The following is a 55,706-nucleotide window of genomic DNA, read 5'->3' on the forward strand; positions in this document are numbered from 1 at the left end:
TCAATGTGAACGTGAACCAGCAGCTTGCACAGTTCCAGCAGATCGGCGTGAATGTCCTCAACAACAACGGCGTCATCGGCGCCGGGTTCCGCGGCCCCGATATCGATGTGGCCGCCGCACTGAAGGGCGAAAACAAGCTCACCTTCTGAACCTTCTCCCTGCTGTTCTTTCATCCCGCTGCCGGATTCAATCCCGGCAGCGGGATGAAGTCCGTTAACCCATCCCTCCCCTCTCCCTGTCGACGGCGGCCATGCCGCCAAACTCTCCCTGTCGGTCCGCGCCGAACAGGCCCAGAAAAGTGTTGGGTCCGGGCCATCACCGGCGATGCCTGCCGCCGTTTTCGCGATGCCGTGAACGGCTGGGAAGATCAAGACAATCTCCTTTATTTTCAACGACCTACGCTAAATTTCTCGGCACCACGAAGAAGCTGGCACGCATCCTGCTGATAGTCCATCGAGCGCAAATCAAATGCCTCAACCAACCAACCGACATCCAAGGAGATTTACCATGAAAACCCTGATCATCACCGACCTGGCCCATACCGACAAACTGGACCGCGCAGCCATGGCTGCCGTGCGCGGCGGCTGGAGCATGTTCTCGCCGTCGTACAAGACCGGCGACATCACCTACGCACCCAGCTACGACTCGTCGATCAACGCCGCGCAAACCCTGGGCCAGGTCCAGAACGTGATGACCGCCACCGCCAACGGCTCGGCCTTCGTCGACGGCGTGCACGTCCATAACGACGTCTCGCAAAACGGCCAGAACACCATCGTGCGCCGCTGATCGGCCGCCAAGATCCAATCCCATCATTCCATCATCGAGGAGCATTGCCATGAAAACCCTGACCATCAAAGACCTGGACCGCACCGAACAACTGGACCGCGCAGCCATGCGCACCGTGCGCGGCGGCTGGAGCATGTTCTCGCCGTCGGTCAAGACCGGCGACATCACCTACGCACCGAGCTACGACTCGTCGATCAACGCCGCGCAGAACCTGGGCCAGATGCAGAACGTGATGACGGCCACCGCCAACGGCTCGGCCTTCCTGGACGGCGTCAGCGTGGACAGCAAAGTCCACCAGAACGGCCAGAACAAGATCGTCGGCTGACGAGATCGTAGACCAGGACTAAACAGGAGAACATCATGTCATCCATCGCAATCCACGATCTGGCGCACAGCGCCGCACTCGACAGGCAGGCAATGTCGACGGTCCGGGGCGGCATCGCTGCCCTCGGCAAGGACATCAACGTGAACGTGAACGTCAACCAGCAGCTCGGCCAGTTCCAGCAGATCAGCGTAAACGTCCTCAACAACAATGCCGTGATCGGCGCCGGCTTCGTCGGCCCCGACGTCCAGCTGGCCGCCTCGCTGTGGGGCGCGAACCACGCCGCACTCTGAGCCACCCGGGAGAACCGTCATGAAAACCCTGACCATCACCGACCTCGCCCGCAGCGAGCAACTCGACCGTCCCACCATGTCCGCCGTGCGCGGCGGCTGGAGAGTAAGTTCGCCGTCCTGGTCGTTCGGAAACCTGAGCTATGGCGGCAGCGAGGACTCGTCGATCTCCGCAGTCCAGAACCTGGGCCAGCAACAGAATGTCCTGACCGCCACCGCCAACGGCGCCGCTTTCGTCGACGGTGTTCACGTGGACAACGACGCGACCCAACGCGGCGGCAACACCATCATCCGCCGCTGAGGGCATGCACGGCAGTCGGAAAACCGATAAATTTGGACTACACTGGGGAGACCGGCCTCCGGTCTCCCTTCTTCCAGTACGGAGAGGCATCATGGCTACCATTACCGTCAAAGATCTTCCCACCAACATGGCGCTGGAGCGCAAGGCAATGTCGGTGATCCATGGCGGCGATGGCGCGCCCTGGGTCTTTGGCTGGATCCAGCCTTATCTGGAGGCGGGACCAAGCCAATTCCCGGTAATCAACTTCTACCAGATCAATAATTTTGCCGACCAGATGATCAACCAGTACCAGATGGTCTCGGTCAACAACACCGGCGCGAACGCCAACCTGAACCTGAGCGTGGACGAAAGCAGCCTGAACAAGGCACTGCATCGAACCTGAGCCGGACCTGAACCGGATCCGAGCCGCACATGAGCTGCAACACGACCTTCCACTGGACTTCCGCCGCGCACACCGACGTGGGCCGGGTGCGCAGCCGCAACGAGGACGCCTACCTGGACCAGCCGCAGCGGGGCTTGTGGGCTGTGGCCGACGGCATGGGTGGACATGCCTTCGGCGATGTGGCGAGCCGGACAGTCGTCGATACGCTCGAGAATCTGCCGCTTCCCGCCGACATGGCGCAATGCATCGACGCCACGCGCGAGCGGCTCGGACAAGTCAATGCGACCCTGCGTGCCGAAGCGCGCGTGCGGCAGGTGCCGGTCATCGGAAGTACCGCCGTCGTCCTGCTCGCCTGCGGAACGGAGGCCGCCTGCCTGTGGGCGGGAGACAGCCGCATCTACCTGTACCGCCATGGCCGCCTGCAGCAGCTCACGCGCGATCACAGCCAGGCGGCGGCGCTGCGCGCGCGCGGCGAGGATGCGGCGGCGGCGGCGGTCGGCGCCAACATGATCACCCGGGCGGTAGGCGCCAGCGATGTGCTGGAGCTCGACGTGACGACCCTGGCAACGCAGGACGGCGACATCTTCCTGCTGTGCAGCGACGGCCTCAGCAACCCTGTGCCCGAGCAGGCGATCCGCGAGACGCTCGCCTGCGGCGATTGCGCCCAGGCGGTGCAGACCCTGGTCGGGCTGGCGCTGGCAAATGGCGGCCGCGACAATGTGACGGTCATCGTGGCGCGCGCTTCGGACATGTCGGGCGACAAGACCCTGATGAACCCCGCACTGTAGTACCTGTGCGCTCAGTGGGTCTTGCGAAAATCCTTCGAGTGCAGGCCGTGCTTCTTCAACAGGATCTGCAGGTGGGAGCGGTTCATGTCCCAGCGCCGCGCCAGCTCGGCTACCGTCCCGCCGACTTCCTGCAATCCCCGCTCGAGGCAATGGCGCTCGGCCTCGTCGCTGGCGGCCCGTTTGGCTTCCGCCAGCGACACGCTTGCCGCGAGCGCCTCCGCCGTCGCCCCAGCGCCTGGTGTCGCGGTCGTGCCGGCCGCCGCGGGCCGGATGTCTTCCGGCAGGTGCGCCAGGTCGGCCGTCTCGCCGGCCAGGCAGGCGAGACGGTACATGATATTGCGCAGTTCGCGGATATTCCCCGGGTAGCCGTAGCGCAGCAGAAAATCGCGCAGGCGCGCCGTCAGCGCCACCGGCCGCCGCTTCAGGGCCTCCGCCGCCTCGTCGCCGTAATAGGCCAGCAGCAACGGGATCTCATCCTTGCGCTCGCGCAGCGGCGGCAAGGTCACGTGGATCACGCTGAGACGATAGAACAGGTCTTCGCGGAACGTGCCCTGCTCGATCAGCTTGCGCAGGTTCTTGTTGGTCGCCGCGACGATGCGCGCATCGACGGCAATCGTCTCGTCGGAACCGACCCGCTGGATTTCGTGCGACTGCAGCACGCGCAACAGCTTCACCTGGCCGGGCAAGGGAAGTTCGCCGATCTCGTCGAGGAAGATGGTGCCTTTGTGCGCGCTCTCGAACTTCCCCTTGCGGTCGTTGGAGGCGCCCGTGAACGCCCCCTTCTTGTGACCGAACAGTTCCGATTCGAGCAGGCTGTCGGGAATCGCACCGCAGTTGACCGAAATATAGGGCTTGTCGGCCCGTGCGCCGTTGGCGTGGATCACCTTGGCCATCAGCTCCTTGCCGGTACCGCTTTCGCCGTCGACCAGCACGGGCAGGTCGGTGGGCGCCGCCTTCTCGGCGATCTCGAGGGCGTCGAGCAGCTTGGGGTTGTCGCCGAAGGTGCCTTCGAACACGAAGCTGCGCGCCAGCAGTGCGCGGCGCCGTTCGCCGCTCGGCGGTTCGGCGACCGGTTCTTCCCCGGTCCGGCGTTCCATGTCGGCACCGACGGCCTGGACGAAACGCTCCTTGTGCGACAGCTGCATGACCTCGTCGCGCAGCGTATTCGCCTGGCGCAGCAGCTTGTCGACGTCCGGACGTTCGAGCCGGGTGGCCCAGCGCAGGGTCGAGCGCATGATCTCGATCTTTTCCAGCAAGGCCGCATACGACATCGCCGATCCGCGCTCGCCGCCGGGATTGAACAGTTTCATGACATCCCCGCACCCAGCTGTTTCTGCACCAGCTCGTAGTACATGCCGCGCCGCGCCAGCAATTCCTCATGGCGCCCCTGTTCGACGATCTTTCCTTCGTAGAGCACGACGATCTTGTCGGCCCGTATGATCGTGCTGAGCCGGTGCGCGATGATGACGGCGGTACGGCCGGCCAGGATGGCTTCCATATTCGCCATGATATTGCTTTCCGACTGGGTGTCGAGGGCCGAGGTCGCCTCATCGAACACCAGCAGGCGCGGGTCGTGGTAGAGCGCGCGCGCGATGCACAGGCGCTGCACCTGCCCGCCGGACAGACCGACGCCGCGCTCGCCCACCACCTGCTCGTAGCCGAGCGGCAGCTTGCTGATGAAGGCATGGGCATCGGCCATCTTCGCCACTTCCTCGACGCGGCGGCGGTCCGGACTGTCGTCGCCGCTGGCGATGTTTTCGGCGATGGTGCCGGAGAACAGCAGGTTGCTCTGCATGACATAGCCGACCTGGGCCCGGTAATAGCCGCGGTCGATGACGTTCATCTCATAGCCGTCGACGAAGATTTTGCCCTCGCTGGGCGGATAGAAGCCCACCAGCAGCTTCGCCAGCGTCGTCTTGCCGGAACCGCTGCGGCCGACGATCGCCACCAGCTGGCCCGGCTTGATGTCGATGTCGATGTCCTCGAGCACATAAGGCGTGTCATCGCCGCCGTAGCGGAAATACATGTGCTCCAGCTTGAGCTCGCCCCGCAGGTCGGGCAGCACGACGCGCGCCGCGACGTCGGCGGGCTTCTGTTCCGGTTCGATGTCGAGCACGTCGCCGAGGCGCTCCATCGCGACCGTGGCGTCGCCCATGCGGCTCCACAGGCCCACCAGGCCCATCAGCGGCCCCAGCACGCTGCCCATCAGGGCATTGAAGGCCATCAGCTGGCCGATGGTCAGCTCGCGCGCCAGCACCAGGCTCGCACCGGCCCACAGGATCACGATCGTGGTGGCCGAATTCAATACCTGGCTTGCCAGCCCGACCAGGATGCTGAACGATTGGGAACGGTATTGCGTCTCGAGTGCCTTCACGTATTTCTTTTCCCATTTCAGGCGCACGGGACGCTCGCTGCCCATGCCCTTGATGGTTTCGATGCCGCCCAGCGCCTCCATCAGGAAGGACTGGGCATCCGTCGATGCGGCAAACACCTCCCGCGCGTACTCCTTGATACGGGGTGTCGCGAGCACGGTCAGCGCCACGATCGGGATGACGAAGCCGATCAGCAGCAGGGTCAGCTTGACGTTGTAGAAGAACAGGATGGTGAAGTACATGAAGACCATCAGCAGGTTCAGCAGGGTCGTCACGGTCGACTCGGTGAGGAAAGCGCGGATCGTCTGGTTTTCCGAAAAGCGCGCGAGGATGTCGCCGGTCTTGCGCTTGGCAAAGAAGGAATACGGCAAGGACATCGTGTGCTTGAAGAACTGCGCCATCATCGAAAAATCGAGGTTGCGTACCATGTAGTTGGACAGGTAGGCGCGCAGGGTCGACATGACCTGGGTGAACACGGTGGAGATGACGAGGCCCAGGATCAGCAGGTGCAGCAGGCCGACGTTCTGGTGTACCAGCACGCCGTCGAGGATGTTCTGGATGATCAGGGGCGGGACGATCCCCAGCATCTGGATCACGAAGGTGGCCAGGAACAGGTGCAGCAGGATTTTCCTGTAGGGCCGCAGGTAGCCGACGAAGCGCAGCCATGGCGAACGGGTTGCCGTCAGCTGCAGCAACTGCTCGCCGGGGGTGAACACCAGGCAGGTGCCGCTCCAGCCCCGTTCGAACTCTTCCACGCTCATCTTCTTGAAGCCGACGGCCGGATCGGCGACCCAGACCTGGCTTGGCGAGACACCGTAGACGACCACGTAGTGATACCCCTCCCAGTGCACGATGAAGGGCAGCTCGAAGCCCTGCAGCGCATCGAAGGTGCATTGCACGCCGCGGGTGCCGAAACCGAGCGCCTCGCCGGCGCGCGCCAGGCTGTCCAGGGTGGCGCCTTGCGCGGTCACGTTGGCAAGTTCACGCAGCTTCCCGAGCGTCATGTTGATGCCGTAATGGCGGCACAGCATCGCAAGGCAGGCGGCGCCGCAATCCATTTCCTCGGCCTGTTCGACCCAGGCAAAGCGCTTGATGACTTTTTCTCCGGCCCCCGGACTGGATGCGAGATCGAGCACGACGGGCCGCTTGCGCCGCTCCGCCAGTTTCTTCTGGCGATGCAGTTCGCGTTCGAGAAAGCGGATACGCTCCTCGATCACCTCGCGGAATTTCGCATTGCGCTCCAGGATGAAATGCGCGGACTTCTCCGGGATGACCAGCACGGTGGCGTCCGTCGAGGCCAGTACCGTGGCGGGCTGTTCCTGGCGCATCAGGGAGGCGCGCTCGCCGAAGATCTCGCCCGGCCCCAGCGTGGCCAGCACGAATTCGTCGCTGCTGTCGTGGACCACGACCCGCACTTCGCCCTGGCGTACGACGTACAGCCGGCGGTCGTCGCGCGATCCCTGCTTCAGGATCTCCTTGCCGGCGCTGACGCGCTTGACGCCGACGCTGCGCACGAAATCGTCCAGCTCGGGCTTGCTGACCTTGCCGCGCAAATCGAACAGCCGCGCAACCAGGCCGCCTGCCGAGCTGACCGCCACATAGTTGTTGATGAAGTCCAGCGCCGCCGGGTTACGGGCAACGACCGGTTCGATCGCCGTGCGCGGGATGAACCACAGCTCCGTCTTCAGCGCCGCGCGCGCCGACAGCTCGTGCCGATAGCTGCGCAGCATGGCGATCTCGGCGAACACTTCGCCCGCCTTGCGCACGCCCATGCTGGTTTCCTTGCCATGTTCCTCGCTGAACATGCGTACCGAGCCGGAGCGGATGACGACCAGCCCATCGGCGGCGTCGCCCGCGCTGCAGATGGTATCGCCGAAGGCGTAGGCACGCGTTTCGATCGCGGCCGCGAGCGTTTCCAGCTCCTCGGCCGTGAAGACGGACAGGATCTCGACGGCGGCCAGGAATTCGGCGGGAGATTGCTCTTGTTTCGCAACTGAGTCCATGTCGGTGTCCCGCGAACCCGTCCCTCATGTTGCGGCCGCCGCCAGCTCAACGCGCGGGACAGGCCTCGATGATGTGCTCCTGCGCCCGCGCCGCCAGCCATTCCTCGCGCAGCAGGCGGCGTACCTCCACGGTGGTGTCCTCGTCCAGCGCCGCGGGATGCCTGGCGTTGACCGCGTAGATTTCGAACAACGTCCGGTCGGCCGAGGGGAAAGGGCCCAGCAGGTCGCCCGCCGCGGCATTGAACACGCGCGCCTCGATGTCGGGCCGCAGGGAGCCGCGCAGTACCCGTCCGATCACCCCGCCGTTCTCGCGCGCATCGCCGACCGAATGCTCGTTCACCATCTCGGCAAAGCTGTCCGGATCGTCGGCCAGCGCCGACATCATTTCCTTGGCCTTGCCTTCGGAGTCGAGCACGATATGGCTGATCTCGACGCTGTCGAACTTCGGCGAGTTAAGCTTGAAATAGTGCTCGATGGCTTGCGGGCTGCACACCTGTTCCATCATCTTTTCCTGGGTCAGGCTGTCGACGATGAAATCCTCGAACTCGTCCAGGCTGATGCCCAGCACGTCGAGGTAGTGGTTCATGTCGGCCGCCCGGTGCAGGCCCTGGATGCGCCGGAACTGGTCGGCGCGCTCCTGGATCGCTTCCGGGGCAAGCTGCACGCCCTGCTTTTTCGCCGCCAGCACGGTCAGCTTGTCGCGCACCATCTGCTCGACGAGTCCTTCGAACTGCCCGGTCAGCTTGAGTGTCCGGATGAAGTCTTCCGTATCGATGACGGTGTCGTCGATGCGCACAATCCCGGCCATGGTCTCTCCCTCGTCGACGTCCTCGTCCTATCCGTTGTAGCAGGCCGTCGGGCAAAGTCAATGTCGGCGGGACGGTGCCGGTTAAAAGCGCAGCGCCAGGTAGACGCCGGCGACGCCCAGGCTCGCCAGGGTGACCGGTATGCCGACGCGTGCGTGGCGTTTCCAGTCGATGGCGATGCCGCGCCTGGCCGCGGCGTCCACCACGATGATGTTCGCAATGCTGCCGACGATGAGCAAATTGCCGGACAGGGTGCTCACCAGCGCAAGCAGCGCACCGCCGATCTCGTGGTGGACCACAGGGATCAGCAGCATCACGGCGGGAACGTTGGATACCAGGTTGGAAAGCAGGAAAGTCGCAAAAAACAAGGGTGCCGGATGATCCAGCTGCACCCCGTGTTCGCCAAGGCGGGCGACGAGATCCGCGGCGATGCCGGTGCGCTGGAATGCATGGTTGACGACGAACAGGCTCATGAATAAAACCAGCAGCTCCCAGTCGACCAGGCCCAGCATGTTCTGGGAACGCAACTGGCGGCTCATGAGGAGGATGCCGGCGCCGATGAGCGCCATATGCTCTCTCGGCCACGGTGCGACAAGGAACGCCACCAGCAGCACGCCGGCGACGGCCAGTCCCTTTGCCGTCTGCCAGGCATCGAAGGGCACTTCCGCGGTGTGCGGCTCGGGAGCCGGCACCGACTGTGCCGCGGGATCGCCGGCTTCCTGCCAGCGACCACCGGTCTGCCACACGACCAGGGCCCAGCTTGCAAGCAGCCCCAGCGCGACGGGAGCGATCGCCTCCAGGAAGTAGCCGTCGAACGACAGCCGCAAGGTCTGGCCGATCAGCATGTTCTGCGGATTGCCGATCAAGGTCGCGGCCGAGCCGATATTGGAGGCACAGGCGAGTGCCAGCAGGAAAGGTATTGGGGCCAGGCCACGCCGCCTGCAGGCATCGATCAGCACCGGGGCAACCGCCAGGCAGACGATGTCGTTGCTGAATACGGCCGAGAGTGCGGCCGCGATCACGACCAGCACCGCCAGGAGCCCCGGCGGCCCCAGCGACAAGCCGGCCAGCTTGCGGGTGATCCAGTCGTAGAATCCCCCGAGACGCATTTGCGCCGATACGACCATGAAGGCAAACAGCAAGGCCATCGTCGGCAAATGAATGGCAGCCACCGCGTCCTCGAGGCTCAGGGCATCGATGCTGATCAGTGCGATGGCCCCGAGCAGGGCAACCCCGGTCCGGTCGAGCCTCAGGAATGGCAGCCCCCCAAGGATCATGCCGAGATAAACGATAAGAAAGATAATAAGGATCGTGGTAGTCATATTGTTTCAATCGCAAACTGTCCCCGATTCTAACAAGCTAATAAAATTGCCCACCGCCAGTTTGCGGCACCCCGGCAGGAAACCTGTCTTGGCATTACACTACGCCGTCGGCGAAACACTCCCGGCGGCTTTTTCACGATTAGTAAAGGAAAAACGATGAGCGGATATTTGCAGGGCAAGGAGATGGCAGGCGCAGGTTCGGGCGGCGAGAGCCCGGCCCCGGCGCAACCGGCCCGCAAAGCGGTTACCCTGCCTTCGCTGCTGGCGATGCGCGCGGCCGGCCAGAAAATCGCCATGCTGACCTGCTATGACGCCAGCTTCGCTTCGCTGATGGACCGCTGCGGCGTCGACATCCTGCTGATCGGCGATTCGCTGGGCATGGTCTGCGCCGGCTACGACTCGACCCTGCCGGTGACGGTGGCCGACGTCGCCTACCACACCGCCTCGGTGGTGCGCGGCCGCAAGCACGCCTTCGTGCTGGCCGACCTGCCCTTCGGCAGCTACGGCACCAACCAGCAGGCCTACGACAGCTGCGCCACGCTGATGCGCGCCGGCGCCCAGATGATCAAGATCGAGGGCGGCGCCTGGCTGGCCGACACCGTGCGCTTCCTGACCGAGCGCGGCATCCCGGTCTGCGCCCACATCGGCCTGACCCCGCAATTCGTGCACCAGTTGGGCGGCTACAAGGTGCAGGGCAAGACCGACGCCGGCGCCGAGCAACTCAAGCGCGATGCCCAGGCCCTGCAGGACGCCGGCGCGGCCATGGTGCTGCTGGAAGCGGTGCCGGCAAGCCTGGGCAAGGAAGTAACGGAGCTGCTGCACGTGCCGACCATCGGCATCGGCGCCGGCCCGGACTGCTCCGGCCAGGTGCTGGTGATGCACGACCTGCTGGGCGTCTTCCCGGGCCGCAAGGCGCGCTTCGTGAAGAATTTCATGGATGGCCAGACCAGCATCGACGCCGCGGTGGAAGCCTATGTGGCGGCGGTGAGGGACGGCAGCTTCCCGGCACCGGAACACTGCTTCTGACCGGCGGAGGGTGGCTATGGAGACTTCTTCGACCACCCGCCTCTTTCTGGCCCTGTGGCCGGATCCGGCCGTGCGCGAGCAGCTGCGCGCATGGCGCGAGCTGTGGGACTGGCCGCGCGGCGCCTCGCCGGTCCACACGGATAAACTGCACCTGACCCTGCACTTCCTCGGCAACCAGCCAAGCGAGTCCCTGCCTGCGCTGCTCGACGGCCTGGCCGTTCCCATGTCTCCGTTCCGTCTGAAGCTGGACCTGGCGGAGCTGTGGCATAACGGGGTTGCGGTGCTGGCGCCGTCTTCGGTTCCGCAGGCGCTGCTGGACCTGCATGCCGCGCTCTCGGGCGCCCTGCCCGGCCTGGGGCTGGAGCCGGAGGCGCGGACCTATCGGCCGCACGTGACCATGGCGCGGCGGGCTCGCGGTGCGGAGATTCCGCAGAATGGACCGGTGATCGACTGGCAGATCGACCATTACACGATGGTCGAGTCGAAGACCGGGGATGGCGACGGTTACACAGTGCTGCGCGAGTACCGCTGACTTTTGCGTGGGCTCGGTGAGCCCACGATGCACATCATCGCTTCACGACGCGCGCGTTGGCCGCGATCACGACGCCCGACACGGACAGGATGCCCAGCGCCAGCGCGATATTCGTATGCGCCGCCACCGACCCGATCAGCGGCGGCGCCAGCAACAGGCCCGCATAGCCCAGGGTCGCCACCGTCGCCAGTCCGCCGCCGGCCGACATGCCCGGAATGCGCGCGGCGGCCGCGAAGATCAGCGGCACCAAGTTGGCCGCGGACAGGCCGATCAGCGCGAAGCCGCAGGCCGACAGCACGAAGTGGGTGCTGAGCACGGCCAGCATCAGCCCGGCGAACATGCCGATGCCGCCGATCACCATCACCCGCATCGCGCCGAAGCGCAGCACCAGGCGGTCGCCCGCGAAGCGGCAGGCCGCCATCGCGATCGAGAAGGCGGAATAGCCGAGTGCCGCCGATGCCGGCTCGGCGCGGGTGCGCTCGGTCAGCAGCAGCGCGCTCCAGTCGACTAGCGCGCCTTCGACCGCGAAGCACAGCATGCCGAGCAGGCCGAGGAAGAGCGCCGGGCCGCGCGGCATCGCGAAATGGCTCTCGTGCTTCGAGGGCGCCACCCGCAGCACATAGGGTGAGCACAGCGCGACGATGACGGCGATCGCGATCCCCGCCATCAGCGCGCCGCGGCCGTCGCCCAGGCCGGCGCCGATCAGCATGCCGCCCAGGGCCGCGCCCAGCAGCCCGCCCAGGCTGAAGAAGCCGTGGAAGGACGACATCGTCGGAATGCCGCGCGCGCTTTCCACCTCGCTGGCGTTGGCGTTCATCGACACGTCCAGCACCCCGTTGCTGGCGCCGAAGGCGAAGGCCGCCAGGAACAGCGGCAGCAGGCCGTCCGCGTTCATCAGCAGCACGCCGGTGACGGCGAACAGTCCGCCGCTCGCGAGGGTGACGCTGCGGGTGCTCCAGCGCGCCGACATCCAGCCGGACACCGGCATCGCCGCGATCGCGCCGCCGGCGATGGTCAACAGCAGGAAGCCCAGGGTGCCGGTATCGATGCCGGCGCGCGCCTGGACCAGCGGCACGTGGGCCGCCCACAGGCCGATCCCGGTGCCGTTCAGCAGGAAGACGATGGAGATGGCCCAGCGCGCCGCATTCACGGTCGCTACGCTGGCGGGTTGAAGGTTCTCGACCGGTTTCATGCTTTGACTTTCGCTGCGAGTTTGATGTCGGGGGTGGGGTCGAGCTGGCGCAGGCGCTCCAGCACGTCGGGCGGACAGTCGGCTTCCAGCACCAGCTGATCGGCATCGATCAGAGGCGCGATCAGGAAGGGCGCCGGCGCCTCCAGCCGTTCGTTGAGGACGGCGACCACGCGGCGGCTGGCCGAGGCCAGCATGGCCTGCTTGACCCGGGCCTCCTCGGCATCGCTGGCGCCCAGCCCGCGGTCGGCCTCGACGCTGCAGACGCCGACCACGGCCAGGTTCACGCGCAGCCTGCGGATCTCGTCCACGGTCTGGGCACCCAGCACGGCGCCGGCATGGCCCGCGTAGATCCCGCCCAGCAGGATCACCTTCGTCTTGCGCAGTTCGCCCAATGCCAGCGCGATCTGCGGGCTGTTGGTGATGACGGCGGCGGCGCGCCCGTCTTCGAGCAGGCGGGCGAAGGCCAGGTTGGTGGTACCGGCATCGACCAGGATGGTGTCGCCGGGGCGCACGGCGTCGACCAGCGCCTGGGCCAGCATGGCCTTGCGGTCGCCGGCATCGTCGCTGCGCTGGCCGAAGCTGGGCTCGGCCCGGGTGCGCCGCATCGCGCCGCCATGCACGCGGCGCAGCAGGCCGGCGGCGTCGAGATCGCGCAGGTCGCGCCGGATCGTGTCTTCGGAGGTCTGGAAGCGCAGCGCCAGCTCGGCCGCCAGCACCTTCCCCTGTTGGTCCACCATGTCGACGATCTGTTGCCGACGTTCTTCTGCTAACTGCATTGCTTCTCCTGTTTGTTCGCGATAATGTACAGGCCTAGGTACAAACGTGCAAATAAACGCAATTAAAATGCACGAATGTGCATATTTAGTATGCATGTTGGCAATAAATTGTGGCCTGATAGTTGGTTGGACGATTATTCGTTGTTACACTCGGCCGGTAGAAAAACACATGAAAATCATGGACAAGTCCGCCTCCATCCTCATCGTCGACGACTATCTGCTGATCCGCACCGCGGTCCGCCAGGTGCTGACCGAACTCGGCTTCGTCAACATCTTCCAGGCCGAAAACGGCAAGACGGCCCAGGACCTGATGCGCAAGCAACACGTCGATGTCGTGATCGGCGACTGGAGCATGCCCATCATGAGCGGCCTCGAGCTGCTGGGCTGGATGCGCAAGGACGCGCGCTACGCCGGGACCCCGTACATGATGCTGACCGCCGAGTCGAACCCGGCCTCGGTGCGCAGCGCGCTGCAGGCCGGCGTCAACGCCTACATGATCAAACCCTTCACGGTGCACAGCTTCGCCAGCAAATTCATGGCGATGATCGGCGCGCCCCAGGAAGCCCCGGCCTCGCCGTTCGTGCGCCCGGCCGCTCCCGCGCCTGCCGCTTCCCCGGCGCCGGCGGCACCGCCGGCGCCATTGCTGGCACCGGCCGGCGCCGCCGACGTGATCGGCCTGCAGCAGCCGCTGGCCGAGCGCATCAAGAAAAGCACGGTGCTGATCGTCGACGACGTGCCGACGAATATCGAGATCCTGGCCGGCGCCCTGAAGGACGAATACGCGATCAAGGTGGCGATCAGCGGCCGCAAGGCGATCGAGATCGCCGACAGCTTCCAGATCGACCTGATCCTGCTGGACATCATGATGCCGGTGATGGACGGCTTCGAAACCTGCCGCCAGCTGAAGGCGAATCCGAAGACGGCCGGCATCCCGATCATCTTCCTGTCCGCGAAGGACGCCGTCGACGACGTGGTGGGCGGCCTGCGCCTGGGCGCGGTCGACTATGTGTCGAAGCCGGCCGACCCGACCATCCTGAAGGCGCGCATCGCGACCCACCTGACCCTGGCCGCGGCCATCGCCGACCTGAAGCGCCAGAACGAGCTGCTGGTGGAGAACGCCCACCTGCGCGAGGACGTCGAACGCATGACCCGCCACGACCTGAAAAGCCCGCTGGCGGTGGCCCTGCACGGCAGCCAGGCCTTGCAGGCTAGTTCCCTCAGCGAGACCCAGCGCGAGCACGCGCGCATGATCGAGATGGCGGCCAACAATGCCCTCGAAATGATCAACCGCACGCTCGACATCTACCGCATGGAAAAGGGCGAGTACCAGCCGGCGCTGCAGGCTTTCGACCTGGGCGCCCTGCTCGAGCGCGTGGCCCGGCAGACCCGCCTCGCCTTCGCGCCCAGCGCCATCGGGATCCGCTTCGACGCGCCCAGCGACACGATCTGCCTGGGCGAACCGCTGCTGTGCTATTCGATGTTCTCGAACGCCTTCAAGAACGCGGCCGAAGCCTCGCCGGAGGGCGGCACGATCAGGATCGACGTCTCGCCGGGCTACGGCAAGCTGCACGTGGCGATCGACAACGAGGGCGAAGTGCCGCCGGCCATGCACGGACGCTTCTTCGAAAAGTACGCGACGGCGGACAAGGAAGACGGCAGCGGGCTGGGGACGTATTCGATCCGGCTGATGGCCGAGGTGCAGGGTGGCGGGGCTTCGATGGATAGCGGGGATGGGCGTACGCGGTTGACGATCACGCTGCCCTGCGTTTGATCATTGGCGCTCGCACCCTCGTCCCCGCAGGCGGGGACCCTACGCATCACACCAGCAGCATCAGATGCTCCCGCTCCCAGGAACTGATCACCCGCGAAAACGTCGCAAACTCCAGTTCCTTCACCTCGCAGAAAGCCTGCACGAACAAGGATCCCAGCATCGCCGCCAGCGCCGGGCAGCCGCGCAGCTGCTGGATCGCGTCCTCCAGGTTGCGCGGCAGTTCTCCGTGGATGTGCTCGGCGCTGTCGGGCGTCGGCGCGGCCGGTTGCAGGCCTTCCGTCATGCCCAGCCAGCCGCAGGCCAGGGTCGCCGCCATCGCCAGGTAGGGATTCACGTCCACGCCCGGCACGCGGTTCTCGACCCGGCGGTTGGCCGGGCCGGCGTTCGGCACGCGGATGCCGCAGGTACGGTTGTCGTAGCCCCAGTGCACGTTCATCGGCGCCGACTGGAAGCGCGACAGGCGGCGGTAGGAATTTACATGGGGCGCGAATAATAAGGTCGCTGGAGGCAGGTATTTTTCCAGCCCACCGATGAATTGACGGAACAGCGTGCTCTCGCCGCCATCCTCGTCCGAGAAGATGTTGCGGCCGCTGTCGTCGACGATGCTCTGGTGGACGTGCATCGCACTGCCGGGCTCGGTCTCCATCGGCTTGGCCATGAAGGTGGCGAAGATGCCGTGCCGCAGCGCCGTCTCGCGCACCGCGCGCTTGAACAGGAAGACGCGGTCGGCCAGCTCGAGCGCGTCGCCGTGGGTGAAATTGATCTCCATCTGGCCGGCGCCGGCCTCGTGGATCAGGGTCTCGACGCCCAGCTCGTGCTGCTTGCAGAAGGCCGACAGCTCCAGGAAGAAGGGATCGAAATCGTTGACCGCGTCGATCGAATAGGATTGCCGGCCCTGCTCGGTGAAGCCGCTGCGGCCGGTCGGCGGGCTCAAGGGTTCGTGCGGGTTGGTGTTGCGCGCGACCAGGTAGAACTCCATCTCCGGCGCCACCACCGGCCGCCAGCCGCGCTCGCGGTACTTGTCCAGCACCCGCCGCAGCACGGCGCGCGGCGCCAGCTCGACCGGGCTGCCGTCGAAGTTCTGGCAATCGTGGATCACGCAGGCGACCCGCTCGGTGGCCCAGGGCACGACGCGGATCGTGGCCGGGTCCGGCACGCAGATCATGTCGGGGTCGGTCGAGCCGACGTAGGGCGTGTTGTTCGGCTGCTCGCCGTGGACGGTATTCAGCAGCACGCTCTTCGGCAGGCGCATGTGCTCACCGGTGAGGAACAGGTCTTTCGGGAGGATCTTGCCGCGGGCGATGCCGGTCATGTCCGCGATCACGCACTCGACCTCGTGGATGTTGTGTTCTCGCAGAAAGTCCCGCATGTCCCCGCTGATCGCTTCGGCCATCGCACCCCTCGCTTGCCCCGCTGCGGGTGACTATAGCACCGGCCAGCAGGCCGCCGCGCGCGGCTGGACCCGCGTCCCGATGCCGCAATTCGTTGCCTGAATCCCGCAGTTGGCGTCATTGCCTGTTCCACACGGCGTTTTCTCCGTCATACTTTCGGCATGGAACTGCAAACGACCGAAAGAATGGCCACGGCCCGCATGTGGCGTATCTATGCCTGCGGCTGGCTCGCCTACCTCTGCCTTCTGGCGATTGCCTTGCAGGCGGATGACCTGCGGCATGGCCACGTCAACTGGCGTGCCTCGGCGCCGGTTTTCTGGAGCCTTCCACAGGCACTGTTCCTGGCCCTGCTGTGGCCGCTGAGCGGCTGGCTGGAACGCAAGCGCCTGGCGCTGGGAAGCTTGATATGCGTTCATATCGTCGGCGCCTTTTCCTATCCTGTCGCGATCTACAGCCTGATCGCCACGATCAACGGATTCAGCCAGGCGCTGGGCTGGTACGTCTGGCCCATCCTCTACGGCGCGATGACCTATGGCGTCGTCGCCGCCGCCTTCCACGTCGTGCGCCTGAACGCCACGCGCCAGCGCCAGGCCATCGCCATCCAGCAAGCCCATGCCCTGCTGGTCGCCTCCGAACTGAACGCCCTGCGCAACAAGCTGAACCCCCACTTCCTGTTCAATACCCTGCACTCGATCATCGCGCTCACGCGCCGCAATCCGGAGGCCGCCGAGACCGCGCTGTTCCAGTTCTCGGACATGCTGCGCTACGTGCTCGACACCGAAAAAAGCGGCAGCGACCGCGTCACGCTGGAAGACGAGCTGCGCTTCGTGCGCGACTACCTCGAGCTGGAAAGCCTGCGCCTGGGCGCGCGCCTGAAGGTCGAGTGGGAGCTCGACATTGATGCCGCCCGCATCGCGTTGCCGGCGCTGTCGCTGCAGCCGCTGGTCGAGAACAGCATCAAACACGCGTTCAATCCGCACAGCCGCCCGGGCCTGCTGCGCATCCGCACCCGCCTCGACGATGAGGCCGGAGCCTTGACCATGACCGTCGGCGACGACGGGCCCGGCGCCGACCCCGCCATCGTGAAGCAGTCGAACGGCCTCGGCATCCGCACCGTCGAACGCCGCCTGCAGCTCGAGTACGGCGCCAGGGGCATTCTCTCGATCGCCACCGCGCCCGGCGCCGGTTTCGTCGTGACGATGTCGATCCCGCTCGAATCCGCCTGAATGAAGGAAGCCCTGTGAACACGAAAACCGTATTCATCGCCGAGGACGAGCCGCTGGCCCGCGACCTGCTGCGCGACGCCATCTACGCCCACCCCGCCCTGCGCCTGGCGGGCGAAGCCGGCGACGGCGCCACGGCACTCGAGCAGATCAACCGGATCCGCCCGGACGTGGTCTTCATGGACATCCAGATGCCGGAGATGACCGGCCTGGAAGTGCTGCGCCGCCTGAGCTGCGCACCCGACATCGTCTTCACCACCGCCTACGACCAGTACGCGGTGACGGCCTTCGAGCTGAACGCGGTCGACTACCTGCTCAAGCCTTTTACGCGCGCCCGCTTCGACGCCGCGGTGGCGCGCCTGCTGGAAGCGCCCATGCCGCCGCGCGAGATCGTCGATGCGGCGCTCGAGCAGGCGACGCGGCGCAAGGAAGGTCAACCCGCTGGCCGCCTCGAACGCATCCTGGTGCGTGACCGCGGCCGCATCTTCCCGCTGTCGCTGAACGAGATCGAATATTTGAAAGCGGATTCGAAGTACACGGCCATCGCCGCGCGCGGCCAGACCTTCCTGGTCCGCATCGGCATCTCGGAACTCGAAGCCCAGCTCGATCCAACCCGCTTCATCCGTGTGCACCGCTCGGCGCTGGTGAACCTGGACTTCGTCGATTCGATGCGGGCGGACGACCAGTCGCAGCTGCTCATCCAGATGCGGGACGGGACGATGCTGACGGCGAGCCGGGAGGCTTCGAAGGTGTTGCGGGAGATGGCGATTTGAGAGCTGCGCGGAACTCGTTTCGACCCGCGCCTTGTCAACGTCGTCCCCGCGAAGGCGGGGACCCAAGTTTGCCGAGTCGCTACGAACCTGGGCTCCCGCCTTCGCGGGAACGACGGGTCAGCGGCTGCGGGTCGCTCCTTGCGTTCCCGTTCCTCACACCTGAATCCAGGTCGTCTTCAACTCCGTGTACTTGTCAAACGCATGCAATGACTTGTCGCGCCCATTCCCCGACTGTTTATAGCCGCCAAACGGCACGGTGATGTCGTCATTGTCATACTGGTTCACATGCACGGTCCCGGCCCGCAGCCTGCGCGCCGTGCGGATCGCCTTGCTCATGTCCGCCGTCCACACCGCCGCCGCCAGCCCGTAGGGCGTGCTGTTCGCCTGCCGCACCGCCTCATCCAGATCGGTAAAGGACAGCACGGATAAAACCGGCCCGAAGATCTCCTCGCGCGCAATCCGCATCGAGGCGTCGACGCCATCGAACAGGGTCGGCTCGATATACAGGCCGCCCGTCTCGGCACGCGCGGCGCGTCCGCCCGCCAGCAGGCGCGCGCCGGCCGCCTTGCCGTCTTCGATATAGCCGAGCACCGTCTTCATCTGGATGCCGTCGACGATGGCGCCCATCACGGTGTCCGGGTCGAGCGGATCGCCCGGCGCATACTTCGGCATCAGGGCCAGGGCTTTATCCAGGAAGGCCTCGCGGATCGACTCTTCGACGAACAGGCGCGAAGGCGCGTTGCAGCTCTCTCCCTGGTTGAAGTAGATCGAGCCGATCGCGCCCGCCACCGCGGCGTCCAGGTCCGGGCAGTCGGCGCAGACGATGTTCGCCGATTTGCCGCCCAACTCGGTCCAGGCGCGCTTCAGGTTCGACTGTCCCGCCATCTGCAGGATCTGCTTTCCGACCCGGGTCGAGCCCGTGAAGGCGATGCAGTCGACGTCCATGTGCAGGCCGAGGGCCTTGCCGGCTTCGCCTCCGTAGCCGGGGAGGACGTTGAACACGCCTTCCGGCACGCCGGCCTCCAGTGCCAGCTCGGCCAGGCGTAGTGAAGTCAGCGGCGCCTTTTCCGAAGGCTTGAGCACCAGGCTGTTGCCGGCGGCGAGAGCCGGGCCGATCTTCCAGGCCGCCATCAGCATCGGATAGTTCCAGGGGATGATGGCGGCCACCACGCCCACCGGCTCGCGCTGAATCAGGGCCAGGCTGTCCTGGCCGGTGGGCGCCACTTCGTCATAGATCTTGTCGATCGCCTCGCCGTACCAGCGGATGCAGTTCTGGGCCAGCTGCACGTCGACGCTGCGGCTGTAGCGGATCGGCTTGCCCATGTCGAGGGTCTCCAGCAGGGCCAGCTCGTCGCGCTTGGCCAGCATCAGGTCGGCGAAGCGGATCAGCACGCGCTTGCGATCAGCGGGTGCCTTGGCGGACCAGCGGCCGTCGTCGAAGGCGGCGCGGGCACTGGCGACCGCGGCGTCGACGTCGTCGGGACCGCAGCGCGCGACCTCGCCGAGCTGGCGTCCGTCGATCGGCGAGATACAGTCGAAACGGGCGCCGGAGGCCGCGTCAATACGCCTGCCATCGATGACGGCGCGGCCGTCGATCCGCACCGTTTTGGAACGTTCATGCCAGGATTCGGTAGTCATTGTGTCCCCTCTGGAGTCATGATTGTTGTCAGGCCGATACTAGCAAACAAAATCGATCCAATTGACGATTTATGCCGCTATAATCGCGAATTTTTCCAGCCAGAATTTCCTCTTTCCCGCTGCCCGGAGCACTTAATGAATACCATCCTGATTACGTCTGTCGTGCTCTACCTGCTGGGCACCCTGGGCCTGGGCATGTGGGCCGGCACGAGGATCAAGAACACGTCCGACTTCGCCGTGGCCGGCCGCAGCCTGCCGCTGATCATGGTGATCACCACGACCTTCGCCACCTGGTTCGGTGCCGAGACCGTGATGGGCATTCCCGCCAGGTTCGTGCAGGGCGGCCTGAACGGACTGGTCGAAGACCCCTTCGGCGCCGGCACCTGCCTGATCCTGGTCGGCCTGTTCTTCGCGGCCCGCCTGTACAAGCTTAACCTGCTGACCATCGGCGACTATTACCGCGCGCGCTACGGCAAGGGCATCGAGGTGTTCTGCTCGGCGGCCATCATCCTGTCCTACCTGGGCTGGGTGGCGGCGCAGATCACGGCGCTGGGCCTGGTCTTTTCCGTCCTGACCGGCGGCGCGATGTCGGAGACCGCCGGCATGATCGTCGGTACCCTGGCCGTGCTGATCTATGTGGTGGTCGGCGGCTTCCTGGCGGTGGCGATCACCGACTTCATCCAGATGATCGTGCTGGTGGTGGGCATGTCCATCATCGCCGTGTTCTCGTCCGAGCTGGCCGGCGGCACCGGCGCCGTGCTGCACATGATCCAGCAGAAGGACCTGTGGAATTTCCTGCCGCAGGCGAAGTTCACCGACATCGCCTTCTTCGTCGGCGCGGCCGTGACGATGATGCTGGGCTCGATCCCGCAGCAGGACGTGTTCCAGCGCGTGATGTCGGCCAAGAACGCGCCGACCGCGCGCGCCGGCGCCGTGATCGGCGGCGCCAGCTACATCCTGTTCGCCTTCGTCCCGATGTTCATCGTCGCCTGCGCCGTGATCGTGATGGGCAACGATGCGATGGAACTGGCCAAGAGCGATTACCAGCGCGTGCTGCCGACCTTCGTGATGACGAAGATGCCCCTGATCATGCAGATCCTGTTCTTCGGCGCGCTGCTCTCCGCGATCAAGAGCACCTCCTCGGCCACCCTGCTGGCGCCGTCGACCAGCTTCACCGAGAACATCCTCAAGAACCTGCGCCCGGGGATGAGCGACCGCCAGCAGCTGTTCGCCATGCGCGTCACCATCGTCGTGTTCGCGGCGCTGGTGCTGACCTACGCGATCGCGATGAAGGGCACCTCGATCTACGAACTGGTGTCCTCGGCCTACCAGGTGACACTGGTCGGCGCTTTCGTGCCGCTGGTGATGGGCCTGTACTGGAAGCGCGCCACCACCCAGGGCGCGATCCTGTCGATCGCGGCCGGCATCGCGGTCTGGATCGTGTTCTTCCCGCAGCTATCGTCACTGGGCGAGCATTTCCCGGGACAGCTGGCCGGGCTGATCGCGGCGTTCGCGGGCATGATCGTGGGGTCGCTGGCGCCGCAGGTGCTCAAGAATCGGCATGAGCCGCACAAGACGGCGTTGAGTGTGTAAATCGTAAATGGCCCCGGCTGATGCTCGGGGCCTTTCAGTTTGTCAGTCCATCCACCCTCTTCCGCGCACATCATCCAAAGTCAGGTCCAGGCAAAACCTGATCCGCTCCACCATCTCATCGATCTGCGCACAGCTCATCACCAGCGGCGGCGCCACGATCATCCGGTCTCCCACCGCCCGCATGATCACCCCGTTGTCGAACATATGGCCCCGGCACACCATGCCTACCGCCAGTTCGCGCGGGAAGGCTTCGCAGTCGTGCAGCGTGGCGCCCTTGCGCCGCACCAGGTTCAGGCCCGCCGCCATGCCCATGCTCTCGGCGTGTCCCACCAGCGGATGCGAGGCCAGCGCCCCGAACGCGGCTTTCAGGTAAGGGCCGGTCGAAAGCAGAACGCGCTCGACCAGGCCTTCATCGATCATGATGCGCAGGTTCTCGAGCGCCGCCGCGCAGGCGACAGGGTGGCCTGAATAGGTGAAGCCGTGGTTGAAGTCGCCGCCCTTCTCGACCAGGGTATGCGCGACCCTGGCGCCCACCAGCACGCCGCCCAGCGGTACATAGCCCGACGTCACGCCCTTGGCGAAGGCGATCAGGTCGGGCCGGAAGCCCATCAGCTGGCAGCCGAACCACGTGCCCAGGCGGCCGAAGCCGCAGATCACTTCGTCGGATACCAGCAGCACGCCGTACTTGTCGCAGATGCGCTGGATTTCGGGCCAGTAGGTCGGCGGCGGGATGATCACGCCGCCCGCGCCCTGCACCGGCTCGCCGATGAAGGCGGCCACCGTGTCGGGCCCGAGTTCGAGGATCTTCTCTTCCAGCCAGCCGGCCGCGTGCAGGCCGAATTCGGCTTCGCTCATGCCGCGCCCATGCTCGGCGAAGTTCGGCTGTCCGATGTGGTGGATGCCGGGTATCGGCAGCGCGCCCTGCGCATGCATGGCGTCCATGCCGCCCAGCGAGGCGCCGGCCACGGTGCTGCCGTGATAGGCGTTGCGGCGGCTGATGATGGCCTGGCGCTGCGGCTGCCCCATCAGCTGCCAGTAGCGCCACACCATGCGCACGATGGTGTCGTTGGCTTCCGAGCCCGAGCCGGTGAAGAACACGTGCTGCATGCCCGCATCGACCTTGCGCGCCAGTTCGACCAGGCGCGCCGCCAGCATCAGCGCCGGCACATTGGTCGTGTTGAAGAAGCTGTTATAGAAAGGCAGCGTGTCCATCTGCCTGGCCACGGCGGCGCTCATGCTCGCGCGGCCGTAGCCGACGTTCACGCACCACAGGCCGGACATGCCGTCGATGAGCTTGCGGCCTTCAGAATCCCATAGGTAGATGCCGTCGCCGCGCACCATCACGCGCGCCCCGCGTTCGCGCAGCGCGCCGTGGTCGGTGAAGGGATGCAGGTAATGCGCGCTGTCGAGCTCCTGCAGCGCGCGCGTGTCAAATGTTCCCGGGCTGTCCACCTCCCGGACCGGCGCGAGCACGTCGGCCGTCACAATGTCGCTTGCCATGATCGACTCCCATCGTTATTGGACGCTCTTTCTTATACATGCAGCAGCAAGTGTTCCCGTTCCCACGGGCTGATGACGGTCATGAACTCCTGGTGCTCGAGTTCCTTCACCGCCGAATAGACGTCGATGAAGCGCTCGCCCAGGATGTCGCGCAGGCGGTCTTCGCGGCGCAGCAGGGTGAGCGCCTCCGGCAATCCCTGCGGCAGTTCGACGTCCATCTTGTAGGCGCTGCCCTCGACCATCGGGGTCGGCTCGATCTGTTCCTGGATGCCGAGGTAGCCGCAGGCCAGGGTGACGGCCAGCGCCAGATAGGGATTGGCGTCGGCGCCGATCACGCGGTTCTCGACGCGGCGGTCCTGCGAACCCGACACCGGCACGCGGATGCCGACCGTGCGGTTGTCGACGCCCCACTGCAGGTTGATCGGCGCGGCGGTGCGGCGCACGATGCGGCGGTAGGAGTTCACGTAGGGCGCGACGATCGCCATCGCCGACGGCATGTACTTCTGCAGGCCGCCGACGTACCAGCGGAACAGCTCGGACGGCGCGCCGTTTTCGTCGCTGAAGATATTCTGGCCGGTCTCGCCGTCGACCACGCTCTGGTGCACGTGCATCGCCGAACCGGGTTCGCCCGCCATCGGCTTGGCCATGAAGGTGGCGTACATGTCGTGCTTGAGCGCGGCCTCGCGCAAGGTGCGCTTGAAGTAGAAGACCTTGTCGGCCAGGCCGAGCGGCTCGCCGTGCTGGAAGTTGATCTCCATCTGGCCGGCGCCGATCTCGTGGATCAGCGTGTCGACGTCCAGGCCCATCATGTCGCAGTAGTCGTAGATGTCTTCGAACAGCGGATCGAATTCGTTGACGGCGTCGATGCTGTACACCTGGCGGCTGGTCTCGGAGCGTCCGCTGCGGCCGATCGGCGCGGCCAGCGGCAGGTCGGGATCGATGTTCTTGGCCGTCAGGTAGAACTCGAGTTCGGGCGCCACCAGCGGCTTCCAGCCCTTCTGCGTGTACAGCTTGAGCACGCGCCGCAGCACGCTGCGCGGGGCGAAGTCGACCAGGCGGCCGTCGGAGAAATAGCAGTCGTGGATGACCTGGGCGGTGGGATCGACGGCCCACGGCACCATCGTGATGGTGCCGGGATCGGCCTTCAGGATCATGTCGCGGTCGGTGGTCGAGATCGCGCGGTCGAAGGCATCGTCGTTCTCGGGCGAGTTGCCGGTGACGGTCATGCCGAGCACGATCTCCGGCAGGCGCATGCCGCGGTCTTCGGTAAATTTTACACGTGGCAAAATTTTGCCGCGGGCGACGCCGGTCAGGTCGGGGACCAGGCATTCGATTTCGGTGACTCGCTTACCGTTGAGCCACTCGTCCATGTCGTTGTATGAAAAATTGTCGCGGATAGCCATGATGGTTCCTCTGTTCCTTGAATGAACGCGGGCGCGCAAACGCGGCCCGCGGCGCGCGGTTTGGTCTGAACAGGGACGCTATGGAACGGAGCGGGCCGCCCATTTTTCATAGGCGGTCATAAGTTCTTCCGTTTTTTGGATTGAAAGCGGGCACGGCAGGCGTCGCCGAAGGCGCCGAACATCTTCATCGAGTGCGGATTGTGGGCGATGCGCCATTCCGGGTGCCATTGGACGGCCAGGGTAAAGCCCGGCGAGGTGGAGACGGAAAACGCCTCGACCAGGCCATCTTCCGCTACCGCCTCCACCGTCAGGCCGGGCGCCAGTTCGTTCACGCCCTGGCCGTGCAGGGAATTGACGGGAATTTCGTCCTTGCCCAGGATGCCGTGCAGCATGCCACCTTCGATGATGCGGATCTTGTGCGCATCGCCGTACTGCTCGTCCATGCCCAGTTCGGGATTCTCGCGATGGTCGAAGTGTCCCGGCACCGTCTGCACCGCCTGGAACAGGCTGCCGCCCAGCGCCACGTTCATCTCCTGGAAGCCGCGGCAGATCGCGATGATCGGAATGCCGCGCTTGACCGCTTCGCGGATCAAGGGCAGCGTGGTCTGGTCGCGCGCCGGATCCTGCGGCAGGGTCGGGTCGAGTAGTTCTTCGGAGTAATAGCTGGGATGAACATTCGATGCCGAGCCGGTCAGCATGATGCCGTCGCACAGGTCGAGCATGGTTTCCAGGTCGAGCGTCTCCCCCAGCGACGGCAGGATCATCGGCGCGCAATCGGCGCCGATCACGACTGCATCGACATACTTGTGCTGGGCCGCGTGATAAGGATGTTCTCCGAAATCGCGGGTGCAAGCGGGGACGATAACGATCGGGCGCATGTTCTCTACCTTTGTGAAGTGAGGCGCACACGGACCATCATACTGCAATCTGATCCAGGTGCGAGTGGCCGTTGATGCAGATCAACTGTTCAGAAAACCGATAACAAAATCTTATCGTCAACTCGGAAACGGTGCCAACACGAACGGCAGCGCTTGCATAAGAGTAGCGGGAACGACGTAGCGCATTGCGTGGTATCTTTGTCCTCTAATACGAACAAGCACGAGGAAACCATGCTGAACCTGAAAGATCCTTCCCTGCTGCGCCAACAGGCGTATATCGACGGCGAATGGTGCGATGCCCGCGAGGGCCAGACCGTGACGGTGACCAATCCGGCCACCGGCGAATCGCTGGGGACCGTGCCCCACATGGGCGCGCAGGAGACCCGCCGCGCGATCGAGGCCGCGAATGCCGCCTGGCCGGCATGGCGCAAGAAGACCGCGCGCGAACGCGCCCTCATCCTGCGCAAGTGGAACGACCTGATGCTCGAGAACGCGGACGACCTGGCCGCCATCATGACCGCCGAACAGGGCAAGCCGCTGACCGAAGCGAAAGGCGAAGTCGGCTACGCCGCCTCCTTTTTCGAATGGTTCGGCGAGCAGGCCAAGCGCATCGAAGGCGACGTGCTGGAATCGCCGGCGCGCGACCGCCGCCTGATCGTGACCAAGGAGCCGATCGGCGTCTGCGCCGCCATCACCCCGTGGAACTTCCCGTCCGCGATGATCACCCGCAAGGTGGCTCCGGCCCTCGCCGCCGGCTGCCCGATCGTGCTGAAGCCCGCCGAGCTGACCCCGTTCTCCGCCCTGGCCCTGGCCGTGCTGGCCGAACGCGCCGGCGTGCCGAAAGGCGTGTTCTCGGTCGTGATCGGCGATGCGAAGGCGATCGGCGCCGAAATGTGCGCCAACCCGATCGTGCGCAAGCTGAGCTTCACGGGCTCGACCCCGGTCGGCCGCCTGCTGATGGAACAGTGCGCGCCGACGGTGAAAAAACTGTCGCTGGAACTGGGCGGCAACGCTTCCTTCATCGTCTTCGACGACGCCGACCTCGATGCGGCCGTCGAGGGCGCGCTCGCCTCGAAGTACCGCAACGCCGGCCAGACCTGTGTCTGCGCCAACCGCATCTATGTGCAGGACGGCGTGTACGACGAATTCGCGCGCCGCTTCACCGAGAAGGTCAAGGGACTCAAGGTCGGCAACGGCATGGAGCCTGGCGTGAACCAGGGTCCGCTGATCGAAGACAAGGCCCTCGTGAAGGTGGAGAACCACATCGCCGACGCGCTGTCGAAAGGCGCCCGCCTGCTGTTGGGCGGCAAGCGCCATGAACTCGGCCACAGCTTCTTCCAGCCGACCGTGCTGGCCGACGTGACCCCGGCCATGCTGATTTCGGAAGAGGAAACCTTCGGTCCGGTGGCGCCGCTGTTCCGCTTCAAGACCGAAGAGGAAGTCATCGCCCTCGCCAACAACACGGAATTCGGCCTCGCCTCGTATTTCTATGCGCGCGATATCAACCGCGTGTGGCGCGTGGCCGAGCAGATCGAGACCGGCATGGTGGGCGTGAACACCGGCCTGATCTCGAACGAGGTCGCGCCTTTCGGCGGGGTGAAGCAGTCCGGCCTGGGCCGCGAAGGTTCCAAGTACGGCATGGACGACTACCTGGTCATCAAGTACATCTGCCTCGGCGGCATGTGAGCACGGACCGAACATGGCCTACGATCCCATGTCCGATGTCGAGGATGCGCCGCTGTTCATCATGCCGCGCGTCCTCGAACAGCTGCGCGCCTTCCGCGACGGTCCCAAGCTGGCCGACCTGCCGGGCATGAACCCGTCGGCGGAACGCGAGCGCCTGGCGGTGGTGCTGGGCGACCTGGCCACGCGCCTGCTGGCCGGCATCGAAGCGCATCCGACCAAGTTCTGGGTCATGAAGCAGTTCCAGCAGTCGCTGGAACTGGTGCAGGAGGAAGATACCGAGGCGAGGGAACACTTCGGTAGCGAACTCGAGCGCCTGATGGACCTCCTCGGGATCGGGAGTTCGGACGGCCTGCTGGCTTGTTATCTGGGAAGTATTTGAACGTTGTTGATTTTCCACACGGCAACGTTTTGATTGTTTTGTAGGACTTGTCCTACTAGAATCTCACTCATTGTCACAACCAGTGACATCCCACTGCGTTGGCCCAACCCCGCCAACCAGCAGCGACCGCACTGCCTACCTCCGCCTACGTTTTGCCTGGACCCCAGATGTTCAGTGGCCGCTTGCACCCTTCTTCGACAACAAGGACTCCATAGAAATGAAGCTGAATAACATGAAGATCGGCCAGCGCCTCGGCCTGGGCTTTGGATTGATGCTGGCCCTGCTGATCCTGGTCGCGATCTTCGGTCTCGAAAACATGAACGCGCTCAACGCGGCCGTGGACAAAATCGTCAACAACAACAACGTCCAGATCAAGAACGTGACCGACATGCGCGATGTCCAGCGCCGCATCGCCATCAACGTGCGCGACATCATCCTCACCAGCGACGACGCGGAAATGGCAAACCTCGCCAAAACGATCGAAGGCGCATGGCAGGAATACGACCGGGCCATCGCCACCCTCGACAAGATGATCGTCGATCCGCAGTTGCGGGCGCAGCTGGAACAGATCGCGGCCGCGCGCAACACGGCGGCGCCCCTGATCGCGAAAACCCAGCAACTGGGTAGGGAAAACAAGAACGACGAAGCGGTCGGCCTGATGAAGTCCAGCGTCATGCCGGCCACCAGGGCATGGCTGGCCGAGATCACGAAAATGGTGGAAGCCCAGGCCGCCCGCAACCAGGCCGAACTGGCAGCCGGCCAGGTCGAGTTCAGGCAGGCGCGCATGGTGCTGATCGGCGTGGCCGTCATCGCCCTGCTGGCCGCGGTTGCCATCGGCTTCTTCATCACGCGCTCGATCACGCTGCCGATGCGCCGCGCGGTGGACGTTGCCAAGACCGTCGCCGCCGGCGACCTCACCAGCCACATCGAAGTCAATTCGACCGACGAAACCGGCGAACTGCTGGCAGCCCTGAAGGACATGAACCGCTCGCTGCAGACCATCGTCGGTCAGGTGCGCAGCGGCACCGGAACCCTCGCCACCGCCTCGAACGAAATCGCGACCGGCAACCTGGACCTGTCCAGCCGCACCGAACAGCAGGCCGGCGCGCTCGAAGAAACCGCCTCCTCGATGGAAGAGCTGACCTCGACCGTCAAGCAGAATGCGGAAAACGCGCGTCAGGCCAACCAGCTGGCGATGTCGGCATCGAACGTGGCCGTGCGCGGCGGCGAGGTAGTCTCCGACGTGGTGATCACGATGAACTCGATCAATGAATCGGCCAACAAGATCGTCGACATCATCGGCGTCATCGACGGCATCGCCTTCCAGACGAATATCCTGGCACTGAATGCGGCGGTGGAAGCGGCCCGTGCCGGCGAACAGGGCCGCGGCTTTGCCGTGGTGGCCTCCGAGGTGCGTAACCTGGCCCAGCGCTCGGCCGCCTCCGCCAAGGAAATCAAGACCCTGATCGGCGACTCGGTCGAGAAGGTCGGCCAGGGCAGCCGCCTGGTGCAGCAGGCCGGCTCGACCATGGGCGAGATCGTCGCCAGCGTGCGCCGCGTGACCGACATCATGGGCGAGATCACGGCCGCGAGCCAGGAACAGGAAGCCGGTATCGAGCAGATCAACAAGGCGATCGGCGAAATGGATTCCGTCACCCAGCAGAACGCGGCCCTGGTGGAAGAAGCGGCGGCCGCCGCGCAATCGCTGCAGGAGCAGTCCGGGCAGCTGGAAGAGCTGGTCAGTACCTTCCGCCTGGCTGGTGCTGCGGGGCAGGCTGTTCGCTCTGCACCGGCAACGCGTTTGGCGCTGGCTGCCTGATCCTACGATTTGTATTCATAATACTTGCGCGCGTCGCCGCGCACCTGCTCGGCCGGGTACTTGGCCCGGTTGAGCACCATCTTCTCCTGCACCGCCGCCAGCAGGTCGACGTCGAGCTTGTCGGCCAGGCGCACCAGGTAGACCAGCACGTCCGCCATCTCGTGCCGTACTTCCACCAGCTTGCTTGGTCCGAGTTCCTCGGCGCGGCCATGCTGCAGCCACTGGAAATGCTCCAGCAGCTCGGCCGCTTCCACCGTCATCGCGCAGGCCAGGTTCTTCGGCGTGTGGAACTGGTCCCAGTCGCGCTCGTCGACGAATTCGCGCACCATCGCCCGCAGCCGGGCGAGGTCGCCAAATGCCGAATCATTTGCCATAATCGTGCTCCAATACAAGTGTCCCTTGTGGGACGGCCATGATACAGCGGCCGGACTCACCAGGGCGCTGATAACGCTATCAAACCAGACGATGAACAAACCAGAAACCCTTCGCAGCCGCAGCAGCGGCCGCGTCACGCTGTCCGAGGTGGCGGCGCGGGCCGGCGTCGGGACCATGACGGTGTCGCGCGCAATCAACCAGCCGGAGCTGGTGTCGGCCGCGCTGCGCGCACGCATCGAGGAGGCCGTGGCGGAACTGGGCTACGTGCCCAACCGCGCCGCCCGCGCGCTTGCATCGGCGCAGTCGAAGGTGATCGTGGTGCTGGTGCCGTCGCTGTCGAACGCCGTGTTCACCGAAGTCCTGGCCGGCATCCAGGACGCGCTGGAAAAGGATGGCTACCAGATCCTGATCGGCAATACCCGCTACTCCGACGCCGAGGAAGAAAAGCTTCTCAACATTTACCTGCAGTCGAACCCGGATGGCGTGCTGCTGTCCGGCCTGACCCACAGCAAGCAGGTCACGAAAATCCTGACCACGTCGAAATTGCCGGTGGTCTCGATGATGGACCTCGCGAGTTCGCCGGACGCGCTGTCGGTGGGCTTTTCGCAGATCGAGGCCGGCTACACCATGACCCGCTACCTCGTCGACAAGGGCTACAAGCGCATCGGCTTCATGGGCGCCCAGCGCGACGAGCGCACGCTGAAGCGGGCCGAAGGCTACCGCCGCGCCCTGCAGGAAACCGGCCTGTACGATCCCCTGCTCGAGACCATGGTGAACGACCCCTCCACGATCGCGCTCGGCGCCGAACTGCTGGGACGCATGCTGTCGGTGACGCCCGACTGCGACGCCATCTTCTGCTGCAACGATGACCTGGCCCAGGGCGCGATCTTCCAGTGCCAGCGGCGCGGCATCGCGGTGCCCGGCCGGCTCGCCATCTGCGGTTTCAACGACCTGCCGGTGTCGGCCTGGATGAATCCTTCCCTCACCACCATCGCCACCCCGCGCTACCGCGTCGGTTTCGAGGCGGCCCAGCTGCTGCGCGCCGTCATTCATGGCGAAACGCCCGCCGTCACCCGCATCGATCTCGGCTTCACCCTGATGGCGCGCGAAAGCGCCTGATCCTTCTCCCGGCCGCTTGCGAGAGAGCGGCCGCGGCATCCACCGTTTTCCGCTCGTGCTGCGCCGCAGCATGAAAACTTCTTTACAAAACCATTGATCGGCGTAGACTCGCCACGTCTGATAACGCTACCAAATTTATCATGATTTATCATCAGCCCATCAATCAAAGCCCCGAACCCACCTCGTCCGCCCCGCCGGCGCGCTGGGTCGTCATGGGGGTCTCCGGCTGCGGCAAGAGCGAGGTCGGGCAGCGGCTGGCGCAGGCGCTGGGCGTACGCTTCCTCGAAGGCGACGCCTTCCACAGCGTATCGAACGTGGCCAAGATGGCTTCCGGCATTCCTCTCAACGACGACGACCGTGCCGATTGGCTGCGCATCCTGCAGGGCGAGATCGCCGCGGCCCGGGCGCGCGGCGAAGGCCTGGTGCTGGCCTGTTCGGCCCTCAAGCGCCGTTACCGCGACCTGCTGCGCGCCGCCGACCCCGACCTGCGCTTCGCCCACCTGAGCGGCCCTCGCGAGCTGATCGCCCAGCGCATGCTGGCGCGCACCGCCCACTACATGCCGGCCTCGCTGCTCGACAGCCAGCTGCGCGACCTCGAACCCCTGCAGCAGGACGAAGCCGGCCTGCTGCTCGACCTCAGCAAGACACCTCCGGCGCTCACCGAAGAAATACTGCATACCGAGGGTCGCTAGAACCCGTTCATCAACACGACATAGGAGACACAAGCATGGCCTCAACCAGACAACAAGGTATTCCCCGGCGCCGCTGGGGCATCGGCGCGCTGCTCGGCGCGGGCGTCCTGATCAACTACATCGACCGCATCGGCCTGTCGGTCGCGGCGCCCCAGATCAAGGATGTGTTCCACCTCAGCGCCGTCGAACTGGGCCTGCTGTTTTCCGCCTTCGCCTGGTCGTATTCGCTGCTGCAGATTCCGGTCGGGATGGTGCTGGACCGCTTCGGCCCGACCCGGGTCGGACGCTGGGGCGCCTTCCTGTGGGGCCTGGCCTCGATCATTACGGCATTCTCGAGCGGCTTCGCCGGCATCTTCGTGGCGCGCATCCTGCTGGGCGTGGCCGAAGCGCCGGCCTTCCCGGTCAGCTCCAAGGCCACGGGCTACTGGTTCCCGCGTAACGAGCGCGGCCTGGCCACCGCGATCTTCGACGCCGCCGCCAAGTTCTCGAACGTGATCGGGGTGCCGCTGGTGGCGGTCACGGTGGTGAGCTTCGGCTGGCGCTGGGGTTTCGCCCTCACCGCGACCCTGAGCTTCCTGTATTTCATCGCCTTCTACGTGCTGTACCGCGACCCGAGCGCCGACCGCAAGCTGTCGAAAGCCGAATACGACTACATCCAGCGCGGCGGCGCCGCGCCCGAGGGCCCGGCCGATGCCGGCGCCCTCAATATGCTCGGCTATCTGCTGACCAAGTCCAAGGTATGGGGCCTGACGATCGGTTTCGCCGCCTACGGCTACACCTTCTACCTGTTCCTGACCTGGCTGCCCGGCTACCTGGTCGAGTCGATGCACATGAGCATCCTGAAGTCGGCCGGATTCGCCGCCATCCCCTGGGCCTTCGCCACCCTGACCGACCTGTTCGTCGGCGGCTGGCTGATCGACCACCTGGTTTCGCGGGGCAGGAACGAATCGAAGGTGCGCAAGACCGTGCTGATCGTCGGCATGACCTTCGGCCTGGCCGTGTTCGGCGCCACCCAGACCGTTGACCCGGCCTGGGCCATCTTCTGGATCTCGATCGCCCTGGGCGGCCTGGCCTCGGCCGCGCCGGTCGGCTGGTCGCTACCTTCGCTGATCGCGCCGAAGGGCGGCGCCGGCACCATCGGCGGCATCATGAACTTCGCGAACAACCTGATGGGCGCTGCCGCACCGATCGTGACCGGCATGATCGTCGGCGCCACCGCCTCGTTCGCCAATGCCTTCTTCGTCGCCGGCGTCATCCTCGTCATCGGCATCGTCTGCTTCGTGTTCGTGCTAGGGAAGATCGAACCGATTCCCGATCCGGAATCCGGCAAGCCCGCAGTACGCGCACCGGCCAAGACCGCCTGATAGAACAACAAAAAAAGAAAGACGAAGATGAAATCCAAGTTTTCCCTGATGTGCGCAGCCATGCTGTGCAGCGGCGCGGCGCTGGCCGACGGTTCGGTCGCCTTTTATGGCGTGATGGATGTGGGCGTGTCGGTGGACCAGGGCGGCGTCACCGGCACCTCGACCCGCGTGACCAGCGGCATGGCCACCCAGAGCCGCTGGGGCTTCCGTGGCAGCGAAGACCTTGGCCAGGGCATGGCCGCGTTCTTCGTGATCGAGGGCGGCATCCACGCCGACAACGGCACCTCGACCCAGAACAACACGCTGTTCGGCCGCACCTCGATCGTCGGCCTGCGCGGCCGCCTCGGTTCGGTCTCCGCCGGCCTGCAGGACACGCCGCTGTTCACCACGCTCAACGTGGTGGTCGACCCGCTGCGCAACGGCGTCGTGCGCTCCAACAACCTGATGCCGCCGACAGGATTCCGGGCGTCGAACTCGGTGCTGTACCGTAGCCCCGATATGAATGGATTCAGCGGCGATCTGATGTATGTGGCCGGCGAAGTCGCCGGCGACAGCGCCGCCGGACGGGCCTTCGGCGGCTCCTTCGGCTACACCGGCGGCCCGCTGTCGGCCCGCATCGCCTATCACCGCAAGAACAACGACACCTCGATCCTGAGCGGCACCGACCCGGCGCGCAACCTGCTGCTGGGTGCGAACTACGACTTCGGGATCCTGCGCGCCTACTTCGGCTACGAGGTGAACAAGGGCCGCAACAGCGCGCCCCTGAACAATGGCGCGGCAGTGTTTGGCGGCCTGCCGCCGATCGCGTCGACCGACAGCCGCGACCTGCTGCTGGGCGCGTCGGTGCCGTTCGGCGCCAGCACCGTGGTCCTGACCTATGTGCGGGCGGACGACCGCACCCTGCACAACCAGGATGCGCAACAGCTGGGCGCTGCCTACATGTATGCGTTCTCGAAGCGCAGCGACGTCTACGCCTCCTACGGCGTGATCCACAACCACAACGGCGCCGCCTACACCGAAGGCAACAGCGAAGAACCCGGCACGGGCAACCGCCAGCTCGCGATGGGCTTGCGCCATCGCTTCTGACGGCCTGCCGGCTCAGTTGCCGGCGTCGCTTTCCAGATAACGCTGCAAGATCAGGTCCAGCTTCGGCTGGACCTCCTGGTGGCTGCCGACCGTGATGCCGAGGTCGCGCAGCTGCAGCGGCTCGCTCACGCCGGGGTCCAGCCGTCCGCGTAGCGCGCCAGCAGCGCGTCGTATTTCTGCGTCAGTTCCTCGGCGCTGGACACCGTCATGCCGAGATCGCGCAGCAGGCCGTCCTTCAAGCCGTACACCCAGCTGTGGATCGTCAGTTCCTGCCCGCGGTCCCAGGCGTCCTGAACCACCGTGGTTTGGGCGCAGTTGATCACCTGCTCGGCCACGTTCAGCTCGACCAGCCGATCGTGGGCGACGGTAGGCTGCACGATCTCTCCCAGGTAGCGGCCGTGCTTGTGCTTGACGTCCTGCACGTGGCGCAGCCAGTTGTCGGTCAGGCCGACCCGGCGTCCGGTGAGGGCCGCGTGCACGCCACCGCAGCCGTAATGACCGCAGACGATGACGTGCTTCACCTTGAGCACATCAATGGCGAACTGGAGCACCGACAGGCAGTTCAGGTCCGAGTGCACCACCACGTTCGCCACGTTGCGATGGACGAACATCTCGCCCGGCATCATGCCCAGCAGTTCGTTGGCGGGCACGCGGCTGTCCGAGCAGCCGATCCACATGTATTCCGGGGCCTGCTGCGCGGCCAGCGAATTAAAGAAATCGGGTTGCTTGGCGACGACCGATTCCGCCCAGGCGCGGTTCTTGGCGAACAGCTCCCTGGTGATGGGTTTTGAGTTAGGCATCTGATTCTCTCGACCTTGTGTTTAAGATAACTATTAATGCAAAAAAAACCGCTGGGACTCGCGCCATCCAGCGGTTGTCGACTTCTTACTCGAAGAAGTCCTTCACTTTATCCATCCAGCCCTTGCTCTGGGGGCTGTGCTTGGCGCCGCCCTCCTTGGTCAGGCGCTCGAACTCGCGCAGCAGGTCCTTCTGCTTGTCGGTCAGCTTGACCGGGGTCTCGACCACGACGTGGCAGAACAGGTCGCCCGCGTAGCCGGAGCGCACGCCTTTGACGCCCTTGCCCTTCAGGCGGAAGATCTTGCCGGTCTGGGTGCCTTCGGGGATGGTGAAGGATACCTTGCCGCCCAGGGTCGGCACCTCGATCTCGCCGCCCAGTGCCGCCTTGCTGAACGAGATCGGCATTTCGCAATGCAGGTCGTCGCCTTCGCGCTGGAACACCTCGTGCGGCTTGATGTGGATCTCGACGTACAGGTCACCCGGAGGACCGCCGTTGGTACCCGGCTCGCCGTTGCCCGACGAGCGGATCCGCATGCCGTTGTCGATACCGGCCGGGATCTTGACTTCCAGGGTCTTGTTGCGCTTGATGCGCCCGGCGCCGCCGCAGGCCGCGCACGGTTCCGGGATGATCTTGCCGCTGCCATGGCACTTCGGGCAGGTCTGCTGGATCGAGAAGAAGCCCTGCTGCATGCGCACCTGGCCGTGGCCGTGGCAGGTCGAGCAGGTGACCGGCTGGGTGCCCGGCTTGGCGCCGCTGCCGTGGCAGGTATCGCACTTGTCCCAGCTCGGCACGCGGATGGTGGTGTCGAAGCCGGCGGCTGCCTGTTCCAGCGTGATCTCGAGGTTGTAGCGCAGGTCGGCGCCGCGGTACACCTGCGGGCCCGAGCTGCGGCCGCGGCCGCCGCCGAAGATATCGCCGAAGATGTCGCCGAAGGCGTCCGAGAAACCGCCGGCGCCGAAACCGCCGCCCATGCCGCTGTTCGGATCGACGCCGGCGTGACCGTAACGGTCGTACGCTTCGCGCTTCTCCGGATTGGTCAGCATCTCGTAGGCTTCCTTGACCTCCTTGAACTTCTCCTCCGCTTCCTTGTTATCCGGATTGCGGTCGGGGTGGTACTTCATCGCGAGCTTGCGATAGGCCTTCTTGATCTCGTCTTCCGACGCAGTCTTGGCGACCCCGAGGATCTCGTAAAAATCACGCTTTGCCATTTGTCGGCACCTTGCTGTCTATCTTGAAAAACTGTCTGTGCAAAAAAACCGAGCCGGGCACCAGAAGGCTGCATCGGCTCGGGATGTTCCGCGTTGGGAGCTAACTTGAGCGGCTAACCCCCTATTGTGACATTACTTGGCGTCCTTGACTTCCTTGAAGTCGGCGTCGACCACGTCATCGTCCGCCTTGGCGCCCGATTCAACACCCGGCTGTTGCGCGCCAGCCGCACCCGCAGCGCCAGCCTGCTGGCCCTGCATGTCGGCGTACATCTTCTCGCCCAGCTTTTGCGCGGCGGTCGACAGGGATGCCACCTTGGCATCGATCTCGGCCTTGTCGCCCGATTTGATCGAGCCTTCCAGGTCGGCGATCGCGGCTTCGATCTTTTCCTTCTCGCCGCCGTCCAGCTTGTCGCCGTACTCGGTCAGGGACTTGCGGGTCGAGTGGACCAGCGCGTCGGCCTGGTTGCGCGACTCCGCCAGTTCCTTGACCTTCTTGTCCTCTTCCGCGTTCAGCTCGGCGTCCTTCACCATCTTCTGGATCTCGTCTTCCGACAGACCCGAGTTGGCCTTGATGGTGATCTTGTTTTCCTTGCCGGTGGCCTTGTCCTTCGCGCCCACGTGCAGGATGCCGTTGGCGTCGATGTCGAAGGTCACTTCGATCTGCGGGGTGCCGCGCGGTGCCGGCGGGATGCCTTCCAGGTTGAACTCGCCCAGGCTCTTGTTGCCCGCTGCGATTTCACGCTCGCCCTGGTAGACCTTGATGGTCACGGCCGGCTGGTTGTCGTCGGCGGTCGAGAACACCTGCGAGAACTTGGTCGGGATCGTGGTGTTCTTGTGGATCATCTTGGTCATCACGCCGCCCAGGGTTTCGATACCCAGCGACAGCGGGGTCACGTCCAGCAGCAGCAGGTCCTTGCGGTCGCCGGCCAGCACCGAGCCCTGGATCGCGGCGCCGACTGCGACGGCCTCGTCCGGGTTGACGTCCTTGCGCGGATCCTTGCCGAAGAACTCCTTCACTTTTTCCTGCACCTTCGGCATGCGGGTCATGCCGCCGACCAGGATGATGTCGTCGATGTCCGACACCTTGATGCCGGCATCCTTGATGGCGACGCGGCACGGCTCGATGGTCTTGTTGATCAGTTCCTCGACCAGGGCTTCCAGCTTGGCGCGGGTGATCTTCAGGTTCAGGTGGACCGGCGCGCCGTTCGCCATGGCGATGTACGGCTCGTTGATCTCGGTCTGCTGCGAGGACGACAGCTCGATCTTCGCGCGCTCGGCCGAAGCCTTGATGCGCTGCAGGGCGATCGGGTCCTTCGACAGGTCGAGGCCGTTGATCTTCTTGAATTCGTCGATGATGTAGTCGATCACGCGCTGGTCGAAGTCTTCGCCGCCCAGGAAGGTGTCGCCGTTGGTCGACAGCACTTCGAACTGCTTCTCGCCATCGACGTCGGCGATCTCGATGATCGACACGTCGAAGGTGCCGCCGCCGAGGTCATACACGGCGATCTTGCGGTCGCCCTTGTCGGTCTTGTCCAGGCCGAATGCCAGCGCGGCCGCGGTCGGCTCGTTGATGATGCGCTTGACGTCCAGGCCCGCGATGCGGCCGGCGTCCTTGGTCGCCTGGCGCTGCGAGTCGTTGAAGTAGGCCGGCACGGTGATCACGGCTTCGGTGACTTCTTCGCCCAGGTAGTCCTCGGCGGTCTTCTTCATCTTGCGCAGCACTTCCGCCGAGATCTGCGGCGGCGCCAGTTTCTTGTCGCGCACGCTGACCCAGGCGTCGCCGTTGTCGGCCTTGACGATCGCGTACGGCATCAGGCCGATGTCCTTCTGGACTTCTTTTTCGTCGAACTTACGGCCGATCAGGCGCTTGACCGCGAACAGGGTGTTTTTCGGATTGGTGACAGCCTGGCGTTTTGCCGGCGCGCCGACGAGGATCTCGCCGTCTTCCTGGTAAGCGATGATCGAAGGCGTAGTGCGAGCACCTTCGGCATTTTCGATGACCTTGGGCTGACCATTTTCCATGATCGCCACGCAGGAGTTGGTGGTGCCCAGGTCGATACCGATGATTTTGCCCATAATATTTTCCTTTAATACTTAGTTTTAGTTTTCAGATGTGTCGAATATAGGGAAAAACTGCGTGCTTTCAAGAGCTTGGAATTAGCACGAGCAAATTTATTTCGGCTGTGCAGCGGTCACGATGGCCGGGCGCAGCAGGCGGTCGGCGATCATGTAACCTTTTTGCAACACTGTGACCACGGTATTCGCTTCCTGCTCCGACGGTACGACGGCGACGGCCTGGTGCTTGTTCGGGTCGAGCTTGTCGCCCGGCTGCGGCATCACTTCGACCAGGCGGTTCTTCTCGAACGCGGCGGTGAGCTGCTTGAGGGTCATCTCGACACCTTCCTTGATTGATTCCACGGTAGGGGCTTCGACCTTCAGCGCCATCTCCAGGCTGTCGCGCACCGGCACCATGGCCTCGGCAAAGCTTTCGATGGCAAATTTGTGGGCCTTGCTCACATCTTCCTGGGCGCGGCGGCGGATATTGTCCGCTTCGGCCTTGGCGCGCATGAAGGCATCGTGCATCTCGGCCAGCTTGGCTTCGGTGGCGCTCAGCTGTTCTTCGAGACTCGGCTCCGACGACGCCGGCGTTGCCTGGCCCGCATTCGCTGCGTTGGCTGCGGCGTCACCTTCCGGCTGGTTGGTCACCTCATGGTTTTCTTGGTCTTGCATCGAAAAAACTCCTAGAATCAAGGACTTGGCTGATTGATTGACTTGTCCTGCTTAACACACGGGCCCCATATGGGGCGATCCCCTACGTTTTCAAGGGGAATTGCAGCTCTAACATGTGCATATCCTGACATTTTTTGTTACAGGATTTACGCGGCAGCAGAACCCGGCAGCAGTTGGCCGTCTTACCATGTTTCCTAATTGGAACAGGGGAAAGATCATGAGACTGCATCTGATCAGCGGCGCCATAGTGGTCTGGACCGCCCTTGCGCTGGCAGCGATCTGCCTGGCGGAACTCGGGGCGACGCCGCAAAACGTGCCATTTTAGCAGGTCCGCGTGCGTGGGCACGCCGTGCCCACCTTGGTTATTCGCGTTATGCGCCCAGGCCTGCCGCGTGCTCGCGCGCCACGTCCGCATCCTTGCGCCGGGCCTCGCGCTGTGACGGGCTCATCATGGTGGGCCAGCCGATCAGGTGCTGCTCGGCAATTTCCGCCAGCCCCGTGATCCAGGCCGGGTTATCGTTCAGGCAGGGAATGTAGTGGTAGTCCTGGCCACCGTTCGATTCGAACTCGTGCCGCACTTCCATATTGATCTCTTCCAGCGTCTCCAGGCAGTCGCTGGTGAAGCCGGGGCACATCACGTCGATGCGTTTGACGCCTTCGCGCGCCAGCTGCTGCACGGTCGGCGCCGTATAGGGCTGCAGCCACTCGGCGCGCCCGAAGCGCGACTGGAAGGTGACCACGTACTGCTCGGGCGACAGGCGCAGGCGCGCCGCCAGCAGGCGCGCGGTGCGCTGGCATTCGCAGTAATACGGGTCGCCCAGGGTCAGGGTCCGCTTGGGCACGCCATGGAAACTCATCACCAGCCTGTCGCCGCGGCCGTGGGCTTCCCAATAGTCCAGCACCGAGTCGGCGAGCGCCTCGATATAGCCTTCATGGTCGTGGTAGTGCTTGACCAGGCGCAGCTCGGGAATATTGCGCACCTGGGCGTAGTGGGCATAGACGGCATCCCAGATCGAGGCCGTGGTCGTGCCCGAATACTGCGGATAGGCCGGCAGCACCACGATGCGGTCGACGCCCTTCGCCTTCAGGCCGTCCAGCACCTCCGGCAGCGCCGGCGAGCCGTAGCGCATCGCCATCGCCACCTCGACGTCCTCGTGGCCGCGCTCGCCGAGCAGTTCCGCCAGCTTCGCCGCCTGCCGCGCCGTGTACACCTTCAGCGGCGAACCTTCGCGGGTCCAGATCATCGCGTACTTTTCCGCCGACTTGCCGGAGCGGAAAGGCAGGATGACGAGATGCAGGATCAGCTTCCAGACGGCGCGCGGGATCTCCACCACGCGCGGATCGGACAGGAACTGCTTCAGGTAGCGCCGCACCGCTGTCCGGGTGGGCGCATCGGGCGTGCCGAGGTTGACCAGCACGACGGCGCTTTTGGCGACCGTGCCGTGGGTGTGGGGCGGTTCTTTTCTGAAGGGCATAAAGTGGCGGAGGTTCATGAAGCCAGCAGCTCGCGTGCGTGCTTGCGGGTAGTCTCGGTGATCTCGATGCCGCCCAGCATGCGCGCCACCTCTTCCACCCTTTCCTTCTTGTCCAGCACGTCGATGCGCGAGACCGTCTTGCCCTCGCCGGTGGTGCCCTTGGCCACCTGGAAGTGCTGGTTGGCCTGGCTCGCCACCTGCGGCAGGTGGGTCACGCACAGCACCTGGCGGCTGTGGCCGAGGCGCTTCAGCAGGCGCCCCACCACCTCGGCGACGCCGCCGCCGATGCCGGTATCGACCTCGTCGAAGATCAGGGTCGGCACCGTGGTGGCGTTCGACGTGATGACGGAGATCGCCAGCGAGATGCGTGCCAGTTCGCCGCCCGAGGCCACCTTGGCCAGTGGACGCGGCGCGACGCCGGCATGGCCGGCCACCAGGAATTCGACCTGCTCCATGCCGTACACGGCCGGCTCGCAGGGATTCAGCGACACCACGAAGCGGCCGCCGCTCATCGACAGTTCCTGCATCGCTTCCGACACCTGCTCGCTCAAACGCTGCGCCGCATCCTGGCGCGTGGCGGACAGGCGGCCCGCCACTTCCAGGTAGGCGGCCTTGGCCTGCTGTTCCTGGCGGCGCAGGCCGTCGACGTCGCTGGCATCGGCCAGCTGGCGCAGCTTGGCTTTCAGCGTGGCGTGCTCGTCCGGCAGCTCCTCGGGCGTGACGCGGAACTTGCGGGCGGTGCTGTGGATCGCATCCATGCGCGCATCGACCTGGGACAGGCGCTCGGGGTCGAGCTCGACCTTGTCGATGTAGTCGTTCAGCGCGTACACCGCTTCCTGCAGCTGAATGCGGGCCGGCTCCATGCAGTCGAGCACGTTCTGCAGGCCGGCGTCGACGTCGGCCAGCTTGCCCAGCTTCTGGTTCAACGAGGACAGCTGCGACAAAATCGGCTGCTCGGCTTCGGAGATCGCGTTCAGGGCTTCCTGCGCGCCCTCGAGCAGGCTGGCCGCATGCGACAGGCGGCTGTGCTCGTTGGTGATCTCGGTCCATTCGCCCGGCTTCACGGCCAGTTTATCGAGCTCGCCGACCTGCCATTCGAGCCGCTCGCGTTCGAGCAGCACGTTCTTCGCATTGGTCTCGAATTCCTCGCGCTGGCGCGACAGCGCGCGCCAGGCCTTGTAGCAACTGGCGACCGCCTGCACCTGGGCCGTGGCTTCCGGATTGCGCACGGCGATCTGGTTGTCCAGCAGGGCGCGCTGGGCATCCTGCTTGAGCAGCGACTGGTGGGCGTGCTGGCCATGGATGTCGACCAGCATCTCGCCCAGCTCGCGCAACTGGCCGGCGGTGGCGGCGATGCCGTTGATGTAGGCCTTCGAGCGGCCGGCATTGTCGATCACCCGGCGCAGCAGCGCCCCGCCCTCCTCGACGCCGAACTCGTTCTGCTCGAGCCAGGCGGTGGCCGCCGGCGTGAGCGCGAAGTCGGCGCTGATGTCGGCCTTGGCCGCGCCCTCGCGCACCATGCTGGCGTCGCCGCGCCCGCCCAGCGCAAGCTGCAGCGCATCGATCAGGATCGACTTGCCGGCTCCGGTCTCGCCAGTGAAGACCGTGAAGCCATTCGAGAACTCGAGTTCGATCGTGTCGACGATGACGAAGTCGCGGATGGTCAATGTGCGCAACATGAAGAAACAGGTCTCCTGGTTTCGGAATGCTTGGTTTATTTGAGCTTGCCGTCGCTGGACGGATACTCGTTCCAGTGCAGCTTTTCGCGCAGGGTGTGGTAGTAGCTCCACCCTTCGGGATGCAGGAAGGTAATGGTGTCGGGCGAGCGCGAGATCATGATCTGGTCGCCGTGCTGCAGGCTCGTGAAAGTCTGCATGTCGAAGTTCACGCTGATGTCGCGGCCATTCATGATCTCGACCACGATGTCGCTGGTGTCCGGCACCACGATCGGACGGTTCGACAGCGCGTGCGGCGCAATCGGCACCAGCACGATGCCGGCCAGGCTCGGATGCAGCAGCGGGCCGCCGGCCGACAGCGCGTAGGCGGTCGAGCCGGTGGGCGTGGAGACGATCAGGCCGTCCGAACGCTGGTTGTACATGAAGGTGCCGTCCACCGTGACCTTCAGTTCGGCCATGCCGGCGCCGGAACCGCGCGACACCACGACGTCGTTCACCGCCACCGAGCAGTGGATCTCCTTGCCGTCGCGCACCAGGCGGGCCTCGAGCAGGGTGCGCTCCTCGCCGCGGGCCTTGCCGCTGAGGATCTCGGCCAGCGCCGGCAGCATGCGGCCGATCGGGATGTCGGTCATGAAGCCCAGGCGCCCCTGGTTGATGCCGATGAGGGGCACCTTGTAGCGGGCCAGCTGGCGCGCCACGCCCAGCATGGTGCCGTCGCCGCCGACCACGATGGCGGTGCTGGCCTGCCGGCCGATCTCGTCGATCGTCATCGCGGTCACACCATCCACCTTCACGTGGCCGGCCGTATCAAGCTCCAGCACCGGCAGGTAGCCGGCGCCGCGCAGGAAGTCGACGATGGCCTGCACCGGCTCGTCGATGCCGGCGGTGTTGTGCCGCACGACCAGCGCGATGGTTTGTTGCGATTCGGGCGTAGCGGGCATAGGGAAATCTCGGCGGTAATGAAAAACGACACGGGGGAGATTAACCGATTCTCCCGGCTTCTGCCATACGGCCGCTCAGCGATTACTGTACAAACGCACAGTATATTTGCCCGGCGCGCATCCGGCAAGATTCGGATCAGTGCGAGGCGCCAAGCGCTACCGCCACACCGATGGCGCACGACAGCGCCAGCAGGTGCAGGAACATCAGCGTGCACCAGCGCAGCGCCGTGAGCTTGCGCGAACCGCCGTACACCCGCCGCATCGCGGTCGGCAGGTAGAAGACCAGCCACAGGCCCAGCAAGTTGCCGACGTAGGGAAGCCGCAGCGGCTTCTGGAGGATGATGAGGGTGAGCATCAGGAATGCGAAGGCATTCGTGTGCAGCGCGAACAGCAGGTGCTCGCCGTAGCGCTTGCCCGAACCCAGGTAGAGGATCTTCAGGAACAGGGCGAACAGCGGCATCATGGCGAACACCGCGTAGGGTGCGTAGCTGTAGAAGGCCTTCTTTGCCTTGGCGCCATTGTCCTCGCTGGTCGAGCTGACGATGCTCTCGATGAACGATTCGAAGCCCGACTTGTCGTCCTCCTCGTCCTTCTGCAAGGTGGCCGTCTTCGCATGCGGGTCGTCGCCCTCGTTCTCATCCGGCTTGGCGCTTGCCTGCGCTTCGGGCTTGGCCGGCGGCGCCTCGGGTGCGGTCGCGGGCGCCGCATGTTTCTTGTCTCCCGGATCGACCTGGATCACCGGAACACCTTCGAGTTTGACGTCACCGACATGATGATCCTCGCCCATGAACTTAAACAGGGCAAAGAAGATCAGGCTGAAGGTCAGGTAGACGCGCAGCGGCTGGATATAGCGTACGCGGCGTCCCTGCATGTATTCGAGGCTCAGCTGGCCGGGCTTGAGCAGCAGCAGCTTCATCGTCTTCCACAGCTTGCCTTCCAGCGCCACGTAGTGGCCGATGAACTCGTGCAGGAATTCGCGCGTGCTGGGTGGATGCAGCACGGTCTCCTGCCCGCACTGGTGGCAGAAATTCCCGGACACGGCGGCGCCGCAGTTCGGGCAATCGCTGGCGGCATGGTGGTGGAGGACGACTTCGGAGGCGGCTTCAGAGTTCACGGCAATTCCCGGCAAACGGCACACAGGCAAGCATGTTAACCATTTAATTGCAAAAATGCATCATCCAATTGCGCGACCCGCTTTCACCCCACGCGTTAGGCTTTAAGCAATGTAAGCATGCCGAGGAGGATTGCTATGGTTGAAGAAGCCAAAGACCGTGTCGTCAACACCGACCGCAAGATCGAAGAGCAGGACTACAAGCGCGCACCGCACGAGCGCGACGAATCGCCGGACGGCCAGGGCGTCAAGCCGCGCGGCATCATCAAGCAGGCCGCCGAAGACCTGGAACAGGGACTGGTCGACACCGACAATTACCTGACCCGCAGCGACAAGGGCCTGGAAGACGCGGTTGCCAAGAAACCCGGCGCCACCGGCGAGGCCAACCCGCTGCCGGAGCGCAACCGCGACATGCGCGACCACGATTCCGTGGTTCCTGTGGATGGGGGCAAGAACCGATGAACGCACGCACGTCGCTCGCTGCCCTGCTGGGCGCCGCGGGCCTGTGCGCGTGCGCCCACCAGGCCGTCCCGCAGCAGGCGGCCACCGGTGGCTATCCGCCCGGCTTCGGTCCGGACCCGGTCCTGCCGGCGCCCGAACGTTCCCTGATCCCGACCCTGAACATTGCCCCGGCCGATCCGTGGCCGCCGGGCACGCATCCGGTGCCGGCCGCCGGGCTGCTTGCTACCGCCTATGCAAGCGGCCTCGAGCATCCGCGCTGGCTCTACGTGCTGCCGAACGGCGACGTGCTGGTCGCCGAGAGCAATAAGCCAAGCAATGGGCCCAAGGAAACGGGCATCCGTGCCAAGGTCCAGGGCATCGAGCAGAAACGCGCCGGCGCCGGCGTCGAGTCGCCCAACAAGATCATCCTGCTGCGCGGCGTGAAGGCCGACGGCACGGCCGATACCGTAACCGTGTTCGCGCAGAACCTGAACTCGCCCTTCGGCATGACCCTGGCCGGCAACGACCTCTACGTTGCGAATGCCGACGCGCTGTGGCGCTTCCCGTACAAGACCGGCGACACCACCCTCGGCGGCCCGGGCACCAAGGTGCTGGACCTGCCCGCCGGCATCAATCACCACTGGACCAAGAACGTGGCCGCCTCGCCCGACGGCAAGAAGCTGTACGTGACCGTCGGTTCGAACAGCAACGTCGCCGAAAACGGCATGGCCGCCGAACAGGGCCGCGCCGCGATCTGGGAACTCGACATCGCCAGCGGCAAGAGCCGTGTCTATGCGTCCGGCCTGCGCAATCCGAACGGCCTCGCCTTCCAGCCGCAGACCGGCGCCATGTGGACCGTCGTCAACGAGCGCGACGAGCTGGGCAACGACCTGGTGCCGGACTACATGACGGCGGTGAAGGACGGCGCCTTCTATGGCTGGCCCTACAGCTACTACGGCCAGCACGTCGATACCCGCGTCAAGCCGCAGAAGCCGGAACTGGTCGCCAGCGCGATCGCGCCCGATTACGCGCTGGGCGGGCACACGGCCTCGCTGGGCCTGGCCTTCTACGACGCCGGCCTGATGCCGCAATTCAGGAACGGCGCCCTGGTCGGCCAGCACGGCTCGTGGAACCGCAAGCCGCACTCCGGCTACAAGCTGATCTACGTGCCTTTTACCGACGGCAAGCCCAGCGGTCCGCCGCAGGACGTGCTGACGGGATTCCTGAGCAAGGACGGCAAGGCCTACGGGCGTCCGGTCGGGGTCGCGGTCGACAGGCAGGGCGCGATCCTGCTTGCGGACGACGTCGGCAATGTCGTCTGGCGCATCACACCAGCAACAAAGTAAGCATTCAAAAGGAGAACGACGATGATCAAGCGTAAGGGAAGCGCCGTCTGGAGCGGCGGCCTGAAAGACGGCAAGGGCACGGTCTCGACCCAGAGCGGCGCGCTCAACCAGCAGCAGTACGGCTTCAACACCCGCTTCGAAGACGGCGCCGGCACCAACCCGGAAGAACTGCTGGCGGCAGCCCACGCCGGCTGCTTCACGATGGCCCTGTCGGCCCAGCTGGGCGAAGCCGGCATGACGGCCCAGAAGCTGGAAACCACGGCCACGGTCTCGCTCGACAAGGCGGACGGCGGCTTCGCGATTCCGGCCGTTCACCTCGACCTGGTCGCCACCATCCCCGGCGCCAACGAGCAGGCTTTCCAGGAAGCGGCCCGCAAAGCCAAGGAAGGCTGCCCGGTGTCGAAGCTGTTCAACGCCAACATCACACTGGACGCCAGGCTTCAATCGTGACCGTAGGGTGGGCTCTCCTAGCCCACGCGTGAGGTCTGCATCCTGAAGGCTTGCGCGTGGGCACGGCGTGCCTACCCTACGTCAGCGGTGTCAGCAAAGATCCGTCCGAGCGCATAAAATCCTCGCTTTCCGTTCACACTATCAGGAACAACAATGCGCATCCTGCACACCATGTTACGCGTCGGCGATCTGCAGCGCTCCATCGACTTCTACACCAAGGTGCTCGGCATGAAGCTGCTGCGCACCAGCGAGAATCCGGAATACAAGTACACCCTGGCCTTCGTCGGCTACGGCAACAACCCGGACCACGCCGAGCTCGAGCTGACCTATAACTGGGGCACCGACAAGTACGAGATGGGCACGGCCTACGGCCACATCGCGATCTCGACCGAGGACATCTACAACACCTGCGACCAGGTGCGCGCGGCCGGCGGCAACATCACCCGCGAGCCGGGCCCCGTCAAGGGCGGCACCACCGTGATCGCCTTCATCACCGATCCGGACGGCTACAAGGTCGAACTGATCGAGCGCGCCGACCATGCCGGCGGTGGCGGCCTGAGCAGCTAAATCGGCCGGGGCCGGCAGCCTTTTGCCGGCCCTGCTACAATCCTTCTCGCCTGCTCTGCGGGCACACAAACAGATACGTCTTCGGGGCGGGGTGCGATTCCCCACCGGCGGTATGGCCATCATGGCCGAGCCCGCGAGCGCCTGCCATGCAGGGTCAGCAGACCTGGTGAGAAGCCAGGGCCGACGGTATAGTCCGGATGAAAGAAGATGTGCGTCATCACGCGTCCTGCTGCCGCTTCGGCATGCGGTGCCGCGCCATTTCGCTTTGCCCTGATGCGTTCCTTTAACTTCATGCGAGGAGCGTCTCAATGACCAGCACCACCATCAATACCTTCACCCTTGAAAGCAGTGACCTGGAAGGCCGCATCGCCGCCGCCCTCGAGGCCACGCGCGCGGGCATTCCCGTGATCCTGCTCGACGACTTCGACCGCGAGAACGAGGCCGACCTGATCGTCGCCGCCGAAAAACTCACGGTCGAGACCATGGCCGTGATGATCCGCGAGTGCAGCGGCATCGTCTGCCTGTGCCTGTCCGATAGCAAAGTGCGCGCGCTCGACCTGCCGCCGATGGCGCCGGAAAACGGCAGCCGCTACGGCACACCCTTCACCGTCTCGATCGAGGCACGCGAAGGCGTCACCACCGGCGTCTCGGCCCAGGACCGCGTCACCACGATCCGTGCCGCCATCGCCCCCGATGCCAAACCCGAAGACCTGGTGCGCCCGGGCCACGTGTTCCCGCTGCGCGCCAACCCGGCCGGCGTGCTGGGCCGCAAGGGCCACACCGAAGGCTCGGTCGACCTCGCCATCCTGGCCGGCCTGCAGCCATCCGCCGTGCTGTGCGAACTGATGAACGAAGACGGCACCATGATGCGCGGCGAGGCGATCGAACGCTTCGCGCGCGAGCGTGCTTATCCGATCCTGACGATTGCGGAGTTGATCGAGTGGCGTACCCAGCTTGAGCAGCAGGCTGCTTGAATAAACTTGCAAATCACTGCCGCAACAAAAAATGGCGCCGAAGCGCCATTTTTTCCATCGAAGCTAAAACAGCTTACGGCTGCTGCAACAAGGCATTGATCGGCTGCAGATCTTCCTCCCGCAGCGAACCGGCGGCCGCCTTCAGTTTCAGGCCGGCCAGGATGGTGTTGTAACGCGCCTTGGCCAGGTCGGTGCGGGTCTGGTACAGCTGGCGCTGGGCGTTCAGCACGTCGATGTTGATACGCACGCCCACCTGGTAACCCAGCTTGTTCGATTCCAGCGCCGAGTTGCTCGACACCTCGGCCGCTTCCAGCGCCTTCACCTGGGCCAGGCCCGAGTTCACGCCGAGGAAGGACTGGCGCGCCAGCAGCGCGGCGTTGCGGCGGTTCGCCTCCAGGTCGTTCCTGGCCTTGTCTTCCAGGGCGATCGCTTCGCGCACGCGGCTGGTGACGGCAAAGCCGCTGAAGATCGGGATGCTGTAGGCGATGCCGATCGAGTTGTTGGTCGTGCGGCCCGACTGGCCCGAAAACGCGCCGTTGACATTGCGATGCTGCGAGTTCGCCGTCAGGTCCAGGGTCGGATAGTGGCCGGCGCGGTTCTTCGAGATGTCGCGCTTGGCCGATTCGAGCTGCAGCTCGGCCACCGACACGGCGTAGTTCTGGTTCTCGGCGGCCGAGACCCACTGGTCGACGTTGATCGGCTGCGGCGCGGTCAGGTTGACGCCGGTGCGCAGAGTCGCCAGCGCGCTAGGGGGGGTGCCGATGATGGCCTGCAGCGCCGTCTTCTTGGTCTCCAGGTCGTTGACCGCGGCGATCTCCTGCGAGATCACCAGGTCGTAGGCGGCCTGGGCTTCATGGGTGTCGGTGATGGTCTGGGTGCCGACTTCGAAGTTGCGCTTCGCCGAGGCCAGCTGCTCGGTCACGGCTTCCTTCTGGGCCCGGGTCGAGGCCAGGGTGTCCTGGGCGGCCAGCACGTCGAAGTAGGCCTGGGACACGCGGGTGATCAGGTCCTGCTGGGCCTGGGCGAACTGGGCTTCCGAGATCGCCTGCTGCAGCTTGCTCTGCTGGTAGGTTTCCCAGCGGTCCCAGCGGAACAGCGGCTGCGACAGCTGGACGTTGATTTCCTTGGCGGTCAGGTTCGGACCGCCCGATGCCACGAAGCCGCCGGTGGGGTTGCCGTTCGCGTCGAGAATCGGCTGGCCTTCGTTGAACGGCGCGTAGTCGTTGTTGGTCTTGGTAATGCCCCCCGTGATGCCGACGGTCGGCAGCAACCCCGCACGCCCCTGGGGAACGCGCTCGCGGCCGGCCTGAGCCGAAGCGCGCGCGCTCGCATAGGTGGCGTCATTCGCCAGAGCCTGCTGGTACACCTGGAGCAGATCGGCCGCCTGGGCGTTGAGCGAGAAAAACGCGCTGGCCAACAGCACGGCGATGAGGGGTTTCTGCATTACTTTCTCCGTCGGAGTCATCAATAGTCAAGGACGCAGACCGCCGTCGATGCTCAGTACTTCGGCATCGATGGATCGACCTGCACGGCCCAGGCGTGTACGCCGCCTGTCAAATTGGTAATCTTTTCAAATCCGTTACGCTCCAGGAAAGCTGCGACCTGCATGCTGCGCGCGCCGTGATGGCACACGCAAACGATTTCCTGGTCATCATCCAGTTCGCTCACGCGGATCGGAATCAGATTCATCGGGATCTGGGTCGAGCCCGCGATATTGCAGGTCTCGAATTCCCAGTTTTCCCGCACATCGAGCAGCAGCGGTTTCGGGCGCGACGGGTCGGCCAGCCAGGCGGCCAACTCGGGAGCGGTAATGTGCTGCATCGTCTGCCTCTTCCTTCAGAACTGGAAGTGCGACACGGCCGGCGCGCCGGCCAGGTACTTCACATTGGTCTCGAACACTTTTACCGTGTTCCAGCTGTTCTCGCCGGTGCGGGTGACGATGTTGAATTCCATGGCCGGCGGCTCGCCGACGATGGCGGCGATGCGGCCGCCCACTTTCACCTGCTTCAGGAAGGCTTCCGGCAGCACCTCCAGCGCGCCCGAGATCACGATCACGTCGTACGGGGCGCCCTTGTCCCAGCCAGCCGCGCCGTTGCCCAGTTCCACGACCACATTGCCGATGCCGGCCTTGGCCAGGTTCTTCTCTGCCAGTTCCTTGATTTCCGGGTTCACTTCCACGCTCGTGACCTTGGCAGCGCGGTGCGCCATCAGGGCCGCCATGTAGCCCGAGCCGGTGCCGATTTCCAGCACGTTTTCATGCTTCTTCAGGCCGATGTCCTGCAGGATGCGCGCCTCGATCTTCGGGTTCAGCATTGCCTGGCCGCCCGGCAGCGGGATCTCGGCATCCGCGAACGCCAGGTTCTGGTACTCGGCCGGCACGAACTGTTCGCGCTTGACCACGTGCAGCAGGTCGAGGATGTCGGTGTCCAGCACGTTCCAGGGGCGGATCTGCTGTTCGATCATGTTGAAGCGGGCTTGTTCGATATTCATCTTGATACTCGGCGGAAAAAGAAATAATCCGATATTTTATCGTTGAACGGCCTCGGGAAACACATCTTAGCGATATGGCACCCAAGACCACGGGAAATTGCGACAGTCTGCAGTTTAGAAGGGATGAACGCCGAAAAATGGCGTCTTGACGTTGCTGGACAGTTCACGCGGCGGTCGGCCGCGCAGCATCCGGCGCCGGAAGCAGGCCGTTCAGGGCCATGTCCAGGAAGGTGTCGAGGAAGGCCAGCGGCTCCAGCTCCGCGCGCGGGCAGGGGCCGACCGAATGCTTCCAGGTGATCAGCATGAGCATGGGCGCGATCAGCACCTGGGTCATCAAGTTGACGTCCAGCGGCCTGAACTCGCCGCGCGCGATGCCGCGCTCGAGCATGCCGGACATGGCCGCGGTGCCGCGCTTGATGACCTCATCCTGGTAGAAGCAGGCCAGTTCCGGGAAATTGTCGGCTTCGGCAGTGACCAGCTTGATGATGCCGGAGGCCTTGGTCGCGCCCAGGCGCTGCCACCAGGAGTGGATCAGGTGGCGCAGCAGGTCCGCGCTGTGGCCTTCGAATTCGGCGACCGAGACTTCGGCCTCGCCGATCACGGGCACGATGCTGCTGCGGACCACGGCCTTGAACAGCTCTTCCTTGTTTTCGTAGTACAAATAGAGCGTGCCCTTCGAGACGCCGGCGCGACGCGCGACGTCTTCCAGGCGTGTGGCGGCGTAGCCACGTTCGACGAACAGGTCGATGGCTGCCTCCAGCAACTCCTGGGGCCGCGCGTCTTTACGGCGCTCCCAGCGTGGCTTGGTTTCGAAAGGGCATGGCATTGCTTCTGTCCGACAACTAACTGTTGAGTCAGGAAATATAGACCCGGGGCTGGGGGCAGTCAAGCTGTGGCGAGTATACTTACAGCATGAACTCCCCGCTTTCCTCCCTCGGTTGCCGGCCTGGCTGCGGCGCCTGCTGTATTGCTCCATCGATTACGAGTCCGATCCCGGGAATGCCTGATGGGAAACCTGCCGGGGTCAGGTGCATTCAGTTGGGTGAGGACAACCGCTGCCTTGTCTTCGGCAAACCGGAGCGGCCGCCGTTTTGCGGAGGGCTGCAACCGTCCGAAGACATGTGCGGCGCGAATCGCACACATGCCATCCATTGGCTAAGCGAACTGGAGCGCGCGACGGCACCGCTCTGACGTTCTGGTTCCGGCGCCCGGGCTCTGCGTCAGAATATTTCCCATTGGCAAAACAAGATGCCATCGATATAATTATTTATCTTGCTTTTCTGACTCTTCCCGGATCCTCCAATGAGCGGTGTTCTCGATGTCCGTAACGACGCTGGCGAAGGCAGTGTCGCCAATCGCGACAATGTCATGTCCCTTCACCATGTCGACAGCCTGGTAACCCAGACCGGGACGAACATCGGCAATGGGCGCGTCACCGCCGTTGCGCAGGAACTCCTGAACTACGACCCTGAAGCCCAGGTGTGGCAAGACTCGCCGACCCTGGCACTGATGCTGTCCAGCGTCCTCAAATGGGTCGTTCTCGTCCTCATCTGGCTGGCTGCCCTTGCCGTGTTTGCTCCCGCCCCATCCCTTCCCGGCACCCCGGTCGCCGAGGCCGCACAGCCGGCCCAGCCCCCTGTCGCGGCCGACAAGCATGGCCATGGCAAGAAAAAGACGCGTGCAGCCAACAAGAGCGCAAGCGTTGCCAATGAACAGGTTGCCAAGGCAAGCAGCAGCGCTTCGGCAAGCGGACCTGACGACACCTGGTACCAGGTCGCCAGATGGGCCGGCATCCTGATCGTGGCTTATCAAGTCTACTCTCACTGCGTGTGGGCGCTAAGGCTGAAAAATATCCGGTACAAGATGTCGTCGCAGCGTTTGACGATCGAGTCAGGTATCTTCAGCAAGACGACGAATACTTACGAGCTGCACAAACTTGACTCTTCCGGCCAGATCCACAGCCCCCTCTTCCTTCGGATGGTTGGGCGAGCCAATCTTTACGTCGGTGTCTGGTTGAGCGGGATTCGCAATGCCGAAGCAGTCCGGGATCTCGTCCGCAATGCGGGACAGATCGAAGCCAGCCGGGTCGACAAGGCGCGCTGGCGCTGACTTCCCCGTCCTCCCGGTCCACGGGAGACGGAATACCTTCCACTCCCATGACCGTCGTCCCGGCGGTCAGCTGTACTCTTGCCTGCGGAAAAAAAGCCACCACCTGATGCGGGGAACTCGACGGTAGGGTGCTTCGCCGTGGTAAGCTTGCGCCCTGCTTGCCGCAAGCCTGCGCAGCACCCCTTCCGCGTTTCGCATCCACAATAACATCCTTACCAAAACTTCATGGACATCATTCTCGCCCTGAAAGCGATCATCATGGGCCTCGTCGAAGGCTTCACCGAGTTCCTGCCGATCTCCTCTACCGGTCACCTGATCCTGGCCGGCAGCCTGATCAACTTTACGGGCGAAGTCGCCAAGGTGTTCGAGATTGCAATCCAGGCCGGCGCCATCCTCGCCGTGATGTGGGAATACCGTGCGCGCATCGGTACCGTGATGCAAGGTTTGACCTCGGATCCGCGCCAGCAGAAGTTCGTGGTCAACCTGTTCGTCGCCTTCCTGCCGGCCGCCGTGCTGGGCCTGCTGTTCAGCAAGGCGATCAAGAATCACCTGTTCGCCCCGGCGCCGGTCGCGTTCGCCTTCATCATCGGCGCGCTGGTGATCCTGTGGGCGGAGCGCCGCCACAAGACCCTGGCCGGTTCGCACCGCATCGAGACCGTCGACGACATGACCATGATCGACGCCTTCAAGGTCGGCTGCGCCCAGTGCTTCGCGCTGATCCCGGGCACCAGCCGCTCGGGCGCCACCATCATCGGCGGCATGCTGTTCGGCCTGTCGCGCAAGGCGGCTACCGAATTCTCCTTCTTTCTGGCGATCCCGACCCTGCTGGCAGCCACCGTGTACTCGGTGTTCAAGGCGCGCCACGACCTGCACACGACCGACCTGCCGCTGTTCCTGATCGGCGGCGTGGCCGCCTTCGTGTCGGCCTTCCTTTGCGTCCGTTGGCTCTTGCGCTTCATCAGCACGCATGACTTCACGGGCTTCGCCTGGTACCGTATCGTGTTCGGTATCGTCGTGCTGGTCACGGCGCACTTCGGCTGGGTGGTTTGGGCTGACTGAGCCGGGCTGGCTAACCTGAACAAAGTAACACCATGACGGACGACATCGAACAACGCGCGCTGCACATCCTGCAGACGGTCTTCGGCTATCCCGCCTTCCGCGGGCAACAGGCCGAGATCGTCGAGCAGGTCGCGCGCGGCGGCGACGCGCTCGTCCTCATGCCTACCGGCGGCGGCAAATCGCTGTGCTACCAGATCCCCGCCCTGCTGCGCGACGGCGTCGGCGTGGTGGTCTCGCCGCTGATCGCGCTGATGCAGGACCAGGTCGACGCCCTCGCCGAAGTCGGCGTGCGCGCGGCCTTCCTGAACTCGACCCAGACCTTCGAAGAGACCCTGCGCATCGAGCGCCTGGTGCGCACCGGCGAGCTGGACCTGGTCTACGTGGCGCCCGAGCGCCTGATGACGCCGCGCTGCCTGGAGCTGTTCGAGGCGTCCCACATCTCGCTGTTCGCGATCGACGAAGCGCACTGCGTCTCGCAATGGGGCCACGACTTCCGTCCGGAGTACATCCGCCTGTCGATCCTGCACGAGCGCTTCCCGCACGTGCCGCGCATCGCGCTGACCGCCACCGCCGACCAGCTTACCCGCGCCGAGATCGCCCACCGCCTGCAACTGGAAGAAGCGCGCCAGTTCGTGTCGTCCTTCGACCGCCCGAACATCCGCTACGCCATCGTCGAAAAGACCAACGGCCGCAAGCAGCTGCTGGACTTCATCACGACCGAGCACACCGGCGACGCCGGCATCGTCTATTGCCTGTCGCGCAAGAAGGTCGAGGAGACCGCCGAGTTCCTCAATGAAAACGGGATCCGCGCCCTGCCCTACCACGCCGGCATGGACTACGCGCTGCGCGCCGATAACCAGGCCCGTTTCCTGCGCGAAGACGGCATCGTGATGGTGGCGACCATTGCCTTCGGCATGGGCATCGACAAGCCGGACGTGCGTTTCGTCTGCCACCTCGACCTGCCGAAATCCCTCGAGGGCTATTACCAGGAAACGGGGCGCGCCGGCCGTGACGGCCTCCCCTCGAATGCGTGGATGGCCTATGGCCTGCAGGACGTGGTGCTGCAGCGCCGGATGATCGACGAGTCCGAGGCCGACGAGAATTTCAAGCGCGTGCTGGGCTCGAAGCTGGACGCCATGCTGGGCCTGTGCGAGACGCTGAGCTGCCGCCGGATGCGCTTATTGGAGTATTTCGGCGAGCGTTCCGGCCCCTGCGGCAACTGCGATACCTGCCTGATCCCGCCGGTGTCTTTCGACGCGACGGTGCCGGTGCAGAAGCTGCTGTCGGCCATCTACCGGGTCGACCAACGCTTTGCCGCCGGCCACGTGATCGACGTGCTGCGCGGGGTGCAGACGGAGCGCATCAGCCAGTGGCACCACGACAAGCTGACCGTGTACGGCGTCGGCGCCGACCGCAGCGAGCACGAATGGCGCGCCATCGTGCGCCAGGTGATTGCGTTGGGCCTGGTCACCGTCGACCACGACGCCTTCAGCTCCCTCAAACTGACGGAAAGCGCGCGCGCGGTCCTGAAGGGCGAGCGCAAGGTGGAACTGCGCCAGTACCAGAAGCCGGTCAAGCAGAAGCGCCAGGCCGGTCCCACCAAGGGCTACGTCGAGATGGACCTGTCGCCGGCCGAGCAGAAGATCTTCGAAAAGCTGCGCTGGTGGCGCCTCGAGACCGCCAAGGCGCACAGCGTGGCGGCCTTCATCATCTTTGGCGACGCCACCCTGCGCGAGATCGCCAAGGTCAAGCCGACTTCGCTGGACGAGCTGCGCGGCGTGTCCGGCGTGGGGGCGAAGAAGCTGACCTCGTATGGCGACGAGATCGTATCGATGATTTCCGAGATGGTGTGATTTTCACTCCCGGAACAGGTGCACGAACGTCCGGCTCACCGCCAGCTTCTCCTCGCTCCCCTTCACCAGCACCTGCATGCGTTCGGCGTCGATACGCTCGGCAGCCAGGATCGCATTCACGTTGACCACGGTGGCGCGGTGGATCTGCCAGAAGCGGTCCGGATCGAGACCGCTCAACAGATCCTTCAGCGGCGTGCGCACCAGGGCTTCGTAATCGCGCAGCACGATGCGGGTGTAGCGGGTGTCGGCCTGGAAGAACAACACCTCGTCGACGTCGATCACGCGCACCTGGCGGCCGACGCTGGCCTTGATCCACCTGGTGCGCTCGTGGTGCAGGCCCGGCAGCGCCGCCTTCAGGTGGCGCAGCAACTCGCCCATGCCGGCGCCGGAGGCTTCCGTTCGCATCGACAGCTTGCCGCGCAGGCGCGCCACCGCCTTGTCCAGGCGCTCGGCCTGCAGGGGCTTGAGCAGGTAGTCGACCGCGCCGGTGTCGAAGGCATCGACGGCGTACTGGTCGTAGGCGGTGACGAACACCACGTGGGCCATGGCGCCGATGCGCTCGGCCACTTCGAGGCCCGACAGGCCCGGCATGCGGATGTCGAGGAAGGCCACGTCCGGCTCGTGCTCCAGGAAGCCGTCCCAGGCGTCGTTGCCGTTTTCCGCCACCAGCACGACGCGCGCCTCGGGCCAGCATTGCGCCAGCAGTTCCAGCAGGCGCTCGCGCATCAGGGGTTCGTCTTCGGCGACCAGCACCGTGGGATTCGTGCTCATGCTCATGCCTGCGGATGGGGGATGATGACGTCGGCGATCAGTCCCGGATCGCCGTCATGCAGCGCCAGGCCGGTGGCCTCGCCGTAGGCCAGGCGCAGGCGCAGGCGCACGTTATCGA

Annotated in this window: 55 protein-coding genes and 1 riboswitch (1 of these 56 running past the window's edge); of the genes, 29 read left to right on the forward strand and 26 right to left on the reverse strand. The window is 64.8% G+C overall.

All coding sequences use genetic code 11. The features are described 5' to 3' along the window. Window positions 1-507: 507 nt before the first annotated feature. The 6 genes from AC1DOP_RS12710 (at window position 508) to AC1DOP_RS12735 (ending at window position 2,869) form a co-directional block, all read left to right on the forward strand. A complete protein-coding gene (locus AC1DOP_RS12710; protein ID WP_477251528.1) occupies window positions 508-786 on the forward strand; it encodes a hypothetical protein in 279 nt (92 codons plus the stop codon). A gap of 49 nt (window positions 787-835) precedes the next feature. Next, window positions 836-1,111, forward strand: coding sequence for a hypothetical protein (locus tag AC1DOP_RS12715; RefSeq protein WP_477251530.1), 276 nt, complete (start codon window positions 836-838; stop codon window positions 1,109-1,111). 35 nt (window positions 1,112-1,146) lie between these two features. After that, window positions 1,147-1,401, forward strand: a complete 255-nt coding sequence (locus tag AC1DOP_RS12720) for a hypothetical protein (protein WP_442122879.1) — start codon at window positions 1,147-1,149, stop codon at window positions 1,399-1,401. A gap of 19 nt (window positions 1,402-1,420) precedes the next feature. After that, the gene (locus AC1DOP_RS12725; RefSeq protein WP_442122878.1) at window positions 1,421-1,699 is read left to right on the forward strand and encodes a hypothetical protein; all 279 of its coding nucleotides are present in this window, start codon (window positions 1,421-1,423) and stop codon (window positions 1,697-1,699) included. A 91-nt stretch (window positions 1,700-1,790) separates the two neighbouring features. Continuing rightward, a complete protein-coding gene (locus tag AC1DOP_RS12730) occupies window positions 1,791-2,081 on the forward strand; it encodes a hypothetical protein (protein WP_477251533.1) in 291 nt (96 codons plus the stop codon). A 29-nt stretch (window positions 2,082-2,110) separates the two neighbouring features. After that, a complete protein-coding gene (locus AC1DOP_RS12735; protein WP_477251535.1) occupies window positions 2,111-2,869 on the forward strand; it encodes a PP2C family protein-serine/threonine phosphatase in 759 nt (252 codons plus the stop codon). Window positions 2,870-2,880: 11 nt separating this feature from the next. Here AC1DOP_RS12735 and AC1DOP_RS12740 read toward each other — a convergent pair whose 3' ends face one another. The 4 genes from AC1DOP_RS12740 to AC1DOP_RS12755 all read right to left on the reverse strand — a co-directional run bounded on the left by AC1DOP_RS12740 (window position 2,881) and on the right by AC1DOP_RS12755 (window position 9,372). After that, complete coding sequence (locus AC1DOP_RS12740) at window positions 2,881-4,179, reverse strand: sigma-54 interaction domain-containing protein (RefSeq protein ID WP_477251537.1); 1,299 nt, start codon at window positions 4,177-4,179, stop codon at window positions 2,881-2,883. Then, window positions 4,176-7,244 carry a peptidase domain-containing ABC transporter gene (locus tag AC1DOP_RS12745; RefSeq protein ID WP_477251539.1) on the reverse strand — a complete coding sequence of 1,023 codons (3,069 nt, stop codon included), beginning with the start codon at window positions 7,242-7,244 and terminating at the stop codon, window positions 4,176-4,178. Before AC1DOP_RS12745 ends, AC1DOP_RS12740 begins: the two co-directional genes overlap by 4 nt. 46 nt (window positions 7,245-7,290) lie before the next feature. Beyond that, window positions 7,291-8,052, reverse strand: a complete 762-nt coding sequence (locus AC1DOP_RS12750; RefSeq protein WP_442122873.1) for a peptidylprolyl isomerase — start codon at window positions 8,050-8,052, stop codon at window positions 7,291-7,293. Between the two features lie 81 nt (window positions 8,053-8,133). Continuing rightward, complete coding sequence (locus AC1DOP_RS12755; RefSeq protein WP_477251542.1) at window positions 8,134-9,372, reverse strand: anion transporter; 1,239 nt, start codon at window positions 9,370-9,372, stop codon at window positions 8,134-8,136. Between the two features lie 156 nt (window positions 9,373-9,528). On the opposite strand from AC1DOP_RS12755, the gene panB reads away from it, so the two are divergent. Together panB and thpR are read left to right on the forward strand one after the other, a co-directional pair. Further along, window positions 9,529-10,398 (forward strand): 3-methyl-2-oxobutanoate hydroxymethyltransferase, encoded by an 870-nt coding sequence (gene panB / locus AC1DOP_RS12760; RefSeq protein WP_477251544.1) that lies wholly within the window; start codon window positions 9,529-9,531, stop codon window positions 10,396-10,398. Between the two features lie 16 nt (window positions 10,399-10,414). Beyond that, a complete protein-coding gene (gene thpR / locus AC1DOP_RS12765) occupies window positions 10,415-10,930 on the forward strand; it encodes an RNA 2',3'-cyclic phosphodiesterase (protein ID WP_477251546.1) in 516 nt (171 codons plus the stop codon). Between the two features lie 34 nt (window positions 10,931-10,964). Here thpR and AC1DOP_RS12770 read toward each other — a convergent pair whose 3' ends face one another. Together AC1DOP_RS12770 and AC1DOP_RS12775 are read right to left on the reverse strand one after the other, a co-directional pair. Beyond that, window positions 10,965-12,122: an MFS transporter gene (locus tag AC1DOP_RS12770; protein WP_477251548.1), complete on the reverse strand. Its 1,158-nt coding sequence runs from the start codon at window positions 12,120-12,122 to the stop codon at window positions 10,965-10,967. Continuing rightward, complete coding sequence (locus AC1DOP_RS12775; RefSeq protein WP_477251550.1) at window positions 12,119-12,898, reverse strand: DeoR/GlpR family DNA-binding transcription regulator; 780 nt, start codon at window positions 12,896-12,898, stop codon at window positions 12,119-12,121. The genes AC1DOP_RS12770 and AC1DOP_RS12775 overlap by 4 nt, the downstream gene beginning before the upstream one ends. 169 nt (window positions 12,899-13,067) lie before the next feature. Between AC1DOP_RS12775 and AC1DOP_RS12780 the strand changes: the two genes are divergently transcribed. Continuing rightward, a complete protein-coding gene (locus AC1DOP_RS12780) occupies window positions 13,068-14,669 on the forward strand; it encodes a response regulator (RefSeq protein ID WP_477251552.1) in 1,602 nt (533 codons plus the stop codon). A gap of 46 nt (window positions 14,670-14,715) precedes the next feature. Here AC1DOP_RS12780 and AC1DOP_RS12785 read toward each other — a convergent pair whose 3' ends face one another. After that, entirely contained in the window at window positions 14,716-16,062 is a 1,347-nt protein-coding gene (locus tag AC1DOP_RS12785; protein ID WP_442122866.1) for a glutamine synthetase family protein, read from the reverse strand. Between AC1DOP_RS12785 and AC1DOP_RS12790 the strand changes: the two genes are divergently transcribed. The 3 genes from AC1DOP_RS12790 (at window position 16,037) to AC1DOP_RS12800 (ending at window position 18,056) form a co-directional block, all read left to right on the forward strand. Next, window positions 16,037-16,162: a hypothetical protein gene (locus AC1DOP_RS12790; RefSeq protein WP_477251734.1), complete on the forward strand. Its 126-nt coding sequence runs from the start codon at window positions 16,037-16,039 to the stop codon at window positions 16,160-16,162. The genes AC1DOP_RS12785 and AC1DOP_RS12790 overlap by 26 nt on opposite strands. A gap of 83 nt (window positions 16,163-16,245) precedes the next feature. Next, entirely contained in the window at window positions 16,246-17,286 is a 1,041-nt protein-coding gene (locus AC1DOP_RS12795) for a sensor histidine kinase (RefSeq protein ID WP_477251555.1), read from the forward strand. Between the two features lie 14 nt (window positions 17,287-17,300). Then, complete coding sequence (locus AC1DOP_RS12800; protein ID WP_442122864.1) at window positions 17,301-18,056, forward strand: LytR/AlgR family response regulator transcription factor; 756 nt, start codon at window positions 17,301-17,303, stop codon at window positions 18,054-18,056. Window positions 18,057-18,209: 153 nt separating this feature from the next. On the opposite strand, the gene AC1DOP_RS12805 is transcribed toward AC1DOP_RS12800, so the two are convergent. Then, window positions 18,210-19,694, reverse strand: a complete 1,485-nt coding sequence (locus tag AC1DOP_RS12805; RefSeq protein WP_442122863.1) for an aldehyde dehydrogenase — start codon at window positions 19,692-19,694, stop codon at window positions 18,210-18,212. Window positions 19,695-19,829: 135 nt separating this feature from the next. On the opposite strand from AC1DOP_RS12805, the gene AC1DOP_RS12810 reads away from it, so the two are divergent. Continuing rightward, window positions 19,830-21,287: a high affinity choline transporter 1 gene (locus AC1DOP_RS12810; protein ID WP_442122862.1), complete on the forward strand. Its 1,458-nt coding sequence runs from the start codon at window positions 19,830-19,832 to the stop codon at window positions 21,285-21,287. 42 nt (window positions 21,288-21,329) lie between these two features. Here AC1DOP_RS12810 and AC1DOP_RS12815 read toward each other — a convergent pair whose 3' ends face one another. From AC1DOP_RS12815 to AC1DOP_RS12825, 3 genes are all read right to left on the reverse strand, one after another. Beyond that, a complete protein-coding gene (locus AC1DOP_RS12815; protein WP_477251558.1) occupies window positions 21,330-22,787 on the reverse strand; it encodes an aspartate aminotransferase family protein in 1,458 nt (485 codons plus the stop codon). A 32-nt stretch (window positions 22,788-22,819) separates the two neighbouring features. Then, window positions 22,820-24,190 carry a glutamine synthetase family protein gene (locus AC1DOP_RS12820; RefSeq protein WP_442122860.1) on the reverse strand — a complete coding sequence of 457 codons (1,371 nt, stop codon included), beginning with the start codon at window positions 24,188-24,190 and terminating at the stop codon, window positions 22,820-22,822. 116 nt (window positions 24,191-24,306) lie between these two features. Continuing rightward, the gene (locus AC1DOP_RS12825; protein ID WP_442122859.1) at window positions 24,307-25,068 is read right to left on the reverse strand and encodes a gamma-glutamyl-gamma-aminobutyrate hydrolase family protein; all 762 of its coding nucleotides are present in this window, start codon (window positions 25,066-25,068) and stop codon (window positions 24,307-24,309) included. Window positions 25,069-25,299: 231 nt separating this feature from the next. Between AC1DOP_RS12825 and AC1DOP_RS12830 the strand changes: the two genes are divergently transcribed. The 3 genes from AC1DOP_RS12830 to AC1DOP_RS12840 all read left to right on the forward strand — a co-directional run bounded on the left by AC1DOP_RS12830 (window position 25,300) and on the right by AC1DOP_RS12840 (window position 28,952). Then, entirely contained in the window at window positions 25,300-26,754 is a 1,455-nt protein-coding gene (locus tag AC1DOP_RS12830) for an NAD-dependent succinate-semialdehyde dehydrogenase (RefSeq protein ID WP_477251561.1), read from the forward strand. A 13-nt stretch (window positions 26,755-26,767) separates the two neighbouring features. Further along, window positions 26,768-27,133, forward strand: coding sequence for a DUF4844 domain-containing protein (locus AC1DOP_RS12835; protein WP_442122857.1), 366 nt, complete (start codon window positions 26,768-26,770; stop codon window positions 27,131-27,133). 217 nt (window positions 27,134-27,350) lie between these two features. Further along, window positions 27,351-28,952, forward strand: a complete 1,602-nt coding sequence (locus tag AC1DOP_RS12840) for a methyl-accepting chemotaxis protein (RefSeq protein ID WP_477251563.1) — start codon at window positions 27,351-27,353, stop codon at window positions 28,950-28,952. Between the two features lie 2 nt (window positions 28,953-28,954). Here AC1DOP_RS12840 and AC1DOP_RS12845 read toward each other — a convergent pair whose 3' ends face one another. Further along, the gene (locus tag AC1DOP_RS12845; protein WP_442122855.1) at window positions 28,955-29,326 is read right to left on the reverse strand and encodes a nucleotide pyrophosphohydrolase; all 372 of its coding nucleotides are present in this window, start codon (window positions 29,324-29,326) and stop codon (window positions 28,955-28,957) included. 91 nt (window positions 29,327-29,417) lie between these two features. Between AC1DOP_RS12845 and gntR the strand changes: the two genes are divergently transcribed. The 4 genes from gntR (at window position 29,418) to AC1DOP_RS12865 (ending at window position 33,588) form a co-directional block, all read left to right on the forward strand. Next, on the forward strand, window positions 29,418-30,446 hold the full coding sequence (gene gntR / locus AC1DOP_RS12850) for an HTH-type transcriptional regulator GntR (RefSeq protein WP_442122854.1): 1,029 nt from the start codon (window positions 29,418-29,420) through the stop codon (window positions 30,444-30,446). Window positions 30,447-30,658: 212 nt separating this feature from the next. Next, on the forward strand, window positions 30,659-31,138 hold the full coding sequence (locus tag AC1DOP_RS12855) for a gluconokinase (RefSeq protein ID WP_442122884.1): 480 nt from the start codon (window positions 30,659-30,661) through the stop codon (window positions 31,136-31,138). A 35-nt stretch (window positions 31,139-31,173) separates the two neighbouring features. Beyond that, window positions 31,174-32,502 carry an MFS transporter gene (locus AC1DOP_RS12860; RefSeq protein WP_477251566.1) on the forward strand — a complete coding sequence of 443 codons (1,329 nt, stop codon included), beginning with the start codon at window positions 31,174-31,176 and terminating at the stop codon, window positions 32,500-32,502. 27 nt (window positions 32,503-32,529) lie between these two features. Then, window positions 32,530-33,588, forward strand: coding sequence for a porin (locus AC1DOP_RS12865; RefSeq protein ID WP_442122852.1), 1,059 nt, complete (start codon window positions 32,530-32,532; stop codon window positions 33,586-33,588). Between the two features lie 125 nt (window positions 33,589-33,713). On the opposite strand, the gene can is transcribed toward AC1DOP_RS12865, so the two are convergent. From can to AC1DOP_RS12905, 8 genes are all read right to left on the reverse strand, one after another. Then, window positions 33,714-34,388 (reverse strand): carbonate dehydratase, encoded by a 675-nt coding sequence (can, locus tag AC1DOP_RS12870; protein WP_442122851.1) that lies wholly within the window; start codon window positions 34,386-34,388, stop codon window positions 33,714-33,716. Between the two features lie 85 nt (window positions 34,389-34,473). Further along, the gene (gene dnaJ / locus AC1DOP_RS12875; RefSeq protein WP_442122850.1) at window positions 34,474-35,595 is read right to left on the reverse strand and encodes a molecular chaperone DnaJ; all 1,122 of its coding nucleotides are present in this window, start codon (window positions 35,593-35,595) and stop codon (window positions 34,474-34,476) included. Between the two features lie 132 nt (window positions 35,596-35,727). Continuing rightward, a complete protein-coding gene (gene dnaK / locus AC1DOP_RS12880) occupies window positions 35,728-37,671 on the reverse strand; it encodes a molecular chaperone DnaK (protein WP_477251569.1) in 1,944 nt (647 codons plus the stop codon). 96 nt (window positions 37,672-37,767) lie between these two features. Beyond that, a complete protein-coding gene (gene grpE / locus AC1DOP_RS12885) occupies window positions 37,768-38,325 on the reverse strand; it encodes a nucleotide exchange factor GrpE (protein ID WP_442122848.1) in 558 nt (185 codons plus the stop codon). A 371-nt stretch (window positions 38,326-38,696) separates the two neighbouring features. Further along, the gene (gene hemH / locus AC1DOP_RS12890; protein ID WP_442122847.1) at window positions 38,697-39,800 is read right to left on the reverse strand and encodes a ferrochelatase; all 1,104 of its coding nucleotides are present in this window, start codon (window positions 39,798-39,800) and stop codon (window positions 38,697-38,699) included. A gap of 14 nt (window positions 39,801-39,814) precedes the next feature. Further along, window positions 39,815-41,479, reverse strand: a complete 1,665-nt coding sequence (gene recN / locus AC1DOP_RS12895; protein ID WP_442122846.1) for a DNA repair protein RecN — start codon at window positions 41,477-41,479, stop codon at window positions 39,815-39,817. A 35-nt stretch (window positions 41,480-41,514) separates the two neighbouring features. Then, window positions 41,515-42,417 (reverse strand): NAD kinase, encoded by a 903-nt coding sequence (locus tag AC1DOP_RS12900; RefSeq protein ID WP_477251572.1) that lies wholly within the window; start codon window positions 42,415-42,417, stop codon window positions 41,515-41,517. A gap of 136 nt (window positions 42,418-42,553) precedes the next feature. Further along, window positions 42,554-43,531, reverse strand: coding sequence for a DUF3667 domain-containing protein (locus AC1DOP_RS12905; protein ID WP_477251574.1), 978 nt, complete (start codon window positions 43,529-43,531; stop codon window positions 42,554-42,556). A 135-nt stretch (window positions 43,532-43,666) separates the two neighbouring features. Here AC1DOP_RS12905 and AC1DOP_RS12910 point away from each other — a divergent pair, with 135 nt between their 5' ends. The 5 genes from AC1DOP_RS12910 (at window position 43,667) to ribB (ending at window position 47,306) form a co-directional block, all read left to right on the forward strand. Continuing rightward, window positions 43,667-43,990 (forward strand): hypothetical protein, encoded by a 324-nt coding sequence (locus AC1DOP_RS12910; RefSeq protein WP_442122843.1) that lies wholly within the window; start codon window positions 43,667-43,669, stop codon window positions 43,988-43,990. Beyond that, window positions 43,987-45,315 (forward strand): PQQ-dependent sugar dehydrogenase, encoded by a 1,329-nt coding sequence (locus tag AC1DOP_RS12915; protein ID WP_477251575.1) that lies wholly within the window; start codon window positions 43,987-43,989, stop codon window positions 45,313-45,315. The genes AC1DOP_RS12910 and AC1DOP_RS12915 overlap by 4 nt, the downstream gene beginning before the upstream one ends. Window positions 45,316-45,336: 21 nt before the next feature. After that, window positions 45,337-45,765, forward strand: a complete 429-nt coding sequence (locus AC1DOP_RS12920; RefSeq protein ID WP_442122841.1) for an OsmC family protein — start codon at window positions 45,337-45,339, stop codon at window positions 45,763-45,765. Between the two features lie 153 nt (window positions 45,766-45,918). Then, a complete protein-coding gene (gloA, locus tag AC1DOP_RS12925; protein ID WP_442122840.1) occupies window positions 45,919-46,332 on the forward strand; it encodes a lactoylglutathione lyase in 414 nt (137 codons plus the stop codon). A gap of 73 nt (window positions 46,333-46,405) precedes the next feature. Then, a riboswitch (FMN riboswitch) is annotated at window positions 46,406-46,545 on the forward strand. Between the two features lie 95 nt (window positions 46,546-46,640). Beyond that, on the forward strand, window positions 46,641-47,306 hold the full coding sequence (gene ribB / locus AC1DOP_RS12930) for a 3,4-dihydroxy-2-butanone-4-phosphate synthase (protein ID WP_477251578.1): 666 nt from the start codon (window positions 46,641-46,643) through the stop codon (window positions 47,304-47,306). Window positions 47,307-47,379: 73 nt separating this feature from the next. Here ribB and AC1DOP_RS12935 read toward each other — a convergent pair whose 3' ends face one another. From AC1DOP_RS12935 to AC1DOP_RS12950, 4 genes are all read right to left on the reverse strand, one after another. Continuing rightward, the gene (locus tag AC1DOP_RS12935; protein ID WP_442122838.1) at window positions 47,380-48,750 is read right to left on the reverse strand and encodes a TolC family outer membrane protein; all 1,371 of its coding nucleotides are present in this window, start codon (window positions 48,748-48,750) and stop codon (window positions 47,380-47,382) included. 53 nt (window positions 48,751-48,803) lie between these two features. Then, entirely contained in the window at window positions 48,804-49,127 is a 324-nt protein-coding gene (locus AC1DOP_RS12940; protein ID WP_442122837.1) for a rhodanese-like domain-containing protein, read from the reverse strand. 15 nt (window positions 49,128-49,142) lie between these two features. Continuing rightward, window positions 49,143-49,796, reverse strand: a complete 654-nt coding sequence (locus AC1DOP_RS12945) for a protein-L-isoaspartate O-methyltransferase family protein (protein ID WP_442122836.1) — start codon at window positions 49,794-49,796, stop codon at window positions 49,143-49,145. Between the two features lie 163 nt (window positions 49,797-49,959). Further along, window positions 49,960-50,622, reverse strand: a complete 663-nt coding sequence (locus tag AC1DOP_RS12950) for a TetR/AcrR family transcriptional regulator (RefSeq protein WP_442122835.1) — start codon at window positions 50,620-50,622, stop codon at window positions 49,960-49,962. Between the two features lie 86 nt (window positions 50,623-50,708). Between AC1DOP_RS12950 and AC1DOP_RS12955 the strand changes: the two genes are divergently transcribed. From AC1DOP_RS12955 to recQ, 4 genes are all read left to right on the forward strand, one after another. Continuing rightward, window positions 50,709-50,987, forward strand: a complete 279-nt coding sequence (locus AC1DOP_RS12955) for a YkgJ family cysteine cluster protein (RefSeq protein ID WP_442122834.1) — start codon at window positions 50,709-50,711, stop codon at window positions 50,985-50,987. Between the two features lie 111 nt (window positions 50,988-51,098). Then, window positions 51,099-51,905: a YdbT family protein gene (locus AC1DOP_RS12960; protein WP_442122833.1), complete on the forward strand. Its 807-nt coding sequence runs from the start codon at window positions 51,099-51,101 to the stop codon at window positions 51,903-51,905. Window positions 51,906-52,130: 225 nt separating this feature from the next. Then, on the forward strand, window positions 52,131-52,964 hold the full coding sequence (locus tag AC1DOP_RS12965; protein WP_442122832.1) for an undecaprenyl-diphosphate phosphatase: 834 nt from the start codon (window positions 52,131-52,133) through the stop codon (window positions 52,962-52,964). Window positions 52,965-52,996: 32 nt separating this feature from the next. After that, window positions 52,997-54,817 (forward strand): DNA helicase RecQ, encoded by a 1,821-nt coding sequence (recQ, locus tag AC1DOP_RS12970; protein ID WP_477251582.1) that lies wholly within the window; start codon window positions 52,997-52,999, stop codon window positions 54,815-54,817. A 3-nt stretch (window positions 54,818-54,820) separates the two neighbouring features. Here recQ and AC1DOP_RS12975 read toward each other — a convergent pair whose 3' ends face one another. Together AC1DOP_RS12975 and AC1DOP_RS12980 are read right to left on the reverse strand one after the other, a co-directional pair. Next, a complete protein-coding gene (locus tag AC1DOP_RS12975; RefSeq protein WP_442122830.1) occupies window positions 54,821-55,588 on the reverse strand; it encodes a LytR/AlgR family response regulator transcription factor in 768 nt (255 codons plus the stop codon). A gap of 2 nt (window positions 55,589-55,590) precedes the next feature. After that, window positions 55,591-55,706, reverse strand: partial view of a sensor histidine kinase gene (locus AC1DOP_RS12980; protein ID WP_477251584.1) — the 3' portion only. 1,108 nt of this gene lie beyond the right edge of the window; only the last 116 of its 1,224 coding nucleotides appear in the window; the start codon falls outside the window, past its right edge; its stop codon occupies window positions 55,591-55,593.

The organism is Massilia sp. 01N410 (genome assembly GCF_056399665.1).

Coding starts and splice junctions, on each gene's coding strand:
- AC1DOP_RS12845 (WP_442122855.1), bottom strand. CDS start 29,326: ATGGCAAATGATTCGGCATTTGGCGACCTCGCCCGGCTGCGGGCGATG.
- AC1DOP_RS12785 (WP_442122866.1), bottom strand. CDS start 16,062: ATGGCCGAAGCGATCAGCGGGGACATGCGGGACTTTCTGCGAGAACAC.
- AC1DOP_RS12815 (WP_477251558.1), bottom strand. CDS start 22,787: ATGGCAAGCGACATTGTGACGGCCGACGTGCTCGCGCCGGTCCGGGAG.
- AC1DOP_RS12770 (WP_477251548.1), bottom strand. CDS start 12,122: ATGAAACCGGTCGAGAACCTTCAACCCGCCAGCGTAGCGACCGTGAAT.
- AC1DOP_RS12860 (WP_477251566.1), top strand. CDS start 31,174: ATGGCCTCAACCAGACAACAAGGTATTCCCCGGCGCCGCTGGGGCATC.
- AC1DOP_RS12915 (WP_477251575.1), top strand. CDS start 43,987: ATGAACGCACGCACGTCGCTCGCTGCCCTGCTGGGCGCCGCGGGCCTG.
- AC1DOP_RS12900 (WP_477251572.1), bottom strand. CDS start 42,417: ATGCCCGCTACGCCCGAATCGCAACAAACCATCGCGCTGGTCGTGCGG.
- dnaK (WP_477251569.1), bottom strand. CDS start 37,671: ATGGGCAAAATCATCGGTATCGACCTGGGCACCACCAACTCCTGCGTG.
- dnaJ (WP_442122850.1), bottom strand. CDS start 35,595: ATGGCAAAGCGTGATTTTTACGAGATCCTCGGGGTCGCCAAGACTGCG.
- AC1DOP_RS12960 (WP_442122833.1), top strand. CDS start 51,099: ATGAGCGGTGTTCTCGATGTCCGTAACGACGCTGGCGAAGGCAGTGTC.
- AC1DOP_RS12855 (WP_442122884.1), top strand. CDS start 30,659: ATGGGGGTCTCCGGCTGCGGCAAGAGCGAGGTCGGGCAGCGGCTGGCG.
- thpR (WP_477251546.1), top strand. CDS start 10,415: ATGGAGACTTCTTCGACCACCCGCCTCTTTCTGGCCCTGTGGCCGGAT.
- AC1DOP_RS12830 (WP_477251561.1), top strand. CDS start 25,300: ATGCTGAACCTGAAAGATCCTTCCCTGCTGCGCCAACAGGCGTATATC.
- AC1DOP_RS12740 (WP_477251537.1), bottom strand. CDS start 4,179: ATGAAACTGTTCAATCCCGGCGGCGAGCGCGGATCGGCGATGTCGTAT.
- gloA (WP_442122840.1), top strand. CDS start 45,919: ATGCGCATCCTGCACACCATGTTACGCGTCGGCGATCTGCAGCGCTCC.
- AC1DOP_RS12715 (WP_477251530.1), top strand. CDS start 836: ATGAAAACCCTGACCATCAAAGACCTGGACCGCACCGAACAACTGGAC.
- AC1DOP_RS12790 (WP_477251734.1), top strand. CDS start 16,037: ATGTCCCCGCTGATCGCTTCGGCCATCGCACCCCTCGCTTGCCCCGCT.
- ribB (WP_477251578.1), top strand. CDS start 46,641: ATGACCAGCACCACCATCAATACCTTCACCCTTGAAAGCAGTGACCTG.
- AC1DOP_RS12735 (WP_477251535.1), top strand. CDS start 2,111: ATGAGCTGCAACACGACCTTCCACTGGACTTCCGCCGCGCACACCGAC.
- grpE (WP_442122848.1), bottom strand. CDS start 38,325: ATGCAAGACCAAGAAAACCATGAGGTGACCAACCAGCCGGAAGGTGAC.
- AC1DOP_RS12755 (WP_477251542.1), bottom strand. CDS start 9,372: ATGACTACCACGATCCTTATTATCTTTCTTATCGTTTATCTCGGCATG.
- AC1DOP_RS12710 (WP_477251528.1), top strand. CDS start 508: ATGAAAACCCTGATCATCACCGACCTGGCCCATACCGACAAACTGGAC.
- AC1DOP_RS12780 (WP_477251552.1), top strand. CDS start 13,068: ATGAAAATCATGGACAAGTCCGCCTCCATCCTCATCGTCGACGACTAT.
- AC1DOP_RS12730 (WP_477251533.1), top strand. CDS start 1,791: ATGGCTACCATTACCGTCAAAGATCTTCCCACCAACATGGCGCTGGAG.
- hemH (WP_442122847.1), bottom strand. CDS start 39,800: ATGCCCTTCAGAAAAGAACCGCCCCACACCCACGGCACGGTCGCCAAA.
- AC1DOP_RS12805 (WP_442122863.1), bottom strand. CDS start 19,694: ATGACTACCGAATCCTGGCATGAACGTTCCAAAACGGTGCGGATCGAC.
- AC1DOP_RS12840 (WP_477251563.1), top strand. CDS start 27,351: ATGAAGCTGAATAACATGAAGATCGGCCAGCGCCTCGGCCTGGGCTTT.
- gntR (WP_442122854.1), top strand. CDS start 29,418: ATGAACAAACCAGAAACCCTTCGCAGCCGCAGCAGCGGCCGCGTCACG.
- recQ (WP_477251582.1), top strand. CDS start 52,997: ATGACGGACGACATCGAACAACGCGCGCTGCACATCCTGCAGACGGTC.
- AC1DOP_RS12810 (WP_442122862.1), top strand. CDS start 19,830: ATGAATACCATCCTGATTACGTCTGTCGTGCTCTACCTGCTGGGCACC.
- AC1DOP_RS12795 (WP_477251555.1), top strand. CDS start 16,246: ATGGCCACGGCCCGCATGTGGCGTATCTATGCCTGCGGCTGGCTCGCC.
- AC1DOP_RS12775 (WP_477251550.1), bottom strand. CDS start 12,898: ATGCAGTTAGCAGAAGAACGTCGGCAACAGATCGTCGACATGGTGGAC.
- AC1DOP_RS12940 (WP_442122837.1), bottom strand. CDS start 49,127: ATGCAGCACATTACCGCTCCCGAGTTGGCCGCCTGGCTGGCCGACCCG.
- AC1DOP_RS12725 (WP_442122878.1), top strand. CDS start 1,421: ATGAAAACCCTGACCATCACCGACCTCGCCCGCAGCGAGCAACTCGAC.
- AC1DOP_RS12920 (WP_442122841.1), top strand. CDS start 45,337: ATGATCAAGCGTAAGGGAAGCGCCGTCTGGAGCGGCGGCCTGAAAGAC.
- AC1DOP_RS12955 (WP_442122834.1), top strand. CDS start 50,709: ATGAACTCCCCGCTTTCCTCCCTCGGTTGCCGGCCTGGCTGCGGCGCC.
- AC1DOP_RS12835 (WP_442122857.1), top strand. CDS start 26,768: ATGGCCTACGATCCCATGTCCGATGTCGAGGATGCGCCGCTGTTCATC.
- AC1DOP_RS12965 (WP_442122832.1), top strand. CDS start 52,131: ATGGACATCATTCTCGCCCTGAAAGCGATCATCATGGGCCTCGTCGAA.
- AC1DOP_RS12865 (WP_442122852.1), top strand. CDS start 32,530: ATGAAATCCAAGTTTTCCCTGATGTGCGCAGCCATGCTGTGCAGCGGC.
- AC1DOP_RS12750 (WP_442122873.1), bottom strand. CDS start 8,052: ATGGCCGGGATTGTGCGCATCGACGACACCGTCATCGATACGGAAGAC.
- AC1DOP_RS12720 (WP_442122879.1), top strand. CDS start 1,147: ATGTCATCCATCGCAATCCACGATCTGGCGCACAGCGCCGCACTCGAC.
- AC1DOP_RS12820 (WP_442122860.1), bottom strand. CDS start 24,190: ATGGCTATCCGCGACAATTTTTCATACAACGACATGGACGAGTGGCTC.
- AC1DOP_RS12975 (WP_442122830.1), bottom strand. CDS start 55,588: ATGAGCACGAATCCCACGGTGCTGGTCGCCGAAGACGAACCCCTGATG.
- recN (WP_442122846.1), bottom strand. CDS start 41,479: ATGTTGCGCACATTGACCATCCGCGACTTCGTCATCGTCGACACGATC.
- AC1DOP_RS12825 (WP_442122859.1), bottom strand. CDS start 25,068: ATGCGCCCGATCGTTATCGTCCCCGCTTGCACCCGCGATTTCGGAGAA.
- AC1DOP_RS12910 (WP_442122843.1), top strand. CDS start 43,667: ATGGTTGAAGAAGCCAAAGACCGTGTCGTCAACACCGACCGCAAGATC.
- AC1DOP_RS12745 (WP_477251539.1), bottom strand. CDS start 7,244: ATGGACTCAGTTGCGAAACAAGAGCAATCTCCCGCCGAATTCCTGGCC.
- panB (WP_477251544.1), top strand. CDS start 9,529: ATGAGCGGATATTTGCAGGGCAAGGAGATGGCAGGCGCAGGTTCGGGC.
- AC1DOP_RS12935 (WP_442122838.1), bottom strand. CDS start 48,750: ATGCAGAAACCCCTCATCGCCGTGCTGTTGGCCAGCGCGTTTTTCTCG.
- can (WP_442122851.1), bottom strand. CDS start 34,388: ATGCCTAACTCAAAACCCATCACCAGGGAGCTGTTCGCCAAGAACCGC.
- AC1DOP_RS12950 (WP_442122835.1), bottom strand. CDS start 50,622: ATGCCATGCCCTTTCGAAACCAAGCCACGCTGGGAGCGCCGTAAAGAC.
- AC1DOP_RS12945 (WP_442122836.1), bottom strand. CDS start 49,796: ATGAATATCGAACAAGCCCGCTTCAACATGATCGAACAGCAGATCCGC.